We start from the raw sequence: 43,481 nt of genomic DNA on the forward strand, positions 1-43,481 counted from the left end.
GGCTTGCCGAGCCGAAGCTCGCGAAGCGAGCGAAGGCTGGTGGGCCCGGCAGGACTCGAACCTGCAACCAGACCGTTATGAGCGGCCGGCTCTAACCATTGAGCTACAGGCCCCGCCGCGGGACGGCCCGCGGGAACGCGCGGCCGGCAACGGTGCGCGGTTCGTTTACAGGGATGAAGGCGAGGGTGCAATGCTGGCTCCGGCGAACGGGAACGCCGGCGCAGCAGGATCGGTAATTTTCGAATACCCGAAATCTGCGATCGTGCCCTTATGCTCCTGTTTTGCCCGACGTGTCAAATGGTCTGATGAGGGCTGTCTTGCTTCGATTTTGTAACCCATTGAGATCGCATGATCTTTCTACTGTGCATGGGGTTGTTTTTGACTTTTTGATCGGAGGGGCCCTCCCGGCTCCCTCCAATGCCGTGCTGGCGAAAGCGCGCGGCGGATCGTCGGCCTAGTCCACTGACACCCCCGCGAATTCCACCACCTTGCGCCACTTCTCGGTCTCGTCCGCGACCAGCTTGCCGAACTCGGCGGGCGTCATCGGCTTCGGGATGCCGCCGGTCTCGGCGAGGCGGGCGACCAGCTTGGGGTCCTTCAGCGCTTCGCCGACGGCCTTGTTGAGGATCTCGACCACGTCGGGCGGCGTGCCCTTCGGCGCGGAGATGCCGTAGAAGCCGACCGATTCGAAGCCGGGCACGGTCTCGGCGATCGCGGGGACATCAGGTACGATCGGCCAGCGTTGCGGCGAGGTCACGCCGAGCGCGCGGACATTGCCGCCCTTGGCCTGTTCCAGCGCGGAGGGCAGGTTGTCGAAGATCAGCTGCACCTTGTTGGAGATGATGTCGGGGAAGGCGATCGCGGAGCCGCGATAGGGCACGTGCACCATGTCGCATTTGGTCATCGCCTTGAACAGCTCGGCCGACATGTGCACCGAGGTGCCGTTGCCGGACGAGGCGAAGGAGATCTTGCCGGGGTTGGCCTTGCAGTAGTCGATGAACTCGGAAACCGTCTTCACCGGCATCGCATTGGAGACGACCAGCATGTTGGTGAGCTGCATGATGCTGGCGACCGGCACGGTGTCGCGCAGGAAATCGTAAGGCAGCTTCTTGTAGAGCGAGGTCGAGATCGCATTGTTGGGCGCGACGAACAGCAGCGTATAGCCGTCCGGCGGCGAATTGATCGCGGCGGCGGCGGCGATGTTGCCGCCGGAGCCGGCCTTGTTCTCGACGATGAACTGCTGGCCGAACTTGTCCGACAGCCACTGCGCCATGATCCGCGCCACGATGTCGACCGGGCCGCCGGCGGCAAAACCGATCATCCAGTGCACGGGGCGGTCGGGATAGGCGGCGGAGGCGGGAGGGGCCGCGCTGAAAAGACCTGAAAGAAAGACCAGCCCGAAAACAGTGTTACGCAAAATTCGCAACATGAAGCCTCCCATTGCTTTATTGTCGTTGGGCCGCATGCTTTCACAAAATCGGGCCGCTGCCTACTTCGCCGCAAGTCGGCGTTGACGCAGGCCCGCCGGGACCGACCATGAGATTCGCCTTTCCTGTCCTTCTCGCCGCGGCGCTGCTCGGTGGCCCCGCAGCTGCTCAAACCGGAGGCAACGCCATTTCGACCGCTATACTCAGCCTCAGTCTCGGCACCGCCACGCCCGGCGGCGGCTTCCCGCTCTATGGCAATGCCTTTGCGCAAGCGATGAACGCGGCCGATCCGCAAACCACCATCGCCCCCCGCAACACCAAGGGCAGCAATGAGAACATTCCGCTCTTGGAGAAGGGCGAACTCGACCTCGCGCTGGTCGCGGGCGAGCCGGCCTATGAGGCCTTCGCCGGCATCGGCCGCGCGCCCGTGCGACTGAAGATCCTCACCGCGATCTATTCCAACCCCGGCATGTTCGTGGTGCGGGCGGACAGTCCCTACAGAACCATCCGCGATCTGGTGGGACAGCCCGTCGCGTTCGGCGCCAAAGGCTCGGGCCTGCCGATCCTGGCGCGCTATGTGCTCGATGGCCTCGGCTTGAGGCAGGACGAGGATTTCAAGGCCATCTATCTCGACCGCGCCGGCGACGGCCCCGCGATGGTCGAGGATGGCCGTGTCGCAGCGCTCTGGGGCGCCGGCATCGGCTGGCCCGGTTTCGCGGCGGTGGCATCGAGTGCCTCAGGCGCGCGCTTCATCGCACCGAGCGCCGAAGAGATCACGCGCATTCGTGCCAAGCATGCGTTCCTGAAGCCGATGCTCGTGCCGGCCGGCTCGTACCCGAAGCAGTCGGAGCCGATCGCCTCGCTCGGCTCCTGGAGTTTTGTCCTCACGCGCGAGGATCTGCCCGACGACGTCGCCTATCGCCTGGCGAAGACGCTGCACGGCGTCGAAGCGACGTTCTGCAAGCAGCTCGCGCAGGCCTGCGAGACCACAGCGGCAAACACCATCGCGGCGGCGCCGAAGCCGGAGCTGATTCATCCGGGCGTGATGAAGTATTTTCGCGAGATCGGGGTAGCGAGGTGACACCGCAGTCTCGTGCCCCGGATGCTGCGCAGCGCGCCGCGCCTGCGGCGTGATGCGCTGCTGATCCGGGGCCCAGCGTGCCCTGGCGGAGTTGTGGGTCCCGGCTCTGCGCAGCGGCACTTCGCGCCGCGGCGCGTCCGGGACACGGAGATCGTGTCTACTTCTTCACCATCGCACACGCCGGGTCCGGCGGCCCGAACGCCTTGTCGCCGGAGATGGTCGTGAGGATCTTGTAATAGTCCCACGGATATTTGCTCTCCTCCGGTGTCTTCACCTGCACCAGCCAGAGGTCGTGCACCATCAGATTGTCTTCGCGGAGCTTGCCGTTGCGGGCGAAGAAATCCTCGACCGGTTTTGCGCGCATGGCGGCGGCGACCTTGAGCGGATCGTCGGTGCCGGCGTCCTTGATGGCGTTGAGATAGTGGATCACGCTCGAATAGACGCCGGCCTGCCACATCGACGGCATCTTGTTCATCTTGGCGAAATAGCGCTTCGACCATGCGCGGGTCTTGTCGTCCATGTCCCAGTAGAACGACGTCGTCAGCAACAGGCCTTGCGCGGCCTGCAATCCGAGGCCGTGGATGTCGGTGATCAGCGCCAGCAGCGCCGCCATCTGCTGGCCGCCCTTGAACACGCCGAACTCCGAGCCGGTCTTGATCTCGTTCATGTTGTTGGGGGGACCTGCCGCAATGCCGATGATCTTGGCCTTGGAGGCCTGCGCCTGCAGCACGAAGGAGGAGAGGTCAGGCGTTGCCAGCGGCGGCTTAACCGACCCCAGCACCTTGCCGCCATTGGCGGTGATGACGCTCGAGGCATCGCGCTCCAGCGAATGGCCGAAGGCGTAATCGTCGGTGATGAAGAACCAGCTGTCGCCGCCACGCTTGACCACCGCGTCGGCAGTGCCGACCGCAAGGGCGCGGGTGTCGAACACCCACTGCATCGCGTAGGGCGAGCAGAATTTTCCGTGGAAGTCCGCGGTGCCGGTCGAATGGGTGATGAACAGCCGCTTCTTCTCGTTGGCGATGTTCTGCACCGCGAGCCCGACCGCGGAGACCGGCACGTCGACGATCAGATCGACCTGCTCGACGTCGTACCAGCGCCGTGCGAGCGAGGCGCCGATGTCGGCCTTGAGCTGGTGATCGCCGATCACAATGCTGATCGGCTTGCCGAGCACGGTGCCGCCGAAATCGTCGATCGCCATCTGCGCCGCCGTCACCGAGCCCTGGCCGGTCGGCGCGGAGGCCGGACCGTTCATGTCGGTGAGCACGCCGATCTTGACGACGTCGTCGGAAATCTGCGCCGAGGCCGTGCTCGGCAAGAGCGCTGCCGCCAAAGCGGTCGCGACAAAGCCAGCCGCGACCGGCAGTCCAAATCTCGTTGGATTCACGCGTGTCCTCCCCTGATCCGGCTCGTTGGCCGGTGTTGCTTGTCCCGGGTATGGCCCGGCTGAATTGGTTTCTTTTGCAACTATTAGGGGGCGGGCGTCAATGTCAGGCTGCGAAGCGGATCTGCCCGGCCGGCGAGGGATCGTAGCCGGTCAGCTCCTCGGCGCGCTGCCGCAGCCGCCGTTCGCTGAGAAACCGGATCAGGGCCTGCATCGGCGGGCGGAAATAGCTGCGCTGCCGCATCGCCAGATCGAGATTCTCCCAGACCAGCGGCACGAAATCGAGCCCGGCCGAGCGTGCTGCCGCGCGTGTCGCCACACCGCAATCGGCCTGGCCGGCTCGGACCATTTCGGCGAGATCCGGCCCGGTGAGCGCCGGCGGCTCCGCCCGGCGCAGATCGCGGGTGGTGGCGTCCGCGCGCTTCAGCAGGACGTCGAGCAGCATCTGTGCGCCCGTTCCCTGTTGTCGCATCGCCATCCTGGCGCCGAGTGCGAGCACGTCGGCGAGACTGCGCAATCGCTTCGGATTGCCGGGCGGCAGCACCAGGCCCTGCTCGCGGCGCGCAAACGCGACCAGCAGCGCATCATGCAGGTCCGGCGCGTCTCGCAGCGCCGTCACACTGGCGTCGGAGGCAACATTGCCGGAGGCATCCAGGCTGTGAAAGTGCACGGCCACAGCGGTCACCTCGTCGCGCTGGAGGCGCTCAAGTCCGCGCGCGCTGCCCTCGCTCATCGATCCCAGGCCGGAACCGGATTCGCGCAGGCTCCAATCCAGCAGCTCGTCCTGGCTGCCACCCATGACGGGTGGCGGCTCCGTGGCCAGCATGCCCGCAGGGCGTGCCAGTCCGGACAGCACCCAGAGGTCGAGCTCGTGCCGCGGAAAGAGCCACTTCCCGGTCACCTTGCTACAGGGGATCGCGCCGGTGGTGACGAGTTCGTAGAGCTTGCGTTCGCCAAGTCGGAGATAGTCAGCGGCTTCACTGGTCGTCAGGAATTCCATCCTGCATTCCTATGCAAATTCTTGCTTCTTTTTGGACTTTCGTCGCAGGTGGAATTCTGCATTTCACTTTATGTCCGTCAGGACCATGCCTGATGATCTCGTTGCTTTGCAACACATCGTGACGCGGTGATGCTTATCTTGGTTGACGATCTTGAGACATTCGAATGGTGCGGGCCTTGCGACCGTCTCGTGCGCATGTGCAATCAACGTGCCGGTTGATTCATTGCCGAAATATCCCGAGTGAGCCGTCACAGCGCGATCGGCTGCGCACGCCAAAGTCTGACGCCGGTAGTGGTTTATTCTCGTTCTATCTCCTGTTGCCGCCGTCGGGCGACGCGATGGGCAAACGCGTCACGAGTGCGGCGTAATCGATCATCATGATCGCGCCCGTCTCCAATGGGAACCCGCTCATGGCCATTCGCCGCCTGTCCGTTGCACTCGCGCTTCTCTGCGGCCTCGCCGCGGGCATCGCGGCGTCGTCCGCGGAGGACCGCGCAATCGTCCTGGCCACGACGACATCGACGCAAGAATCCGGCCTGCTCGATCATCTATTGCCGATCTTCCATGACAAGACCGGCACCGATGTGAGGGTGATCGCGCAGCGCGCCGACGAGGTGCTCGACGGCGTGCGAAAGGGAGAGGCGGACGTCGTGCTGATTCATGCACGGCCGCAGGAGGAAAAATTCGTCGCCGATGGTTTTGCCGTGAAGCGCCTTGACGTGATGTACAACGATTATGTGCTGATCGGGCCGAAGAGCGATGCTGCCGGCGTGAAGGGCAAGGACATCGCGACCGCGCTGAAGGCGATCGAGGCCAAGGGCGCGCCGTTCGTGACGCGCGGCGATCGCTCCGGCACGCACGCTGCGGAGCTCGCGCTCTGGATCGTCGCCGGCATCGACATCGCCGCTGCCAAGGGCGCCTGGTATCGCGAAGCCAAGGAGGGCATGAGCGCGGCGCTCGAAGCCGCGCGGGGCACAAATGCCTATGTGCTGTCGGACCGCGGCAGCTGGATCGCCTTGAGGGATCGCGGCGATCTCGACATCATCGTCGAAGGCGACAAGCGACTGCTCAACCAATACGGCGTGATGCTGGTCAACCCCGAGAAGTTTCCGAACGTGAAGAAGGAACTGGGACAGACCTTCGTCGACTGGCTGGTCTCGCCGGACGGGCAGGCGGCGATCGCCGGCTACAGGGTCGACGGGCAGCAACTGTTCTTTCCGAATGCCGACAAGTCCGGCGGCTGACATCCGCATCTTCCTGCGGTTGCCAAACCGGACGATGCATGGTCCATCATGGCGCATGACCCAGCGCCTGCCGCCATCGCTGACGCCGCTCGACACCGCGCTCGCCGCGTTGCTGCGAGACGTTGCCCCGATCGCATCGGTGGAATTGCCGCTGGGCGAGGCGGCCGGCTGCATCGCAGCCGGAACTCCGCTGCTTGCGGCCCATCCGCCGCACGACATTGCCGCCACGGACGGATGGGCGCTCACCGCCAATAACCTTGTCGGCGCGTCCGCCTATGCGCCGCTGCCTTTGACTCACGGGCCGGCATGGGTTGAGACCGGCGATGCGATGCCGGAGGGGTGCGACTGCGTGCTTGATGCCGACGCCGTCGATATCTCCGGCCCGCTTGCCCAGGTGCTGGCGGAGGGCATGCCGGGACAGGGCATCCGGCGCGCCGGAAGTGCCATCGCTGCCGGCATGACGGCCGGCGCGGAGGGCCATCCGGTCGGTCCGGCCGACCTGTTGCTTGCACGGGCCGCTTCGGTGGACAGGCTGGGCGTGCGACGGCCGCGACTGCGCATCGTCAACGTGCCTGGCGCGACGACGACGGCGCATATGATCGCCGGGATCGCACGCGAGGCGGGACTGGATGTGAAGACGAACCAAGCCGCCGCGCGAGAGGAAGCATCGATTGTCGAAGCGCTCGATGCGTCCTCATGCGACCTGCTCCTGATCGTCGGCGGCAGCGGCGTCGGCCGCCATGATGCGGCCGTGACTGCGCTGGCCCGGCGCGGCGACGTGATCGCCCATGGTCTTGCGCTTCTGCCGGGCCGCACTGCCGCAGTCGGACGGCTCGGAACGGTTCCGGTTATTTCCTTGCCCGGCTTGCCGGATCATGCGCTCGCAGCCTGGTTTGCGCTGGTGCTTCCGCTCGTCGATCGTCTGTCGGCGTGCCGGCCCCGCCGGCAGCTGGCGCTCCCGCTGGCGCGAAAAATCGCATCCAGAGTCGGCATTGCCGAAATCGCGCTGTTGGCCGAGGAACATCGGGCCTGGACGCCGCTTGCCGTGGGCGATTGGCCGCTCCAGGCCATCGCCCGCGCGGATGCCTGGCTGCTCATTCCCGCCAGCCACGAAGGATTTGCGGCAGGCGAGCTGGTCGATGCTTATCCGATGCGGCAGTGATATGGGTTCGGCATGACGATGATCCCGCAACCACCAGGCCGCAGCGCGACCGAACAGGAGCAGTTCCTCAAGATCCTCTCGCGCGAGGAGGCGATGGCGCGCTTCGAGGCTGCGCTGTTCCCGCGGGCGCTTCCGAGTGAAGTGCGCAAGCTTGGCGGTATGCTCGGTGCGGCACTTGCCGAAGACATCACCGCACCGATCGATGTCCCGCCGTTCGATCGTTCCAATGTCGACGGCTTTGCGGTGCGCTCGGCGGATCTCGCCATGGCCGGCGAAGGCGCACCTGTTCGCCTTGCGTTGAACGGCGAGACCATCCACTGCGGCACCGCGCCGGCGCTGCAAGTGGCGGCAGGAACCGCAACGCCGATCGCGACGGGCGGGCCGCTGCCGCGCGGTGCCGACGCCGTCGTCATGGTCGAGCATACTCAGCCGGCCGGTTCAGAGGCGATCGATATCCGTCGTGCCGTCTCGCCAGGCCAATTCGTATCCTATGCCGGATCCGACATCGCGCGCGGCGAGGCACTGCTGCGCGCCGGCACGATCATCGGCTCGCGCGAGATCGGCATGCTGGCGGCCTGCGGCATTGCGGACGTGAAGGTCGCGCGCAAGCCGCGCGTTGCCGTGATCTCGACCGGCGACGAACTGGTACAGCCCGGCGAGGCGCTTGCGCCCGCGGCGATCTACGACACCAACGGGGCCATTGTTGCCGCCGCGATCGACGAGAACGGCGGCGCGGCGGTTTTTCTCGGTGCCATTCCCGACGACGAAGCAGAACTCGAAGCCGCGATGCGCCGTGCGCTGGCGGATGCTGATATGCTGGTGCTCTCGGGCGGCACGTCGAAGGGGGCGGGCGATCTGTCTCATCGCATCATCGGCCGGCTCGGTCAGCCCGGCATCATCGCGCATGGCGTGGCACTCAAGCCCGGCAAGCCGCTGTGCCTTGCGGTGTGCGACGGCAAGCCGGTGGTGATCCTGCCGGGCTTCCCGACCTCGGCGATGTTCACCTTCCATGACATGATCGTACCGGTGCTGCGCAGGATGGCGGGCTTGCCGCCGCGTTCCGATGCGAAGGTGAAGGCCACCGTGCCGGTGCGCATCGCCTCCGAGCTCGGCCGCACCGAATTCGTGATGGCCTCGCTGGTGGAAGGCAAGGATGGCCTTATCGCCTATCCCTCCGGCAAGGGCTCCGGTGCGATCACCTCCTTTGCACAGGCCGACGGCTTCTTGCGCATCGACGCGCTCGCCGACCAGATGCCTGCCGGCACTCACGCCGAGGTGACGTTGTTTACGCCGCATGTGCGGGTGCCCGATCTCGTCATCGTTGGCAGCCATTGCACCGGCCTCGATCTCGTCACCGCACAGCTCGCGCATGTCGGCCTCTCCGTGCGCTCGATCGCCGTGGGGAGCCTCGGTGGGCTTGCTGCGGCAAAGCGCGGCGAATGCGATCTCGCGCCGATTCATCTGTTTGACGACAAGAGCGAAACCTACAATACGCCTTACCTTGTCGAAGGGCTCGAGCTCGTGCCGGGCTGGCGGCGGATGCAGGGCATCGTATTCCGCAAGGGCGACAAGCGTTTCGAGGGTCTGGGTGCGAAAGAGGCTGTTGCCGTCGCGCTCGCGGACTCCACCTGCATCATGGTCAACCGCAACCAGGGCGCCGGCACGCGCATCCTGATCGACCGGCTGCTGGGCGGCGCACGCCCGGAAGGCTATTGGAACCAGCCGCGATCGCACAACGCGGTTGCCGCCGCCGTCGCACAGCGCCGCGCCGACTGGGGCATGACCATTGCGCCGGTCGCCCATGCGGTCGGCCTCGGTTTCATTCCGCTGGCGGAAGAGCATTATGATTTCGCGCTGGTGACGGCGCGCAAGCAGCGGCCGGCGGTGCGGGCCTTTCTCGATGCGCTTGGCTCGGACGAGGCACGCGTAGCGCTGGAGCGAGCCGGATTCCGTCCGGCCTAGACGGACGACGCGGCGCTCAAGCCGCGCGACAGGGTGGGGGACGCGATGGCAAGGCCGCTTTCGGTTGCGATTGTCGGTGCCGGCATGGGTGGGCTCGCGACGGCCGCGGCGCTCCGGCGTGTCGGCATCGATGTCATGGTCTACGAGCAGGCCTCCCAATTCGCGCGCATCGGCGCCGGCATCCAGATCGGTTGCAATGCTATGAAGGTGTTGCGCGCGCTGGGGCTGGAGGCGCGGATGCGCGAGCACTCGTTCTATCCGCGCTCCTGGAACAACCGGGACTGGAAGAGCGGCGACATCAAGTTCGACATGATCTTTGGCGAGAGCGCAGAAGAGAAGTTCGGCGCGCCCTATCTGCTCGCCCATCGCGGCGATCTCCATGCCGCGCTGGCGAGCGTGGTGCCGTATGAATTCGTGAGGCTCAACCACAAGCTCGTGGGGCTCGACGAGACCGGCGACGGTGTCCGCCTGAGCTTCGCCGACGGCACCAGCGCTCTTGCCGATGCCGTGGTCGGCGCGGACGGCGTGCACTCGGCGGTGCGCGACATCCTGTTCGACACCGCGCCGGTCAAATTCACCGGCCGCATCGCCTATCGCACGACCTATCCGGCTGCGCTGCTCGGGGACGAGACCATCGACGACTGCACCAAATGGTGGGGCGAGGACCGTCACATCGTGATCTACTACGTCAAGCCAGACCGCAGCGAGGTCTATCTGGTCACCAGTCAGCCGGAGCCGGATTTTCGTATCGAGTCCTGGTCGGCGAAGGGCGACGTGCGCGATCTGCGCGCCTCGTTCGAGGGCTTTCATCCGCAGGTCGGAAAAGTGCTGGCCGCGTGTCCGGACGTGCACAAATGGGCGATCATGGACCGTGACGCGCTGGAGCGCTGGGCGGATGGCAAGGTGACACTGCTCGGCGATGCCTGCCATCCCATGACGCCCTATATGGCGCAGGGCGCAGCCATGGCGATCGAGGATGCCGCCGTGCTGTCACGCTGTCTCGACGGCATCGACCGTGACGGCGTCGTGGGCGCCTTCCGCCGCTTCGAGGCGACGCGGAAAGCGCGGACGACGCGGGTGCAGGAAACCTCGCGCGCCAACGTCTGGCTCAGGGAGCGGACCGATACGAGCTGGGTCTATGGCTACGACGCCTGGTCGGTGCCGCTGGCGGCTTGAGCTCGATTAGGCCGCGTCGTCCAGCGCCGCGAGCCGTTCGGCTTCCGCGATGTCCTCGACCGTATTGGCATTGAAGAACGGATCGAGCGGCTCGGTCGGCCACGTCACCGTCGCGAGCGAATAGCGCGCGGTCCAGCGGTCGATCTTGCGCAGGTCCTCGACGACCAGCGCGTGGCGCAGCTCGTCGCGCAAGGCGACGCGCCACAGGCCGATCACAGGATGCGTCTGGTCGCCGGATGCGGCGACAGCGAGCTGTGCGTTCTCTTTCTCTCGCGTCTCATGCAATCGCGCGACGAGATCGCGCGGCAAAAACGGACAGTCGCCGGCGGCGCTGAGCACCCACTCCACCTCCGGCCGGTTCGTCGCGGTCCAGTCGAGCGCAGCGAGGATGCCGGCGAGCGGGCCGGGGAAGCCGGGCACGTCGTCGGAGACAACCTGCAGGCCGAACGCGGCGAAGCGCGCGGGATCGCCGTTCGCATTGAGGATCAATCCGTCGCACTGGGGCGCCAGGCGTGCGATCACGCGCTCGAGAATGGTACGGCCGCCGATGGTTCGCATCGGTTTGTCGCCGCCGCCCATGCGGCGCGCCAGGCCGCCGGCGAGCAGCACGCCTTGCGTTGCCGGAATCCTAGTCGTCACCACCTTCACCCTTGCGCTTGTGCTTGGCCGATTCCTCCTCGACGTAAGCGAGATTCTGGTCGTAGACGATGCGCTCCTCGCCCGCGAGCGCGATGAAGCGCTTGCCGCGGGTGCGGCCGACCAGCGTCAGCCCGACCTGCCTTGCGAGATCGACGCCCCAGGCGGTGAAGCCGGAGCGCGATACGAGAATCGGAATGCCCATGCGCACGGTCTTGATCACCATCTCCGAGGTGAGACGCCCCGTCGTGTAAAGGATCTTGTCGCCGGCATCGACGCCATGGCGGTACATCCAGCCTGCGATCTTGTCGACGGCGTTATGGCGGCCGACGTCCTCGGTGTAGCAGAGCGGCTCGCCTTCCTTGCACAGCACGCAGCCGTGGATCGCACCGGCCTCCAGATACAGCGAAGGCATAGTGTTGATGGTCTGCGTCATCTGGTAGAGCCAGGAGGTGCGCAGCTCCGCCTTCGGCAGCGCGACACTCTCGACCGCCTCCAGCAGGTCGCCGAAGGCGGTGCCCTGCGCGCAGCCCGAGGTCTGCGTGCGCTTCTTCAGCTTGGCCTCGAAATTGGTGTGGTGTTCGGTGCGCACCACCACCACCTGGAGGTCGTCGTCGTATTCGACCTCGGTGACGGCGTCATTATACTTCAGCATGTTCTGGTTCAGCAGGTAGCCGAGCGCCAGATATTCGGGATAGTCGCCGATCGTCATCATGGTGACGATCTCCTGCGCATTCAAATAGAGCGTCAGTGGTCGCTCCATCGGCACCTTGATCTCGATTTTTGCGCCGCTCTGGTCGGTCCCGGTCACGCTCTGGGTCAGGCGCGGGTCGTCCGGGTTGGGAAGGATCAGGGGCACCGGGGCTTTGTCGATCTTCATCATGGCCGCGACGTTAGCATGACATTCGGGTCAAGCCGATATAAGCATGACGGCGAGAGAACGAAATGCCGCTGCCTCGTCATTGCGAGCGCAGCGAAGCAATCCAGACTATCTCCGCGGTGGCAGTCTGGATTGCTTCGTCGCTACGCTCCTCGCAATGGCGGTGAGGAGACGGCGGTTCCCCAAAAGACCAGGTCGCTCGCGGAGACGGAGCTGGAATGAAAGTCATCGGCCTTGCAGGCTGGAGCGGTGCGGGCAAGACCACGCTGTTGACGCGGCTGATCCCGCTTTTCAACGCGCAAGGCCTGCGCGTCTCCGTCATCAAGCATGCGCATCACCAGTTCGACGTCGACGTGCCCGGTAAGGATTCCTGGCGCCATCGCGAGGCGGGCGCGGCCGAGGTGCTGGTGGCGTCGTCGAACCGCTGGGTCCTGATGCACGAGCTGCGCGGCGCGGCGGAGCCGCGGCTGCCGGAACTCCTGAGCAAGCTGTCGGCGGTCGATCTCGTCGTGGTCGAAGGCTTCAAGCGCGAGCCGCATCGCAAGATCGAGGTGCATCGCGCCGCCAACGGCAAGCCTCTGCTGTTTCCCGACGATCCCGGCATTGCCGGGATCGCGACCGACACCGCCATTGAAACGCGGCTGCCGACTGTCCATCTCGATGATATCGAGGCTGCGGCGGCGTTGCTGCTGCGCGCGGCCATGCCGGTCGAGGAAGCGGTCGCGAGAAGCGCCGCGATGCGCTGACGAGGCACCATGGCGCAATTATCTGACGATTGTTTTGCCTTTGGCGGACCGATGATGTCGGTCGACGAGGCCGTTGGCCTGATCACGACCCGCGTCAACGCGATCGCCGATCGCGAAACCGTGGCGCTCGTGGATGCCGACGGGCGTGTTTTGGCGCGCGATATCGCGGCACCATTGCCGCTGCCGCCGTTCACTAACTCGGCCGTAGACGGTTACGCCGTGCGCAATGCGGACCTTCCGCAAGCGGAGGAACGGGCGCTCCCGCTCGATGGCCGCATCCAGGCTGGCGGCCTTGCGCAGGCCCCGATCAAGGCCGGGCACACCGCGCGCATCTTCACGGGCGCGCCAATGCCGCCCGAGGCCGAGACGGTTTTCATGCAAGAGGATGTTCGCGTCGACGAGGCTGGCAAGATCGTGCTGCCGCCCGGGCTGAAGCCCGGCGCGAATGTCCGCCCCGCGGGCGAGGACATTCCCCAAGGACACGTCGCGCTGCGCGCCGGCCAACGCTTGCGGCCGCAACATGTCGCGCTTGCCGCAGCGTTCGGTTTGACCCGCCTCGACGTCGTCAGGCGCATTCGCGTCGCTGTGTTCTCGACCGGCGATGAGCTGGCCTCGCCAGGTGAGGTGCGAGCCGCCTCTCAGCTGTTCGATTCCAACCGCTTCATGCTGATGGCGATGCTGCGCCGGCTCGGCTGCGAGGTCAGCGACCTCGGCATCCTGCGCGACGAACGCAGCTCGCTTGCCGATGGCTTGAAGCAGGTCGCAAGCGGCCATGACCTGATCCTCACGACCGGCGGGGTTTCGACCGGCGAGGAGGATCACGTCAAGGCGGCGGTGGAGAGTATTGGCTCGCTCGTGCTGTGGCGGATGGCGATCAAGCCCGGCCGGCCCGTGGCGATGGGGATCATCGACGGCACGCCGCTGATCGGATTGCCGGGCAATCCCGTCGCGAGCTTTGTCACCTTCGTCCATGTGGTGCGGCCGACCGTGCTGGCGCTTGCCGGTGGTCTGCCCGAGCCGCTGCTGCCGATCCCGGTGCGCGCGGCGTTCGCCTACAAGAAGAAGATCGGCCGCCGTGAATATGTCCGCGCCTCGTTGCGGCGCGGAGCGGACGGTGCGTTGGAGGCGGTCAAGTTCCCTCGCGAAGGCGCCGGCCTGTTGTCGTCGCTGGTCGAGACCGATGGCCTCGTCGAACTCGGCGAAGACATCATCGGGGTCGCGCCGGGGCAGGGCGTAGGTTTCTTGTCCTATGCCGATCTGCTCTGACGCCGCACGTTGACGCCACCGCGTCACCTAGCCATGTTGCGCCCATGACCAGAATAACGACCAGAACCACGCTCGATCTCACCGGGCTGAAATGTCCATTGCCCGCCCTGAAAACGCGCAAGGCGCTCAAACCGTTGCAACCGGGCGATCAGCTCGAGGTGCACTGCACTGATCCCCTGTCGGTGATTGACATTCCGAACCTGATCCGCGAGACGGGCGACACGGTGGAGATCACCGAGCGCAACGACGCGCGCATCGTCTTCTTGATAGAAAAAGCAAATGGTTCGATAGAGAGCGTCAATGGTGCACTGCGTTCGTGAGAACGTTACCGCGCTGATACCGACCTTTTGTCTATCGACATCGATCATGGCTTCTGCCCAAATTGACTTTCTCCGTGCAGGCGCGGAGGTTGAGTCTTGTCTGCGATACGCGGATCAACGGGCCACACGAAGCTTGCGCGTCGTATCGGGCATAGAGCCTCGCTGGAGGGGTTAACTTTTTGGACGCGCGTGACGATCCTGGCGCGCGTCGGATGATTGTGCGGAGCAGCAGGGACAGCAGGCTGCACCGCAACGGGCTGAGGACGGGATCTTAGCGGCAGGTTGCTCAGAAGGGCGGCTGCAGGGGAGGAATGCATGGCTTCAATTGAGAGCGCTGGAACACTTTCGGGTGCCGGTGCAGGTTTTCTTGATCGCGAGCGGACCATCGCGACCGCCGGCTTCAATCGCTGGCTGGTGCCGCCGGCGGCGCTCTGTATCCATCTCTGCATCGGCATGGCCTACGGTTTCTCGGTGTTCTGGCTGCCGCTGTCGCGCGCGGTCGGTCTCACCGCGCCGAAGGTGTGCGCAGACATGTCGCTGTTCCAGGAACTGTTCACGACCAGCTGCGACTGGAAGGTCGCCAGCATGGGGTGGATGTACACGCTGTTCTTCGTGCTGCTCGGCATCGCGGCTGCGGTCTGGGGCGGCTGGCTGGAGCGCGTGGGCCCGCGCAAGGCCGGCTTCGTTTCGGCGCTGTGCTGGTGCGGCGGCCTCTTCCTCGGTGCGATCGGGGTCTACACCCATCAGCTCTGGCTGTTGTGGCTCGGCTCCGGCGTGATCGGCGGCATCGGCCTCGGCCTCGGTTACATCTCGCCGGTGTCGACGCTGGTGAAATGGTTTCCGGACCGCCGCGGCATGGCGACCGGCATGGCCATCATGGGCTTCGGCGGCGGCGCCATGATCGGCGCGCCGCTGGCGAACCTCTTGATGAACTACTTCAAGAGCCCGACGTCGGTGGGCGTCTGGGAGACCTTCGTCGCGATGGGCGTCATCTACTTCGTGTTCATGATGATCGGCGCGTTCCGCTATCGCTTGCCGCCGCCCGGCTGGCAGCCCGAGGGCTGGACCCCGCCGTCCAAGGCCAACGCGATGATCTCGAAGGCCAACGTCCATCTCAACGACGCGCACAAGACGCCGCAGTTCTGGCTGATCTGGTGGGTGCTCTGCCTGAACGTGTCGGCCGGTATCGGCGTGATCGGCATGGCCTCGCCGATGCTCCAGGAGATCTTCGCCGGCAAGCTGATCGGCCTGCCGGACGTCGGCTTCAACGCACTCGATGCCGGGCAGAAGGCGCAGATCGCGGCGATCGCCGCGGGCTTCGCCGGATTGCTGTCGCTGTTCAACATCGGCGGCCGCTTCTTCTGGGCATCGCTGTCGGACAAGATCGGACGCAAGAACACTTACTACACTTTCTTCATCCTCGGCATCGTGCTCTACGCGCTGGCGCCGACCTTTGCGGCGATGGGCTCGAAGCTGCTGTTCGTGCTCGGCTTCGGCATCATCCTGTCGATGTATGGCGGTGGCTTCGCGACCGTGCCGGCCTATCTCGCCGACATGTTCGGCACGCAGTTCGTTGGCGCCATCCACGGAAGGCTGCTGACGGCGTGGTCCACCGCGGGCATCATCGGCCCCGTCGTGGTCAACTACATCCGCGAGTTCCAGCTCGCGGCGGGCGTGCCGCGCGACCAGCTCTACAACACCACCATGTATATCCTGTGCGCGATGCTGATCGCGGGCCTGATCTGCAACTATCTGATCAAGCCGGTCGATTCGAAGTGGCACATGAAGGAGGCCGATGTCGCCAAGCTGCAGGCGGCGAGTGCGAGCGCGGCGGCGGCGGGGCCGCACGGCTCTTACGGCATCGGGTTTGGCGGGCTTGACGCCAAGGCGGCGCTGTTCTGGGCCTTCGTCGGCGTTCCCCTGCTGTGGGGTGTCTGGAAGACACTGGAGAGCGCGGTCAAGATTTTCTGATCGCCACCGAGACGGCCGCGGGATGCTCACCAGCGTCCCGCGGCGTTCGCCTTTCAGACATCATCGAGAATGGGACTTAGGGGGATTTCAATGGTTCGCACTCGAATTTGCCTTGCGGCGGTGTTGCTCGTCGCTGGTCTTCATGCCGCGTCCGCGCAGACCGCGACGACACCGCCGGCACCCGCTGCGACGACCGAAGCCAAGCCGGGCAAGATGAAGCTCACTATGCAGAAGCTGAAGGACATGAAGGCGAAGTGGTCCGCCAACAAGCCGAAGCTTAAGGCGTGCCGCGCTGACGTGAAGTCCAAGGGGCTCACCGGCGACGACCGCTGGTTCTACATCGAAGAGTGCATGGGCAAGACCTGAGGCGAAGTTCCGCGTCGCGTTTGTGTGAGGGCGCGTGGCAGGGCGGCTGTCCGCCTCCTAAATGATTATAGATACGTTCTAAATTTACTTGGCGTCTGGTATACCAGAGGTTAGAGTTGCCTGGAATGAGACCTGACGCGTTGGACGCGTGGCACGCGGTTCCCTATGGTCAGGCTTGGAAATAAGGGCGGATCGCGATGGCAATCCCGTCCTGAGGTCATCGCGCTTTTGAGGAGAACGCGGCGTTTCCATGAGCAGCAACGACGACGTTCACAAGGTCAGAGAATTCGAGCATCCGGGCGAGGGGCGCCGGCGCGCCAAGTCCACGCCCAAGGGCCGGCAGGTCGATCCGACCGCCGCGCATGAGATCGAGCTGCTGCTTGGCGATCGCCCGCGGCGGCGCGATCTGCTGATCGAATATCTCCATCTGATCCAGGACAAGTATCGCCAGATTTCGGCGGCGCATCTGGCCGCGCTCGCCGACGAGATGAAGCTCGCCTTCGCCGAAGTGTTCGAGACCGCGACCTTCTATGCGCATTTCGACGTGGTGAAGGAAGGCGAGCCCGATATCGCGCCGCTGACGATCCGCGTCTGCGACTCGCTGACCTGCGCGATGCTCGGCGGCGAAAAGCTGCTCGCGGATCTGCAGAGCGCGTCGGGGCCTGGTATCCGCGTCGTGCGCGCGCCCTGTGTTGGCCGCTGCGACACCGCTCCAGCCGCGGAAGTCGGACACAATTTCGTCGACCATGCGACCGTTGCCAATGTGATGGCGGCCGCGAAGGGCGGAGACACCCACGCGCATCTGCCAAAGTATATCGACTACGACGCCTATGTTGCGAGCGGCGGCTACAAGCTGCTGGGCCGCCTGCGCTCCGGCGAATTGCCCAAGGACGATCTGCTGAAGGCGCTCGACGACGCCTCGCTGCGCGGCCTCGGCGGCGCCGGCTTCCCCACGGGGCGCAAATGGCGCGCCGTGCTCGGCGAGCCCGGTCCGCGGCTGATGGCGATCAACGGCGACGAGGGCGAGCCCGGCACGTTCAAGGACCGCGTCTATCTCGAAAGCGATCCGCATCGCTTCATCGAGGGCATGCTGATCGGCGCCCATGTGGTGCAGGCCTCGGACGTCTACATCTACCTGCGCGACGAATATCCGGCATCGCGCGAGATTTTGGAGCGCGAGATCGCAAAGCTCCCGCCGGGCGGTCCGACGCTGCACATGCGCCGCGGCGCCGGCGCTTACATCTGCGGCGAGGAATCCTCGCTGCTCGAAAGCATCGAAGGCAAGCGCGGCCTGCCCCGGCACAAGCCGCCTTACCCGTTCCAGGTCGGCCTGTTCGGCCTGCCGACGCTGATCAACAATATCGAGACGCTGTGGTGGGTCCGTGACATCGTCGAGAAGGGCGCCGACTGGTGGAAGGGCAATGGCCGCCACGAGCGTCACGGCCTGCGCAGCTTCTCGGTCTCCGGCCGCGTGAAAAATCCGGGCATGAAGCTCGCACCCGCGGGCATCACCGTGCGCGAGCTGATCGACGAATATTGCGGCGGCATGGCCGACGGCCATCAGTTCTACGCTTATCTTCCGGGTGGCGCGTCCGGCGGCATCCTGCCGGCGGCGATGGATGACATCCCGCTCGATTTCGGCACGCTGGAGAAATACGGCTGCTTCATCGGATCGGCCGCGATCGTGATCCTGTCGCAGAAGGACAGCGTGCGCGCGGCGGCGCTGAACCTGATGAAGTTCTTCGAGGACGAGAGCTGCGGCCAGTGCACGCCGTGCCGCGTCGGAACCCAGAAGGCGGCGCAGCTGATGCAGAAGCCGGTCTGGAACCGGGCCCTGCTGGAAGAATTGAGCCAGGCGATGCGCGATGCCTCGATCTGCGGGCTCGGACAGGCGGCATCTAACCCGCTGTCCACCGTGATCAAATATTTCCCTGACGAGTTCAAGGAAGCGGCCGAATGACCAAGATTACGTTCGAGCTCGACGGCAAGCAGGTCGAGGCCAACGCCGGCGAAACGATCTGGCAAGTCGCAAAGCGCCAGGGGCGCGAGATCCCGCATCTGTGCTATTCGCCTGCGCCCGATTATCGCCCTGACGGCAATTGCCGCGCCTGCATGGTCGAGATCGAGGGCGAGCGCGTGCTCGCCGCATCGTGCAAGCGCACGCCGTCGGTCGGCATGAAGGTGAAGACCGAGAGCGCGCGTGCGGTGTCGGCGCAGAAGATGGTGATGGAGCTGCTCGTTGCGGACCAGCCGGCGCGCGAGACCTCGCACGATCCCGATTCGAAATTCTGGCACTGGGCCGAGACCACCGGCGTCACCGAGAGCCGCTTCCCCGCCGCCGAGCGCTGGGCGACGGATGCCAGTCATCCGGCGATGCGGGTCAATCTCGATGCCTGCATCCAGTGCGGCCTGTGCGTACGCGCCTGCCGCGAGGTGCAGGTCAACGACGTCATCGGCATGGCCTATCGCAGCCACGGCTCGAAGATCGTTTTCGACTTCGACGATCCCATGGGCGAGTCCACGTGCGTTGCCTGCGGCGAATGCGTGCAGGCCTGTCCGACCGGAGCCTTGATGCCGGCCGTGATGCTCGACGAGAACCAGACCCGCGTCACCTATGCCGACAAGAAGGTGGATTCGCTCTGCCCGTTCTGCGGCGTCGGCTGCCAGGTCACTTACGAGGTCAAGGACGAGAAGGTGATTTATGCGGAGGGCCGCGACGGCCCCGCCAATCACAACCGTCTCTGCGTCAAGGGCCGCTTCGGCTTCGACTACATCCACCATCCGCATCGCATCACCAAGCCGCTGGTGCGGCTGCCGAATGCGAAGAAGGATTCCAACGACCAGGTCGATCCGGCGAATCCTTTCACCCATTTCCGCGAAGCGTCGTGGGAAGAGGCGCTCGACATCGCCGCCAAGGGTCTGGTCAAGATCCGCGACACCAACGGCGTGAAGGCGCTGGCCGGATTCGGCTCGGCCAAGGGCTCGAACGAAGAAGCCTATCTGTTCCAGAAGCTGGTGCGGACCGGTTTCGGCTCCAACAATGTCGACCACTGCACCCGTCTATGCCACGCCTCGTCGGTGGCGGCGTTGTTCGAAGGTCTCAGCTCGGGCGCGGTGTCGGCGCCGTTCGCAGCCGCGATGGATGCCGAGGTCATCATCGTGATCGGCGCCAATCCGACCGTAAACCACCCGGTCGCCGCGACCTTCATCAAGAACGCGGTGAAGCAGAATAACGCAAAGCTGTTCGTGATGGACCCGCGCCGGCAGACGCTGTCGCGCCATGCGACCAAGCATCTGCAATTCAAGCCCGGCTCCGACGTTGCCATGCTGAACGCGATGATCAACACGATCATCACCGAAGGCCTGACCGACGACCAGTACATCGCGGGCTATACCGAGGGGTTTGAGGACCTCAAGGAGAAGATCAAGGAGTTCACGCCGGAGAAGATGGAGGCGATCTGCGGCATTCCGGCGCAAACGCTGCGCGAGGTTGCGCGCACCTATGCGCGCGCGAAGTCGTCGATCATCTTCTGGGGCATGGGCATCAGCCAGCATGTCCACGGCACCGACAATGCGCGGTGCCTGATCGCGCTCGCGCTGATCACCGGCCAGGTCGGCCGTCCCGGCACCGGCCTGCATCCGTTGCGTGGCCAGAACAACGTGCAGGGCGCCTCCGACGCCGGCCTGATCCCGATGTTCCTGCCGGACTACCAGCCGGTCAGCCGCGACGATTTGCGCGGCAATTTCGAAAAGCTGTGGGACCAGGACCTCGATCCCGTCCGCGGTCTCACCGTGGTCGAGATCATGAACGCGATCCACGCCGGCGAGATCAAGGGCATGTATATCGAGGGCGAGAACCCCGCGATGTCCGATCCCGATCTCCAGCATGCGCGCCAGGCGCTCGCCATGCTCGATCATCTCGTGGTGCAGGATCTCTTCGTCACCGAGACCGCGTTCCACGCCGACGTCATCCTGCCGGCATCGGCGTTCGCGGAAAAGGAAGGCTCGTTCACCAACACCGATCGCCGCGTGCAGCTCGCGCGCCAGGTGATCAAGCCGCCCGGCGATGCGCGGCAGGATCTCTGGATCATCCAGGAGATCGGCAAGCGCATGGGCCTGCCCTGGAATTATGCCGGCCCCGGCGATGTCTTCACCGAGATGGCGCAGCTGATGCCGTCGCTGAAGAACATCACCTGGGAGCGTCTGGTGCGCGAGGGCGCGGTCACCTATCCCGTCGACGGTCCCGACGTTCCCGGCAACGAGATCATCTTCACCACGGGATTCCCGACCGCGAGCGGGCGCGGCAAGATCGTTCCGGCCCACGTCATCCCGCCGGACGAGGTGCCAGACGCCGAATATCCGATGGTTCTCTCGACCGGCCGCGTGCTCGAGCACTGGCACACCGGTTCGATGACCCGCCGCGCCCAGGTGCTGGACCAGATCGAGCCGGAGGCAGTTGCGTTCATGTCGCCAAAGGACATGCACAGGAAGAAGCTTGCGCCGGGCGATTTCATTCGGCTGGAGACCCGCCGCGGCGCGGTCGAGGTCAAGGTCCGCTCCGACCGCGACGTGCCCGAGAACATGGTGTTCATGCCGTTCTGCTACGCGGAGGCGGCGGCGAACCTGCTCACCAATCCGGCGCTCGATCCGTTTGGCAAGATCCCGGAGTTCAAGTTCTGCGCGGCGAGAGCCGAGCGGGCCGAGATGCGCGACGCGGCAGAGTAGGCGGTTCGCCTTTGGCAGCACGGTCCGCTGTCGTCCCCGCGAAGGCGGGGACCCATACCGCGTGATCCCTCGATTGTGGACGCTCGCAATCCCGGACCGCGAGCCTTCGCCAAACTCCTCCCTGGGGTTATGGGTCCCCGCCTTTGCGGAGACGACACCGGATGTGCCGCGCGCGGACGCATCCTCCTTGCCATGGCTTCGCTCCTCGCAATGACGGTGGTAAACACCGTCCATGTCCAAAGTCACCCCCGCCACCCGGGCGCTCACGGCCGCCGGCGTTGCCTTCACCGTTCACGCCTACGCCTACGATCCTGACGCCGAGAGCATCGGGCTCCAGGCGGCCGCCGCGCTCGGTGAGAATCCTGCGCGCGTTTTGAAGACGCTGATGGCGCAGGTCGACGGCAAGCCGGTCTGCGTCATCGTGCCGTCCGACCAGGAAGTCTCGATGAAGAAGCTCGCAGCAGCCGCGAGCGGCAAATCGGCGCAGATGATGAAGCCGCCCGAGGCCGAACGCGTCACCGGCTACAAGGTCGGCGGCATCAGTCCGTTCGGGCAGCGCAAGCAGGTCGGCACCGTGATCGAGCAGAGCGCGCTGGCGCATGACCTGGTCTATCTCAATGGCGGTCAACGCGGCTTGCAGGTGCGGCTGAGGCCAGCCGATGTACGGGATGTCCTGAAGGCGATCGTCGCGGATGTGCTGGCGTGAGGGATTGAGCAGGATCATGAGGCGGCCACAGCTCCTGTGGCTCTTCGTCCTGCTCTGCATCTGCTTTCCGGCTGAGGCGCATCAGGTCAACCTTGCGACCGCGCGTGTCGGGCTGGCCGATGGCCGGACGGTCAGCGTCGAACTGGGCCTGAAGGGCAGCGATGTCGATCGGCTGATTGGCACGAAGATCCATGATGCGCGGCAGGATGCGGTCGATCCGGCCGCGGTCGAGGCAGCGAGAGCCGCGATCCTTGCTTATATGAATACGCACCTTGCAGTCACAGGCGGCGGAACGGCCTGCGCATCGGGTGTTGCCGCGATCCTGCCGGATGGTGACGGCGTCATCTATCGCAACAGCTTTGCCTGCGCCGACGTCGCCGGCGACATCGTCTACCGCTCCACGGTGCTCACCGAGAAGGATCCGGCTGCCCGTCAGGTGGTGCTGGTCGCGCGGGGCAAGTCCGAAACGCAGGCATTGCTCGATGCCGGCAATACGACGGTCACGCTCTCTGCCGCGCCGCCGTCGCCATGGTCGACGATGCAGCGCTATCTCCTCACCGGGATCGAGCACATTTTCCTCGGCTATGATCACATCGCGTTCCTGGTCGCGGTGATGCTGTGGGCGCGGCGGCTCGTTCCCGTTGTCAAGATCGTCACCGCCTTCACCATCGCCCATTCGATCACCTTGTCGCTGGCGGCGCTGAACGTCCTCGTCGTTCCGAGCCGTATCGTGGAGCCCGCAATCGCCGCCTCGATCATGTTCGTGGCGGTCGAGAACTTCTTTTCGCGCGACGTCGACAGGCGCTGGCGCGTGGCCTTTCTGTTCGGCTTGATCCACGGCTTCGGCTTTGCCGGCGCGCTGCGCGAGATCGGCTTGCCGCCGGATGCGATCGTTCCGGCGCTTGCCGCCTTCAACGTCGGTGTGGAGATCGGGCAGATCGCGATCGTCGCACTGATGCTTCCGGTGCTTGGCCTGTTGGACCGGTTGAGCATGGTCGGCCACACCGAGCCGGTGCGGGCGGCGAGGCTGGTCTACACGGTGTCGGCAGGCATCAGCCTGCTTGGAGGCTATTGGCTTCTGACGCGCGTCTTCGAGGCCTGATCGGACGGCCTATTGCTTCTGCAACAGCTTCAGCCGGCAGCGTAGCGCCTCGCGGATATGCGCCCTCGCAAGTTGCTCCGCCTTGTCGCCGTCGCGCGCGGCGATGGCGTCGATGATGGTCTGATGCTCGCCGTGGCTGGTCGTGGGGCGTCCCGTCACTGTGAAAGTCGTTGGCCCGAGCAGGGCGATCCAGTCCTGCAATTCCCGGGACGCGTTGTCGAGATAGCGGTTGCGCGCGGCGCGGCAGATCGCCTCGTGGAAGGCGCGGTTGAGCCGGGCCATCTCTGCGGCGTCGGTCTCGGACGCTTCGACGAAGGTCTGTTCGATATCCCTGATGGCATCGAGCTCGGTCGCCGAGGCATGCTCGGCGGCGAGACGCGCGGCGGCCCCCTCCATGATCTCGCGCATGGCGTAGAGCTCGAGCACCTCCGATATGTCGAGGTTGCGCACGATCAGGCCGCGGCCGCCGGCGGGCTCGACGAAGCCGCGCGCCGCGAGGCGGCCGAAGGCTTCGCGAACCGGTGTGCGGCTGACCTTGAGCCGCTGCGCGACCTCTTCCTCGCGCAGGCGGTCGCCGGCGCGGTAGCTGCCGGCCTGGAGCGACTCGCAAAGCGAGCGGAACACGGCTTCGCCCAGTGCGACACCGGCACCGCGCGCGATTGATCCCCCTGCCTTTGCCGGGCGTCTGGCCATGCATCCTCATCGGCAGCCGAACGCATCCTGCCCATGCAGAGATGCCGCTTGCACCGGTTTTGTATATCTTTGTATACAAAAGTGCGCAATGGCAGGCCGCATTGACCGGGACCGCCGGCGGGCGGAATATCTCTAACTTCGTCGCATCGGGCAGACGGCATGAGCAGCAAATACGACGTGCTGGTGATTGGCGGCGGCAACGCGGCACTATGCGCCGCGATCTCGGCGCGCCGCGGCGGCGCCTCGGTGCTCGTGCTCGAAGGCGCGCCAAAGTTCTATCGCGGCGGCAACACGCGCCACACCCGCAACATGCGCTGCGCCCATGACGCCGCGACTGAAATCCTCACCGGCCCCTACACCGAGGAGGAGTTCTGGGAGGATCTGCTGCGCGTCACCGGCGGGCAGACCGACGAGGTGCTCGCCCGTCACATGATCCGGGAGTCCAAGGACATCCTGAACTGGATCGTGGAACAGGGCGTGCGTTGGCAGCCTTCGCTGGGCGGCACGCTGAGCCTCGGCCGCACCAACTCCTTCTTCCTCGGCGGTGGCCGGGCCATGCTGAATGCGCTGTATCTGACCGCCGAGCGGCTCGGCGTCGACGTCGAATACGATGGCGAGGTCACCGACCTCGTGATCGAGGACGGCATGTTCCTCGCCGCGCGCCTCAAGCGGCCGATCAAGGGCGAGACCGAGATTCGCGCGACGTCGCTGGTCGCCGCCGCCGGCGGGTTCGAGGCCAACATCGAATGGCTGAAGCAATATTGGGGCGAGGCCGCCGACAACTTCCTGATCCGCGGTACGCCCTATAATCGCGGCTCGATCCTGAAGATGCTGCTCGACAAGGGCGTGCAGGAGGTCGGCGATCCCACCCAGTGCCATGCGGTCGCGATCGACGCCCGCGCGCCGAAATTCGACGGCGGCATCATCACACGACATGACTCGGTGGTGTTCGGCATCGTCGTCAACAAGCATGCGCAGCGCTTCTACGACGAGGGCGAGGATATCTGGCCGAAGCGCTACGCGATCTGGGGCCGGCTGGTCGCGGCGCAGCCCGACCAGATCGCCTACATCATCTTCGATTCCACCGTCGTCACCAGCTTCATGCCGACGCTGTTCCCGCCGATCGCCGGGCAGACCGTCGCCGAGCTTGCCGGCAAGCTGGAGCTCGACCCCGCCGCGCTGGAAAAGACCATCACCGAGTTCAACGCCGCAGTGCGGCCCGGCACCTTCGACCACACCATTCTCGATGACTGCGTGACCGAGGGCATCACGCCGCCCAAGACGCATTGGGCGCGCAAAATCGAGACGCCGCCTTATCTCGCCTATCCGGTGCGGCCCGGCATCACCTTCACCTATCTCGGCACGCGCGTGACCAAGGAGGCGCGGATGCTGATGGCGGACGGCAAGCCGTCAGCCAACATGTTCGCGGCCGGCGAGATCATGGCGGGCAACGTGCTCGGCAAGGGCTATGCCGCCGGCATGGGCATGACCATCGGCAGCGTGTTCGGGCGGATCGCGGGACGGGAAGCGGCACGCCACGCCAAGAACTAGAATGAAGAAAAGATAGGGAGAACCCATGTCACGCATTGCCATTGCTTCGATCGCGGCGCTGCTGATGGTCGGCCAGGCCCGCGCCGCCGACCCGATCACCCTGCGCGACATGGGCTCGTTCCATGTCGGCGGACGCCTTGTCGAAATCTCAGGCAAGCCGGTGAGGGAGGTCGTGTTCGCGCCCGGCGGCGTGCCGGCCAAGGTCGATCCCAACGGCACCTATCAGGTCGAGCAGATGTATGTGCAGTATTTCCTGCCGGCCAATGAGAAGGGCGCCTATCCGCTGCTGATGTGGCATGGCGGCGGACTGACCGGCGTCACCTACGAGACCACGCCTGACGGCCGCGAAGGCTGGCTGAATTATTTCCTGCGCAAGGGATGGGCGGTCTACAATTCCGACGCGGTGGAGCGCGGCCGCGCGGGCTGGGCGCAATACCCTGACATCTTCAAGGGCGAGCCGGTCTTCCTCACCACGGCCAACCCGTTCGAGCGTTTCCGTATCGGCGACGGGCCAAACTCCTACGATCCCGATCCCGCCAAGCGAAAATTGTTGCCGGGCAACCAGTTTCCCGTCGAAGGCTACGAGAATTTCGTCAAGCAGAACGTGCCGCGCTGGACCACGACTGATGATGCGACCATCGCCGCCTATATCGCCGAGATCGATCGCGTCGGCCCTTCGGTGCTCCTGTTCCACAGCCAGGCTGGCACTTTCGGCTTCAAGGTTGCGCAGGCCCGCCCCGACAAGGTCAAGGCGCTGATCGCAATCGAGCCGGCCGGCATCGGCGATCTCGCCAAGGCGGATGTGCTGAAGAACATCCCGACCCTCATCATCTATGGCGATTATATCGAACGGGATTCGCGCTGGCCCAAGATCCGCGCCAACGGCATCGCCTTTGCGGAGGCCATCAAGGCGGCGGGCGGCAGTGTCGACATCGTCGATCTCCCGCAGGCCGGCATCAAGGGCAATTCGCATATGGTGATGATGGACAAGAACAACCTCGAGGTCGCGGCCCTGATCCAGAAATGGCTCGAGGGCAAAGGCCTGACGAAGTAAAGCCATGCACGGAACCCAAATCCTGGACGAAGCCGACCGCCTGATGACGGTCTGCAATTCCTGCCGCTACTGCGAGGGTCTTTGCGCGGTATTTCCCGCCATGGAGATGCGGCGCGCCTTCTCCGACGGCGACCTCAACTATCTCGCAAACCTCTGCCATTCCTGCGGCGCCTGTTACGTCGACTGCCAGTTCTCGCCGCCGCACGAGTTCAACGTCAACGTCCCCAAGACGCTGGCCGTCGCGCGTGCCGAGTCCTATGCGGCCTATGCGTGGCCGCAGGCGCTGTCGGGCGCCTTTGCACGCAACGGCCTCGTCATCAGCATCGTGGCGGCGCTCAGCATGGCGGCCTTCATCCTCGGTTTTGCGGCCCTGAACGACCGCAACGTGCTGTTCGGCGTGCACACCGGGTCCGGTGCGTTCTACAAGCTGATGCCGCACAACGCGATGGCGGCGCTGTTCAGCGCGGCTTTTCTCTATGCCATCTTCGCGCTGGTCATGAGCGTGCGCGCGTTCTGGCGCGATATCGGGACGCCGATTGGCGGCCGTGCCGATGGTGGCTCGATTGTCCAGGCGATCCGCGACGCCGGCGAGCTGCGCTATCTCCATGGCGGCGGTGTCGGCTGCTACAACGAGGACGACAAGCCGACCGACCGCCGCAAGCTTTTCCACCATCTGACGTTCTACGGTTTCCTGCTGTGCTTTGCCGCGACGTCGGTCGCAACGCTCTATCACTACCTCTGGGGACGCGAAGCGCCGTATCCGTGGTGGGATCTGCCCGTCGTGCTCGGCACGCTCGGTGGCATCGGCCTCATCGTCGGACCAATCGGGCTGTTTGTCGCGAAGTCACGCCGCGCGCCGGAGCTGCTCGACGAGCAACGCTACGGCATGGATGTGGGCTTCATCGCCATGCTGTTCCTGACGGGGCTCACCGGCATGCTGCTTCTGATCCTGCGCGAGACCGCGGCGATGGGGCCGCTGCTGGCACTGCATCTCGGCGCGGTGTTCGCGCTGTTCATCACCATGCCCTACGGCAAGTTCGTGCACGGCATCTATCGCTTCGCGGCGCTGGTGCGTTACGCGCAGGAGCGGCGTAGCGAAGCCGGCTCTTGAGATTCAACCGGCGCGGAAGCGGCCTTCGCGCAGGAAGGTGATCGTCTGCTCGATCGCGATGGCGTGACGCGGGAGCCCGGTATGGGACGCCTGCACGACGACATGGCCGGTCATGCCGGCCAGCATCGTACTTTGCACCGAGACCCGTCCGTCATTCGGCTTCGGCAGAACGAAGAGGCCGGCGACGGGATCGATGAAGCGGTTTCCGGCGATCACGCCGACGGGATAGTCCAGGGCGGGCAGGGCGTCAGGCCAGGTCGCAGTCGTGAGTTCGAGCCCGGCAGGCCCGTAAAATGCGCGGTAGAGCCGGGATCCGCTCAGGAGATCGGCGACTTCACTGCCGCCGTTTGGCGTGCCCAGCATCACGATTCCGGCGAGCCGCGCCGGGCGATATCTGGCGATATAGGCGCGCGCCACAAGGCCGCCCATCGAATGCGCGACGAAGTACAATGGCACATCGCGTTGAGCAAAGCCTGTGACCGCCGGATGGATGTCGTCCGCGAGCGCCGCGATCGATTTGCTGCGGCTGGCATAGTCGATGTTCAGCGTCGCAAACCCGCTCGCCTTGAGTTCTCGTTCGAGCCTGGCCATGGATGCCGAGGTCCGCGCGATGCCGTGGAGCAGCACCACTCCCGGGCATCGCGCGTCGCCTGATCGAGGCGCCTCGTGCACCTGTCTTACGCTACCTCGCGCTCCGGCGCGGACGCCTGCTCGCGGGCCATCGTCGTTGCCGTGACATAGTCGGTCTTGCCGGTGCCGAGCAGCGGCACCTTGTCGACCACCATGATCGCCGCGGGAACGGTCAGCTCGGACGCGCCGATCGCCTTGGCCTGGCCCTGCATCGCGCTGCGCTCGGCATTCTTCTCCGTCGTCAGCAGCACGATACGCTCGCCCTTGCGCTGATCGGGGATCGACACGGCAACCGAGCCGGCCTGGGGCCAGAGCGTCGTCGCGATCGCCTCGACCGCCGACAGCGACACCATTTCGCCCGCGATCTTGGCAAAGCGCTTGGCGCGGCCCTTGATGGTGATGAAGCCTGCCGCGTCGATCGCCACGATGTCGCCGGTGTCGTGCCAGCCCTCGGGGAGCACCTCGAGCACGCCGGGATTTTCCGCGCGCAGGTAACCGAGCATCACGTTCGGTCCGCGCACCGAGAGGCGTCCGCCTTCCTCGATGCCGGGGACCGGATCGAGCTTGCTCTCCATCAGCGGCGACAGGCGGCCGACGGTGCCGGGGCGGTTGGCCATCGGCGTGTTCATCGCCAGCACCGGCGCCGTCTCGGTGACGCCATAGCCTTCGAGGATGCGGATGCCGTAGCGCTCCATGAACACCTGCCGCGTGCGGTCCTTGACGGCTTCGGCGCCGGCGATCACCAGACGCAGAGTGCGGAAGTCGTAGGCGTGGGCCGAACGTGCGTAGCCGGTGAGGAACGTGTCGGTGCCGAACAGGATGGTGGCGCCGGTCTGGTAGATCAGCTCCGGCACGATCCGGTAATGCAGCGGCGAGGGGTACATGTAGATCGGAATGCCCGCGAGCAGCGGCATCATCATTCCGCCGGTCAGCCCGAAGGAATGGAACACCGGCAGCACGTTGAACACCTTGTCATTCGCATTGGCATCGACCCGCGCCAGTGCTTGCGCCGAGTTGGCAAGGATGTTGCGATGGGACAGCACCACACCCTTGGGCGTGCCTTCCGAGCCCGACGTGAACAGCACGACGGCCGGATCGTTGGCCTGGCGGGCGACGCGCGGCGCGGTGCCGGCGAGCAGGCCCTTGATCTTGTCGGCGGTGCCGATCGAGGCGCGGACATCCTCGAGATAGACGACGCGCGCCTCAGCGGAGATCGCGGCCATCAGCTTGTCGAGCTTGCCCTTCTCGATGAAGGCTTTCGAGGTCAGCACGGTCTTGACCTGCGCGGCCTTCATGGCGGCGAGGACATTGACCGGGCCGGCCGAGAAGTTGAGCATCGCCGGGACACGGCCGATGTTCTGCAGTGCCATGAAGACGACGGCGACGCCTGCGGAGTTCGGCAGCAGCACGCCGACATTCTCGCCGACGGAGGTACCGGTCTCGAGCTTGCGGCTCAGGACCTGCGCGCCAAGGATCAGCTTGCGATAGGTCAGCTGGGTGCCGAGCGCGTCCTCGACGATGACCTTGCCGGTGTCGCGGTCGCGATAGGCATGTCCGAGCGCTTCGAACAGCGTGTGATCGAGCATGGCATTCTTGACCATCGCATCGATCATCACGTCCTGGAGCGCGGCGCCAGCGGCATTGCGGCGCGCCTTGCCCTTCAGCGCCGGATCGACCGGAAGCTTGACCGGCGGCAGGATCGTGACCGTCACCCGCGGGAACCACGAACGCTTGATCTGGCTGCTGTTGAGGTAGCTCAGATGCGAACGTTGCGCGCCTTCGATGCGGACCGGCACGACGACGGCATCGGCCTTGTCCGCGATCATCGCGGTGCCGTCATAGACCTTCATCAGCGAGCCGGAGACGGTGATGCGTCCCTCCGGGAAGATGACGACGGGCTCACCGGCGGCGACGAGCTTGATCAGGTCGCGCGCGGCCAGCGGCTTGGTCGGGTCCATGGTGTAATGCTTGACCACGCGCAGGAACGGTTTTGCCCACCAGGCCTTGGCGATACCGGTATCGACCGCGAAGCTCGCGTCGATCGGCAGCACGGCGTGCAGCAGCGGGCCGTCGATCAGGCTGACATGGTTGGGCGCGATCAGCATGCGGGTGCCCGGAGGCGGCAGGTTTTCCAGCCCGCGAATCTCGGTGCGGAAGAGGGCGCGGAACAGCAGTCCGCCGAAATCGCGCACGCCTTCCTTGCCCCACTTGGTCAGCACGAACCACACCGCGCCGAAGCTGGCGAGGCCGAGGCCGAAGAAGATCCAGCCGACATGCAATCCGCCGGCCTGGAGCAGCGCGACGAACAGCGAGCCGACCACCATGAAGGCGGCCTGCAACACGTTGCCGGCGGCGATGATGCGGGCGCGTTCGTTCGGGGCCGACCATGCTTGCACGGCGGCGAAGGACGGAACGACGAACAGGCCGCCGCCGAATGCGAAGGCGACGAAGTCGGCCAGCATGCGCAGGCCTGAGAACGAGGTCGCGAAGTCGGCCGCTGCGATCTCGTGCCCCTTGGTGGTCACGGCGATGGCCCAGGCGAGATCGAGGCCGGCAAACCCCATGATGATGGCGCCGATCGGCACCAGCGCGAGGTTCGGGCGCACATGGCTGAGGCTGGCCGCGAACAGCGAACCGATGGCGATACCGATCGCGAAGATCGCGAGGCACAGCGTCACCACGCCCTCGGTGCCGCCGACGACGTCCTTGACCAGCGCCGGCAGCAGCGACAGCACGATGGCGCCGACCAGCCAGAACCAGGAGACGATCACGGTGCCGTCCCACAGCCGGTGGTCGGCATGCAGCGTCTTCAACAGGCTCACCGTCGAGGTCCAGGGATTGGCATCGACGGGCAGATCGGGCGCGGAGGGCGTCGTCTGCGGAATGCGGGAGGCGAACGCCCAGGACAGCAGGGCGAGCACGACCACGGCCGATGCGACCCAGCCCATATGCGCCGAGCCGGCCACGAACTGGCCGCCGGCGACGGTGCCGAGCAGGATGGCCATGAAGGTCGCGCCTTCGACCAGCGCGTTGCCGGTCGCGAGCTCGCCGAGCTCGAGCTGATCCGGCAACATGGAATATTTCACCGGGCCGAACAGGGCGGCGATGATGCCGAACAGCGCAAGCGCCGTGAACAGCAGCGGCACCGAGTGCAGGAAGAAGCCGGAGGCGGCAAAGGCCGCGGCAAAGATCTCGGCGAATTTGAGCCGCCGGGCGACGACGGATTTGACGTATTTGTCGGCGAGCTGGCCGCCGAGGCCGGACAGGATGAAATAGGGGAAGATGAAAACGGCACCTGCCACCGTCACCAGCGCATCGCCGTGGCCGGTCGCGGCGCTGTAAAGCAGGATGATGACGAGTGCGTTCTTGAGCACGTTGTCATTGAGCGCCGAGAAGAATTGCGCCCAGAATAGCGGCGCAAAGCGGCGTGACGACATCAAATCCCTGATCATGACCAGTCCTGTTCCAGAGAGGCAGCCTGAGGTTGTTCTATTGTCGGTGAAAGCGTCACGACCGGAAGGGCATGGGCGCGCGATAGCAGGCTGCCGGCCTGCTCTGTCCCCTCGGTCCCTCCGATCCTGTTGGTCTCCAAATGGTCTCGTTAGGTTCGCAAATTTCCGGTCGCGGCGAAGTTCGGGCGGAACGGCCGCGCTTACCGGATATCGCGCCGGGCGATGAGGAAAAGCTGAACCGCGTCTCCAGGCATTGCGAAATCGGCCGCCAATGTCGGGACATGGTAATTCCTTCCTTGCAACCGGGTCTGGCATTCGAGCCGAGCGGAACGTGCCGGCTGCGGCCTGCCTCAGGTGAGATGGGCGAGATGCCGAAAGGGCGAGAGGCGGCGGAGAAGGCCGAAGCGGCGGCCGTTGTGACGGGCGCGGTTGGCCCGCCACATCCGGAAGGTGGCGCGGCGCTCGGTCAGCACGCCGGCAATGTCGCAGGCATTGGCGATGCGGTCGATCGGCGCCATGGCGAGCTTGAGGGCGGCCCGGCCGAGGCCGGTCACGAGGGCCGCAGCGTCATCAACGAAGGTGGTGGCGATATCAACAGCGAGGGTTTGCATTTTGCAGGTCTCCAGGTTAAATTGAACAATGTTCACGTGAGTAGCTCTAAAATGAACAATGTTCAAGAAGAATCGCTGCGCGACCAAAAAAAATTTCGGAGGCGGCTTCAGATCCTGGAGATCGCCCGCAACATCATTGCGACTAAAGGTTTGAGATCGTTGAAGGTTCGGGACGTTGCGGAGGCCGCCGGCTGCTCGGTCGGCAGCATCTATAACGAGTTTGGCGACTTCGACGGGGTGATCCTGACCGTCAATCGGGAGACAGTCCAGGCGCTGACAGTGCGGCTTGAGGGCGTTCCGACCGAAGATCCCGTCCGCCAGCTCTACGGGCTGGCTGCGACCTATCTCGAATTTTTCGCCGAGCACGCCAATCTGCTGCGGTCGCTGTTCGAGCATCGGATTGAGGACGACCGGCCCTATCCCGACGACATCCTTCAGATGGTGATGGACGCCTTCGCGCTGATGCACGCGCCCTTGGTGCGGCTGCTCCCGGATGCGGATGACGTGAAGATCGCGCTGTTGTCGCGCACCCTGTTTTCAGCGGTGCACGGCATCATCTCGCTCGGCCTCGAGGAGCGCATGGTGGCCGTGCCGCCCCAGATGCTGCGTCAGCAGGTCGATCAGTTCGTCGACGTGCATCTTGCGGGTCTTGGGATTGTGCCGTCCGCGCGGTCAGCTTGATAGGGCGAAGCAGGCCGGCCCGGCGCTACCATTGATATCGCAGGCTCGCAGTGCCGGAATAAGTGGTGCTGCGTGCCGCGAACTCGCCGTCGAATTTGGCCGACAGGGCAACGCCCATCGCGTCGCGAAGCATCAGGCGCAATCGCATACGGACTCAGGCGAACCCGGCTTGATGCACGCGCGGCGCGGTCTCAGCCTCTCGCCACGGCGGCTTCGCGTGGCCGTGCAGCGACAAGGACGACGTCCGGCCGCCCGCTGTCGACCTGAACCCGGTTGCGTCCCTTCTCCTTGGCGCGATAGCAGGCTGCGTCCGCACGCCGCATCGCGTCCTCGAGCGTCGTCTGGCCGTCTGCAATGCAGGCAACGCCGATGCTGGCGGTCACCGCAAAGCAACGATCGTCCCAAGCGAAGCTGAACAGCTCCAGCGCCCGTCGCAGCCGTTCGGCGATATCGACGGCGTTCGCAGGCGGGCACTGCGGCAGGATCAGGCCGAATTCGTCGCCGCCGAGCCTAGCCACCATATCATGCGGCCGCCGGTCATGTTGCAGCAGGCCGGAGACTTGGCAGAGCAGGCGGTCGCCGGCGAGATGGCCGCAGCTGTCGTTGACGTTCTTGAACTGGTCGAGGTCGAGCAGGACCAGCGCAAGCGAGCCGGCTGCAATATTATCAAGCTCGCTTTGCAGCCGCGCCTCGAAGGCGCGGCGGTTGGCAAGGCCGGTCAGCCAGTCGTGCGATGCCTGCCAGGCGAGGCGCTCCTTCTCGTCATGCAAGGCATCTTCGAAGGCATGTCGTTGCCGTACCAATCGCCGCGTGTGCCAGATCAGGAGCAGGATCAGCGTCAAGGCGGTGACGATGTTGATGCAGGTTAGCGTCATCTTGATGGCGCGGGAGCCTTCGCCGAGGACGGTGGAGAAGCGGTTGGCGTGCACCGTGAATTGTGTGTTGAGCTCAGAGAGTCGCGACGACAGGAATTGCAGGCGGCTGCTGTCGCGAATTGGGCCCTTCTCCAGCTCGGACCGGATCACCTCGCCGAACACGCTCAGCTCCAGCAGCATGGGGTCGGTGGCCGTCCACTCGCGGATCGCTTCCTGAAGGAAGCTGACGCGGTTGAAATAGCGGAACAGCCAGATCAGGCCCGGCACGTCATCGGGATGGTTGCCACCTTGCAGGAAGCCGATGCGGGCGGCCTCGACGTCGACAGGATCGCGCTCCAGCGCCCAGCGCGCAAACTCGTCGCCGATGGGAACGGCGAGAGACGCCTCGTATTGCGCGAACTGGCCCTTGTCGCCCGAATGCAGATAGAGGTTGAGGAAATAGACGGCGTTCTTCTGCGAGCGCGACCACAGCGCCTCGCCCGCGACATAGGCGCGGACCGACGACATCACCTCGAGGCTGAATCCCGCAATCGCCGCCTGCAGCACGACGACCATCACGAAAGGCGAGACGAGCTTGATGACGTGAAGGAAGCTGTGTCCCTTCATCGAAGACGCTGTTCTGCGAAACACCCTACGTTCCCCAAATCGATCAACGACCCCAGCGGAGCGTTGCGCCTGCAACGCCAAGTAGAGGAGAAGGTTGCTTAACTCGACCTGAAAAGTGCGTCGGACCGCATCGCAGGGTGAAGGCGTTGTGAAGCGGATGCGCGCAGATTGTCGTAAATGCCGACTAACCGGAACTGGCACGGCATTGACGCAACAATGCCGTGCATTCGTCCTGCGCGATTGACCTGATCGATAGGGGGGAGGCGGCGCTAGACCAGCACCGGCTTGCGCACGCGACCCGCATCGCCGAACACGCGCAGGTAACGCTCGATCTCCGAGGGCAGGCCGGTCGCCTTTTCCGGATTGTCGGAGAGCTTGACCGCCGGATGGCCGTCGGCCGACGACACTTTGCAGACCAGCGAGATCGGATCGAGATTGAACGAGCCGTCCGGGGTGCAGCCGACGAAGTCGTTGGTGAGGTTGGTGCCCCAGCCGAAGGAGAGCCGCACCCGTCCGGAGAAGTGGTGATAGGTCTCCTCGATCGAGCCGACATCCATCGCGTCGGAGAACACCAGCAGCTTGTCTTTGGGATTGCGGCCTTTCTTCTCCCACCAGGCGATGATCTCCTCGCCGGCCTGGATCGGCGGCGCGCTGTCGGGGCGGAAGCCGGTCCAGTCCGCGACCCATTCCGGCGCATCGCGCAGGAAGGCTTTTGTGCCGAAGGCATCGGGCAGTGCGATCAGGAGGTTGCCACCATAGGTCTGGCGCCACTGGTCGAGGATGCGATAGGGCGCCCAGCGCAATTCCTCGTCGTCCTTGGCAAGCGCCGCGGCGACCATCGGCAGCTCATGCGCGTTGGTGCCGATGGCCTCGAGATCGTTGTCCATCGCGAGCAGCACGTTGGAGGTGCCGATGAAGGAGGGGCCGAGGCCTTCCTTCACGGCCTCGACGCACCAGCGCTGCCAGAGGAAACCGTGGCGGCGGCGGGTGCCGAAGTCGGACAGCCGCAAATTCTCCAGCTTGCGCAGCCGCTCGACCTTGGTCCACAGCTTGGCCTTGGCGCGGGCATAGAGCACGTCGAGCTCGAAGCGGCCGCGGCCCTTGATCGCCGCGCGCGAGCGCAGCTCGTTGAGGATTGCGAGCGCCGGAATCTCCCACATCGTGGTGTGGGTCCACGGCCCGTGGAAATGGATCTCGTACTGGCCCTCGACCTTGCGCAGCTCGTATTCGGGCAGGCGGAATTCGGCCAGCCAACGGATGAAATCCGCCGAGAACATGTGGGTCTTGCCGTAGAAGGTGTTACCGGCAAGCCAGATCAGCTCTTTCTTGGTGAAGCGGATGGTACGGGCGTGGTCGAGCTGGGCGCGCAGCTCGCCCTCGTCGATGATCTCGGCGAGCCGGACATGGCGCGAGCGGTTGATGACCGAGAAGGTCACCTGCCGATTCGGGTAATCTTCCCGAATCATCTGCAACATCAATAGCTTGTAAAAGTCGGTATCAAGCAGGCTGCGGATGATGGGATCCAGCCGCCAGCTGTGATTGTAGGTCCGGCTCGCAATATCGGTCACTGTCATGGCCGAATTCTAGCGTGGCCGCCCGCGCGCAACCAGTGGGTTTGGCGAGGGGCTGGGCTTCCGCGAGGGAGGCGTTGGCTCAGGCGTCCGTGACGGCCGCGACCGCCATCTCGAGCTGGCTCCTGATCCAGCGATGGGCCGGATCTTTCTGGTAGCGCTGGTGCCAGACCATGAACATCGGCAGCTCGGCCAGCGTGCGCGTGCGCGAGGCCAGCGGTATCGGCGTTTGCGCGAAACCGCGCATGACGTCGGAAGCGAGCAGGCTCGGCATGCTCGCCAGCATCTGCGAGCCGCGCAGGAAGGACGGCACACCGGAGAAGCTCGGCACCGAGATCGCGATGTCGCGATGAAAACCGTTCGCCGCCAGCCGGCGATCGAAGTCGAGCCGCTCATTGTCGGTATAGACGACCGTGATGTGGCGCGCCGCGAGATAGGCGGCGCGGCTGGTTGGCGCCGCCCGCGCCCTGGGATCGAAGTAGCAGACGTAGTGATCGCTGAGCAGCCGCTTCTGCACGATGTCGACGCCGGACGGCGGCAGCGGCGTGATCAGGAGGTCGCACCGGTTCTCGCGCAGCATCGCTGGAGAGGGGGATTGCGAGGGGATCACACGCAGGTTCAGGCTCTTCACCTGTTCGGCGACATGACCGAAGAAGCGTGGCAGCAGCAGGTCGCGCTGGAAGTCGTTGGCGGCGATCGTCAGCGACAGCTGGGCCTGCGCCGGTGCGAAGCTGACGCCGCCGGCAAAGCTGCGCATCTCGTCGATCAGCGCGCGTGCTTTCGCCGCGAGCGCCTGCGCATGCGCGGTGGCGACGATGCCGCGGCCGGATTTGGCGAACAGCGGATCGCCGGCAATCCGCCGCAGCTTGTTGAGGCCGTGGCTGACGGCCGATTGCGTCAGGCCGAGCCGCGTTGCCGCCGCCGTCACCGAGCCCTCCTCCAGCACGGCCAGGAACAGTGCGAGGGCGTGGCCGTCGAGGGCCAAATGATCGATTTCTTTCATGTAATTCATTATAATCGATCTATTTATCTTGAGAATAGGCCGGCCCATGATCTCCCGATAAACCGCGCGCCCGGACCCGGGCGCCACAGGGAGAGACAACGCCGATGAATGCCCAGGCGCCAGCCTTGCAGGATCCCCGCCTCAACCGTCCCGAGCCCTTTGCGCCACCGCTCGGCGACGGCGGCTTCTTCCAGCGCGACCGCTCGATCCATCCGCCCGCGCATGCGCCCGGCTACAAATCCTCGGTGCTGCGCTCGCCGCGCCAGGCACTGCTCTCGATCGAGAATTCGGTCTCGGAGATCACGGGGCCGGTGTTCGGCCACAACGACCTCGGGCCGCTCGACAACGATCTGATCCGCAACTACGCCAAGGACGGCGACCCGGTCGGCGAGCGCATCATCGTCCATGGCCGCGTGCTGGACGAGACCGGTCGCGGCGTGCCGAACACGCTGGTCGAGTTCTGGCAGGCTAATGCCGGCGGCCGCTATCGGCACAAGAAGGACACCTATCTCGCCCCGATCGATCCGAATTTTGGCGGCTGCGGCCGCGCGCTGACCGACGACACCGGCTATTACTACTTCCGCACCGTGAAGCCGGGCCCCTATCCCTGGCGCAACTTCGTCAACAGCTGGCGTCCCGCCCACATCCACTTCTCGGTGTTCGGCTCGGGCTTCGCGCAGCGGCTGATCACGCAGATGTATTTCGAGGGCGACCCGCTGATTCCGGTCTGCCCGATCCTGACGACGATCCCGGACAAGGACGCGCTCGACCGCCTGGTCGCGCCGCTCGACCTCAACGCCTCGACCCCGTTCGACTCGCTCGCCTACCGCTTCGACATCGTCTTGCGCGGCCAGCGCTCCACCTATTTTGAAAATCGCACCGCGGGAAACTGAGTCCATGCCGCAGCCACTCAACTACCTCAAGGAAACCGCGTCGCAGACCGCCGGACCCTACGTCCATATCGGCCTGATCCCGGCCATGGCCGGCTTTGACATCTTCGACAAGAATTTTTCCAACGCGCTGGTGACGCCGGACACCAGGGGCGAACGGATCACGCTGGAGGGCAAAGTGCTCGACGGCAGCGGCTCGCCACTGCGCGACGTGCTGCTGGAAATCTGGCAGGCCAATGCGGCCGGCCGCTACAACCATCCGGCCGATCGCTCGGCCGGCGCGCTGGACGAGGAGTTTCGCGGCTGGGGCCGCGGCGGCTCCGACTTCGACAGCGGGCTTGTCACCTTCGAGACCATCAAGCCCGGCGCCGTCACCGACAAGGCGGGGCGCAAATGCGCGCCGCACGTCAATGTCTGGATCGTCGCGCGCGGCATCAACATCGGCCTCAACACGCGGCTCTATTTCTCGGACGAGGAGGCCGCCAACGCCGCCGATCCCGTGCTCAACCTGGTCGAGCCGCCGGTGCGCCGCAAGACCCTGATCGCCACGCGCAGCGAGCGTGCGGGCAAGGTCGTGTACGCCTTCACGATCCATCTGCAGGGGCCGGACGAGACGGTGTTCTTCGACGTCTAGTTCATCCGAACCGGAATGGGATCGGCCCCATCCGAGGATGAGGCCGATCCTGTTGTCGCGGGGAAGCTTGCGTCGCCGTGTGCATGCCGGCGACGTGCCAACTAGAATCCCGTCGGGCCCACGGCGCCGATCCAGTGCTTGACTTTGGTGGGATCCCTTTCGTCCATGTAGAAGAAATGGACCATGGTCGGCCGCACGGGCGCGATCTTGGGGTCGTCGAAGCGCATCGAGACCTCGCCGCGAAAGATCTTGAGCTGCGGGCTGTCCCAATATTCGATGACGTCGTGCAGCGCGGTGAAGCCGCGGTCGATGAACTGCCGCAGATTGTTGCGGATCGTCTCGCGGCCGTGCCAGTCGGCGACGCCGAGATTGCAGATGGCGTCTTCGGCGAAGCAGTCGAAGCCCTTGCCGAACGTCTTGTCGTCGATCTCCCTCCACATTGCCAGAAGCCAGTCCGGCGGCGCGGTCTTGGTGAAAGTCTTCGTGCTCATCGTTTCCTCCTACGGATATGAGGCCTTGCGAATTAGCCGCTTGGCGTGACGATCCCGAGCCGCGCGGCCACCCGCCGGGCGGTGGCTTCCCGTTGCGCGGTGATGTCGGCGACCGCACGCTTTGCCTGGTCGAGAATGGCGCCGGGGGCACGCTCCGGTGTGCCGCTGTCGAACGGTGGCTCCGGCGCATATTGCATGTAGAGCTGGATCGCGCGCGCCGCGTCGTCGCCGCGCAGCTCGGCCGCGAGCCGCAGGGCTCCGTCAATTCCGGCGGTGACCCCGGCGGCGAAGATCCAGTTGTCGTCGACCACGACCCGCTCGTTGACGGGAATGGCGCCGAACAACGGCAGCAGATGGAACGAGGCCCAATGGGTCGTCGCCCGCCGACCCCGGAGCAGGCCCGCCGCGCCGAGCAGCAAGGCGCCGGTGCACACGGAGAATACGCTGCGTGCGCCTGCGACCTGCTGCGTGATCCAGGCCAGAATTTCCTCGTTGTCCATCAGTGCTTCCTGGCCGAAGCCGCCCGGCACGTGCAACACGTCGAGCTGGGGTGCCTCCGCAAGCGTCGCATCCGGCGTCAAGCGCAGGCCTTTGACGTCGCGAACGGGGGCGGTCGTCCTGGCATAGACGCGATAAGTCGCGTTCGGAATGCGCGACAGCACCTCGAAGGGGCCGGTCAGGTCGATCTGGTCGAGGCCGTCGAACAACAGGGAGCCGATTTGCAGGTGCGTCTCATGCGGGATCATGGGTTTTGCTCTCAACTCGAAACTGGACAGCGGCAATCTAACCGGGCAGGCTGTGGCGGTAATGCCAAAGTCCCCTCGTTTCCCGCCAAGTCCTGCTCCGCGTGCGGCTCGCCTTTCCGCGCGGGCGAGCGCCGTCCGCATCATCGAAGTGCTGGCCTATCCGGCGGTGCAGTTGCTCGACGTGACGGGACCGCTCCAGGTGTTCGCCACTGCGAACGAGCAGGTGGTGCAAGCCGGCGGATCGCCGCCCTATGTGCTCCGCGTCGTGGCAAAGGATCGCTCGCGCGTGGCGGCTTCGTCGGGACTCGAAATCGCTACGGAGCCGCTTCCGCGCGGCACCAGCGCACTGGATACGCTACTGGTCGCGGGTGGCCCGGGCGTTGACCTCGCCGCATCAGATCCGGCGCTGGTCGTTTGGCTGCGGCGGCGCGTGCGGACGGCGCGGCGCGTGGCCTCGGTCTGCACCGGAGCCTTCCTGCTTGGCGCATCCGGAGCGCTCGACGGACGGCGGGCGGTAACGCATTGGTCGTACTGCACCGAGCTCGCACGCCGCTTTCCGGCGGTGCGCGTCGAGGCCGATCCGATCTTCGTGCGCGACGGCGGGATCTGGACCTCGGCCGGCGTGACAGCCGGTATCGACTTGGCGCTGGCCCTGGTCGAGGAGGATCTCGGCCGCACCGTGGCACTTGCGGTGGCACGCTATCTCGTCGTCTTCCTGAAGCGGCCGGGCGGGCAAGCGCAGTTCAGCGAGGCGCTGTCGATGCAATCGGCCGAGGATGAATTCGGCGCGCTGCACGAATGGATCAGCAAGCATCTCTCCGGCGACCTGTCGCTATCCAGCTTGGCCCGTCAGGCCGGCATGAGCGAACGCAGTTTCAGCCGCCACTATGCCAGAGCAACCGGACTCACGCCGCTGCGCGCGATCGAGCGGCTGAGGGTGGAGGCTGCCCGGCGGATGCTTTCGGAGACACGCCAGCCGGTGAAGCGGATATCCCAGCGCTGCGGATTCGGCTCGGAAGAAACCATGCGGCGCAGCTTTTTGCGCGTGCTGTCCACCGCGCCGCAGGACTACCGTCGGAGGTTCAGCTCCTAGATCCGATGGGTCCAAGCTCTATTCACCGCCATGAAGCCGGGCGCGAAAGGTGCGTGGCGACAGTCCCGTGGCGGCGGCATAGACCCGGCTGAAATAGGCGGGGTCCTCGAAGCCGAGTGCGTAGGCGATCGTCGAGACCGGCAGGTTGGTATAGACGAGATTGCGCCGCGCCTCGCGGATCAGGCGGTTGAGGATCAAATGCGAGGCGGTGTCGCCGGTCGCGGCCCGCGTCACCCGGTTGAGGTGGGTCGGCGTGATCGACAGGGCATCGGCATAGTCGGCAACGGTCCAGCGTTCGAGATGATGCTGCTCGAGCAGCGCCTCGAAGCGGCGGAACAATCCACTCTCTGCCGTGCCGCTGCCGCCGCTCTCGCTGGTCAGCGCGCGGGCGACGAGCCCGATCATGGCGGCCGACAAGGCGCGCAGCACGTGGGCGCGGCCGAAATCGCGGCCGGCATGCTCGGCAAAAATCTGTTTCATGGTGGCGCGGATCTGCGGCGTGCCGCGCACCACGGCCGATCGCGACAGTTCTCCGCGCAGGCCTTCGGCGGCGAGCAGTGCCTCGTCCAGGATCTCGGCAGCGATGGTCAGCACCCAGCCCTGGGTATCGGGCACGAAGCGGAAGCCATGGACATGGCCGACCGGCACATTGACGATCTGCATCGGCCTCAGCTGCACCACGCGCCCGTCGAGCGTGGCCTCGCCGCCGCCGCGCTCGATCAGCAGCACCTGGTGCAGCCGGGCGTGACGGTGCACGGCCAGCGTCCAGTCGTGCAGCACCGAGCGCGACGCAATCGTTTCGCAATGCACGACGTCGGGCAGATCGCCGGCTTCGCCGAACAGATTGTAGACCCGGATCGCCGGGGTGGGGGCCGCGCTTCTCATGTTCGAATAGTACAAGACAATGACAAAACCCTCCATCGGTTTGCGCGGCTCGATCTGCAAAAAAGTGCCGACGGGAGGACGCAAAAATGAAAGTTCAGGTCTGCATCATCGGCGGTGGGCCGTCCGGGCTGCTGCTGTCCCAGCTCCTGCACCTCAAGGGCATCGACACGGTCGTGCTGGAGAAATACAGCCGCGACCACGTGCTGGCCCGCATCCGCGCCGGCGTGCTCGAGCACGGCTTTGCAAAATTGATGCGCGAGGCCGAATGCGGCGAGCGGATGGACCGCGAGGGCGAGATCCACGCAGGCTTCGAGATCGCCCATGACGGTAGGCTCTCCCAGATCGATCTGTACAAGCACTCCGGCGGCAATTCGGTGCTGGTTTATGGCCAGACCGAGCTGACGCGCGATCTCTACGAGGCGCGCGACCGCCTCGGCGGCAAGGTCGTGCATAATGCGCAGGACGTGACGCCGCATGATCTGGCGTCGGATCGCCCTTACGTGACGTATCGTTCGAACGACGAGATCATCCGCGTCGATTGCGACTACATCGTCGGCGCAGACGGCTTTCATGGCGTCAGCCGCAAATCGATCCCCAAGGATGTGCTGCGCGAATATGAAAAAGTCTATCCGTTCGGCTGGCTTGGGGTGCTGTCGCGCACGAAGCCGGTGTCGCCCGAGCTGATCTATGCCAAGCACGAGCGCGGCTTTGCGCTGTGTTCGCTGCGCTCACAGGTGTTGAGCCGCTACTACATCCAGGTGCCCTTGACCGACAAGGTCGAGGACTGGAGTGACGATGCATTCTGGGCCGAGCTGAAGCGCCGCCTGCCCGGCGAGGTCGCCTACCGCCTGATCACCGGACCGTCGATCGAAAAGAGCATCGCGCCCTTGCGCAGTTTCGTCGCCGAGCCGATGAGCTATGGCCGCCTGTTCCTCGCCGGCGATGCTGCCCACATCGTACCGCCGACCGGCGCGCGCGGGTTGAACAGCGCGGCATCCGACATCTACTATCTCTACCACGCCATGCTCGCGCATTATCAACGGGGCGATGATTCCGGCCTCAACGGTTATTCCGCGAAGGCGCTGGCGCGGATCTGGAAGGCGCAGCGCTTTTCGTGGTGGATGACGATGCTGCTGCATCGCTTCCCCGATCGCTCCGAGTACGAGGATCGGCTTCAGCAGACCGAGCTGGAATATCTGCTCTCGTCCGAGACCGCGCAGCGCCTGCTCGCTGAGAATTATGTGGGGCTGCCGTTTTAGCTGCCCGCCTGCTTCACCCTCCCTGGAGGGAAGGTAAGGGCCGCTACTTCCCTTCCAGGATATTGACCGGCGACCAATCCGTCGGCGGTGGATTGGCAGCGAGCGCTCCTGCGCGCTTTCCAAACAGCGCCGACGCCGTATCGATCTCAGCCGTTCGCCCGAACGCATCGGCCGCCTTGGCGAAGTCCCGCGCCCGCCAGCAAGCGAGCCCCTCCGCATACGCTGTCGCCACCTTCGCCTGCCCGGCGTTCTCCGCGCCCCTCTCCGCGAGTGGCTCGAACACCTTGATCGCCTCGCCGCGTCCTATCACCTTGATGGCGTCGAGCTCGCGCCAGGCGAAGCTGTCCCCGGTCTGCGCGACCGTCGTTTCCGACGCCATGATCGCGGTGCCGTAATATTTGTTGGCGCCTTCGAGCCGCGAAGCGACGTTCACGGTGTCGCTCATCACGGTGTAGTTGAAGCGGCGGCGCGAGCCGATATTGCCGACCACG

The 43,481-nt window shown here is 65.2% G+C and carries 37 protein-coding genes and 1 tRNA gene; 22 read left to right on the forward strand and 16 right to left on the reverse strand.

What is annotated here, in order from left to right:
* Positions 1-37: 37 nt before the first annotated feature.
* A tRNA-Ile gene (locus PMI42_RS28420) sits at positions 38-113 on the reverse strand.
* A 341-nt stretch (positions 114-454) separates the two neighbouring features.
* The gene (locus PMI42_RS28425; protein WP_008140767.1) at positions 455-1,429 is read right to left on the reverse strand and encodes a Bug family tripartite tricarboxylate transporter substrate binding protein; all 975 of its coding nucleotides are present in this window, start codon (positions 1,427-1,429) and stop codon (positions 455-457) included.
* A 107-nt stretch (positions 1,430-1,536) separates the two neighbouring features.
* Between PMI42_RS28425 and PMI42_RS28430 the strand changes: the two genes are divergently transcribed.
* Complete coding sequence (locus PMI42_RS28430; RefSeq protein WP_008140769.1) at positions 1,537-2,508, forward strand: TAXI family TRAP transporter solute-binding subunit; 972 nt, start codon at positions 1,537-1,539, stop codon at positions 2,506-2,508.
* 157 nt (positions 2,509-2,665) lie between these two features.
* Here the strand turns inward: PMI42_RS28430 and PMI42_RS28435 are convergent, their stop codons facing one another.
* Together PMI42_RS28435 and PMI42_RS28440 are read right to left on the reverse strand one after the other, a co-directional pair.
* Complete coding sequence (locus PMI42_RS28435; protein ID WP_008140771.1) at positions 2,666-3,895, reverse strand: ABC transporter substrate-binding protein; 1,230 nt, start codon at positions 3,893-3,895, stop codon at positions 2,666-2,668.
* Between the two features lie 103 nt (positions 3,896-3,998).
* The gene (locus tag PMI42_RS28440) at positions 3,999-4,892 is read right to left on the reverse strand and encodes a substrate-binding domain-containing protein (protein ID WP_008140774.1); all 894 of its coding nucleotides are present in this window, start codon (positions 4,890-4,892) and stop codon (positions 3,999-4,001) included.
* A 410-nt stretch (positions 4,893-5,302) separates the two neighbouring features.
* On the opposite strand from PMI42_RS28440, the gene PMI42_RS28445 reads away from it, so the two are divergent.
* Genes PMI42_RS28445 through PMI42_RS28460 form a run of 4 tightly spaced genes read left to right on the forward strand, consistent with a single transcriptional unit; the run spans position 5,303 to position 10,436 of the window.
* On the forward strand, positions 5,303-6,136 hold the full coding sequence (locus PMI42_RS28445) for an ABC transporter substrate-binding protein (RefSeq protein WP_035966916.1): 834 nt from the start codon (positions 5,303-5,305) through the stop codon (positions 6,134-6,136).
* Positions 6,137-6,191: 55 nt separating this feature from the next.
* Positions 6,192-7,298 (forward strand): molybdopterin-binding protein, encoded by a 1,107-nt coding sequence (locus PMI42_RS28450; protein ID WP_008140778.1) that lies wholly within the window; start codon positions 6,192-6,194, stop codon positions 7,296-7,298.
* A gap of 12 nt (positions 7,299-7,310) precedes the next feature.
* Positions 7,311-9,260 (forward strand): molybdopterin biosynthesis protein, encoded by a 1,950-nt coding sequence (locus PMI42_RS28455; RefSeq protein WP_035966919.1) that lies wholly within the window; start codon positions 7,311-7,313, stop codon positions 9,258-9,260.
* A gap of 45 nt (positions 9,261-9,305) precedes the next feature.
* Entirely contained in the window at positions 9,306-10,436 is a 1,131-nt protein-coding gene (locus PMI42_RS28460) for an FAD-dependent monooxygenase (RefSeq protein ID WP_008140783.1), read from the forward strand.
* A 6-nt stretch (positions 10,437-10,442) separates the two neighbouring features.
* Here PMI42_RS28460 and mobA read toward each other — a convergent pair whose 3' ends face one another.
* Both mobA and fdhD read right to left on the reverse strand, forming a co-directional pair.
* Entirely contained in the window at positions 10,443-11,084 is a 642-nt protein-coding gene (mobA, locus tag PMI42_RS28465; protein WP_085969829.1) for a molybdenum cofactor guanylyltransferase MobA, read from the reverse strand.
* Positions 11,065-11,955: a formate dehydrogenase accessory sulfurtransferase FdhD gene (gene fdhD, locus PMI42_RS28470; RefSeq protein WP_008140786.1), complete on the reverse strand. Its 891-nt coding sequence runs from the start codon at positions 11,953-11,955 to the stop codon at positions 11,065-11,067. Before fdhD ends, mobA begins: the two co-directional genes overlap by 20 nt.
* A 215-nt stretch (positions 11,956-12,170) precedes the next feature.
* Between fdhD and mobB the strand changes: the two genes are divergently transcribed.
* The 9 genes from mobB to PMI42_RS28515 all read left to right on the forward strand — a co-directional run bounded on the left by mobB (position 12,171) and on the right by PMI42_RS28515 (position 23,154).
* Positions 12,171-12,698, forward strand: coding sequence for a molybdopterin-guanine dinucleotide biosynthesis protein B (gene mobB / locus PMI42_RS28475; RefSeq protein WP_008140788.1), 528 nt, complete (start codon positions 12,171-12,173; stop codon positions 12,696-12,698).
* 9 nt (positions 12,699-12,707) lie between these two features.
* On the forward strand, positions 12,708-13,964 hold the full coding sequence (locus PMI42_RS28480) for a molybdopterin molybdotransferase MoeA (protein ID WP_035966920.1): 1,257 nt from the start codon (positions 12,708-12,710) through the stop codon (positions 13,962-13,964).
* Positions 13,965-14,008: 44 nt separating this feature from the next.
* Positions 14,009-14,284: a sulfurtransferase TusA family protein gene (locus PMI42_RS28485; protein ID WP_008140793.1), complete on the forward strand. Its 276-nt coding sequence runs from the start codon at positions 14,009-14,011 to the stop codon at positions 14,282-14,284.
* A 315-nt stretch (positions 14,285-14,599) separates the two neighbouring features.
* Positions 14,600-16,255: an OFA family MFS transporter gene (locus tag PMI42_RS28490; RefSeq protein ID WP_008140795.1), complete on the forward strand. Its 1,656-nt coding sequence runs from the start codon at positions 14,600-14,602 to the stop codon at positions 16,253-16,255.
* A 90-nt stretch (positions 16,256-16,345) separates the two neighbouring features.
* On the forward strand, positions 16,346-16,621 hold the full coding sequence (locus tag PMI42_RS28495; protein WP_008140797.1) for a hypothetical protein: 276 nt from the start codon (positions 16,346-16,348) through the stop codon (positions 16,619-16,621).
* Positions 16,622-16,871: 250 nt separating this feature from the next.
* Positions 16,872-18,581, forward strand: coding sequence for an NADH-ubiquinone oxidoreductase-F iron-sulfur binding region domain-containing protein (locus PMI42_RS28500; RefSeq protein WP_008140799.1), 1,710 nt, complete (start codon positions 16,872-16,874; stop codon positions 18,579-18,581).
* Positions 18,578-21,346, forward strand: coding sequence for a formate dehydrogenase subunit alpha (fdhF, locus tag PMI42_RS28505; protein ID WP_008140801.1), 2,769 nt, complete (start codon positions 18,578-18,580; stop codon positions 21,344-21,346). The genes PMI42_RS28500 and fdhF overlap by 4 nt, the downstream gene beginning before the upstream one ends.
* 232 nt (positions 21,347-21,578) lie before the next feature.
* The gene (ybaK, locus tag PMI42_RS28510) at positions 21,579-22,052 is read left to right on the forward strand and encodes a Cys-tRNA(Pro) deacylase (RefSeq protein WP_008140803.1); all 474 of its coding nucleotides are present in this window, start codon (positions 21,579-21,581) and stop codon (positions 22,050-22,052) included.
* A gap of 16 nt (positions 22,053-22,068) precedes the next feature.
* Positions 22,069-23,154, forward strand: coding sequence for a HupE/UreJ family protein (locus tag PMI42_RS28515; protein WP_008140805.1), 1,086 nt, complete (start codon positions 22,069-22,071; stop codon positions 23,152-23,154).
* A 9-nt stretch (positions 23,155-23,163) separates the two neighbouring features.
* Here the strand turns inward: PMI42_RS28515 and PMI42_RS28520 are convergent, their stop codons facing one another.
* Entirely contained in the window at positions 23,164-23,847 is a 684-nt protein-coding gene (locus PMI42_RS28520) for a GntR family transcriptional regulator (protein ID WP_008140807.1), read from the reverse strand.
* 159 nt (positions 23,848-24,006) lie between these two features.
* Between PMI42_RS28520 and tcuA the strand changes: the two genes are divergently transcribed.
* The 3 genes from tcuA to tcuB are packed head-to-tail and all read left to right on the forward strand — an operon-like array spanning position 24,007 to position 27,563.
* Positions 24,007-25,398, forward strand: a complete 1,392-nt coding sequence (gene tcuA, locus PMI42_RS28525; protein WP_008140809.1) for an FAD-dependent tricarballylate dehydrogenase TcuA — start codon at positions 24,007-24,009, stop codon at positions 25,396-25,398.
* 25 nt (positions 25,399-25,423) lie between these two features.
* On the forward strand, positions 25,424-26,452 hold the full coding sequence (locus PMI42_RS28530; protein ID WP_008140811.1) for an alpha/beta hydrolase: 1,029 nt from the start codon (positions 25,424-25,426) through the stop codon (positions 26,450-26,452).
* 4 nt (positions 26,453-26,456) lie between these two features.
* On the forward strand, positions 26,457-27,563 hold the full coding sequence (gene tcuB / locus PMI42_RS28535) for a tricarballylate utilization 4Fe-4S protein TcuB (protein ID WP_008140813.1): 1,107 nt from the start codon (positions 26,457-26,459) through the stop codon (positions 27,561-27,563).
* A 3-nt stretch (positions 27,564-27,566) separates the two neighbouring features.
* On the opposite strand, the gene PMI42_RS28540 is transcribed toward tcuB, so the two are convergent.
* Positions 27,567-28,235, reverse strand: coding sequence for an esterase/lipase family protein (locus tag PMI42_RS28540; protein WP_035966921.1), 669 nt, complete (start codon positions 28,233-28,235; stop codon positions 27,567-27,569).
* A gap of 5 nt (positions 28,236-28,240) precedes the next feature.
* Positions 28,241-31,645 carry an acyl-[ACP]--phospholipid O-acyltransferase gene (locus PMI42_RS28545; RefSeq protein WP_008140818.1) on the reverse strand — a complete coding sequence of 1,135 codons (3,405 nt, stop codon included), beginning with the start codon at positions 31,643-31,645 and terminating at the stop codon, positions 28,241-28,243.
* A 662-nt stretch (positions 31,646-32,307) separates the two neighbouring features.
* Between PMI42_RS28545 and PMI42_RS39770 the strand changes: the two genes are divergently transcribed.
* Positions 32,308-32,937, forward strand: coding sequence for a TetR/AcrR family transcriptional regulator (locus PMI42_RS39770; protein WP_008140822.1), 630 nt, complete (start codon positions 32,308-32,310; stop codon positions 32,935-32,937).
* 191 nt (positions 32,938-33,128) lie between these two features.
* Here PMI42_RS39770 and PMI42_RS28560 read toward each other — a convergent pair whose 3' ends face one another.
* The 3 genes from PMI42_RS28560 to PMI42_RS28570 form a co-directional block, all read right to left on the reverse strand.
* Positions 33,129-34,442 (reverse strand): GGDEF domain-containing protein, encoded by a 1,314-nt coding sequence (locus PMI42_RS28560; protein ID WP_035966922.1) that lies wholly within the window; start codon positions 34,440-34,442, stop codon positions 33,129-33,131.
* 245 nt (positions 34,443-34,687) lie between these two features.
* Positions 34,688-35,992: a nicotinate phosphoribosyltransferase gene (gene pncB / locus PMI42_RS28565; RefSeq protein ID WP_008140826.1), complete on the reverse strand. Its 1,305-nt coding sequence runs from the start codon at positions 35,990-35,992 to the stop codon at positions 34,688-34,690.
* 79 nt (positions 35,993-36,071) lie between these two features.
* Positions 36,072-37,001 carry a LysR family transcriptional regulator gene (locus tag PMI42_RS28570; protein WP_008140828.1) on the reverse strand — a complete coding sequence of 310 codons (930 nt, stop codon included), beginning with the start codon at positions 36,999-37,001 and terminating at the stop codon, positions 36,072-36,074.
* A 95-nt stretch (positions 37,002-37,096) separates the two neighbouring features.
* Here PMI42_RS28570 and pcaH point away from each other — a divergent pair, with 95 nt between their 5' ends.
* Entirely contained in the window at positions 37,097-37,885 is a 789-nt protein-coding gene (pcaH, locus tag PMI42_RS28575; RefSeq protein ID WP_008140830.1) for a protocatechuate 3,4-dioxygenase subunit beta, read from the forward strand.
* A 4-nt stretch (positions 37,886-37,889) separates the two neighbouring features.
* Positions 37,890-38,516 carry a protocatechuate 3,4-dioxygenase subunit alpha gene (gene pcaG, locus PMI42_RS28580; protein WP_008140833.1) on the forward strand — a complete coding sequence of 209 codons (627 nt, stop codon included), beginning with the start codon at positions 37,890-37,892 and terminating at the stop codon, positions 38,514-38,516.
* A 101-nt stretch (positions 38,517-38,617) separates the two neighbouring features.
* On the opposite strand, the gene PMI42_RS28585 is transcribed toward pcaG, so the two are convergent.
* Entirely contained in the window at positions 38,618-39,007 is a 390-nt protein-coding gene (locus PMI42_RS28585; protein ID WP_008140835.1) for a hypothetical protein, read from the reverse strand.
* A 32-nt stretch (positions 39,008-39,039) separates the two neighbouring features.
* Positions 39,040-39,753 (reverse strand): DJ-1/PfpI family protein, encoded by a 714-nt coding sequence (locus tag PMI42_RS28590; protein WP_008140836.1) that lies wholly within the window; start codon positions 39,751-39,753, stop codon positions 39,040-39,042.
* Between the two features lie 61 nt (positions 39,754-39,814).
* On the opposite strand from PMI42_RS28590, the gene PMI42_RS28595 reads away from it, so the two are divergent.
* Positions 39,815-40,846, forward strand: coding sequence for a GlxA family transcriptional regulator (locus PMI42_RS28595; RefSeq protein ID WP_008140838.1), 1,032 nt, complete (start codon positions 39,815-39,817; stop codon positions 40,844-40,846).
* A gap of 18 nt (positions 40,847-40,864) precedes the next feature.
* Here the strand turns inward: PMI42_RS28595 and PMI42_RS28600 are convergent, their stop codons facing one another.
* Positions 40,865-41,767 carry a helix-turn-helix domain-containing protein gene (locus PMI42_RS28600; RefSeq protein ID WP_008140840.1) on the reverse strand — a complete coding sequence of 301 codons (903 nt, stop codon included), beginning with the start codon at positions 41,765-41,767 and terminating at the stop codon, positions 40,865-40,867.
* 50 nt (positions 41,768-41,817) lie between these two features.
* Here PMI42_RS28600 and pobA point away from each other — a divergent pair, with 50 nt between their 5' ends.
* Positions 41,818-42,990, forward strand: a complete 1,173-nt coding sequence (pobA, locus tag PMI42_RS28605) for a 4-hydroxybenzoate 3-monooxygenase (protein ID WP_008140843.1) — start codon at positions 41,818-41,820, stop codon at positions 42,988-42,990.
* A 43-nt stretch (positions 42,991-43,033) separates the two neighbouring features.
* Here the strand turns inward: pobA and PMI42_RS28610 are convergent.
* A partial coding sequence (locus tag PMI42_RS28610; RefSeq protein WP_162137428.1) for an adenylate/guanylate cyclase domain-containing protein occupies positions 43,034-43,481 on the reverse strand: 448 nt, incomplete at its 5' end.

The sequence above is a fragment of the Bradyrhizobium sp. YR681 genome, from assembly GCF_000282615.1.
Taxonomy (GTDB): Bacteria; Pseudomonadota; Alphaproteobacteria; order Rhizobiales; family Xanthobacteraceae; genus Bradyrhizobium.

Bases quoted from the DNA above. Each gene is read 5' to 3' on its own strand.
- pcaH (WP_008140830.1), top strand. From the start codon at position 37,097: ATGAATGCCCAGGCGCCAGCCTTGCAGGATCCCCGCCTCAACCGTCCC.
- PMI42_RS28430 (WP_008140769.1), top strand. From the start codon at position 1,537: ATGAGATTCGCCTTTCCTGTCCTTCTCGCCGCGGCGCTGCTCGGTGGC.
- fdhF (WP_008140801.1), top strand. From the start codon at position 18,578: ATGACCAAGATTACGTTCGAGCTCGACGGCAAGCAGGTCGAGGCCAAC.
- PMI42_RS28515 (WP_008140805.1), top strand. From the start codon at position 22,069: ATGAGGCGGCCACAGCTCCTGTGGCTCTTCGTCCTGCTCTGCATCTGC.
- pncB (WP_008140826.1), bottom strand. From the start codon at position 35,992: ATGACAGTGACCGATATTGCGAGCCGGACCTACAATCACAGCTGGCGG.
- PMI42_RS28490 (WP_008140795.1), top strand. From the start codon at position 14,600: ATGGCTTCAATTGAGAGCGCTGGAACACTTTCGGGTGCCGGTGCAGGT.
- tcuA (WP_008140809.1), top strand. From the start codon at position 24,007: ATGAGCAGCAAATACGACGTGCTGGTGATTGGCGGCGGCAACGCGGCA.
- pcaG (WP_008140833.1), top strand. From the start codon at position 37,890: ATGCCGCAGCCACTCAACTACCTCAAGGAAACCGCGTCGCAGACCGCC.
- PMI42_RS28600 (WP_008140840.1), bottom strand. From the start codon at position 41,767: ATGGAGGGTTTTGTCATTGTCTTGTACTATTCGAACATGAGAAGCGCG.
- PMI42_RS28500 (WP_008140799.1), top strand. From the start codon at position 16,872: ATGAGCAGCAACGACGACGTTCACAAGGTCAGAGAATTCGAGCATCCG.
- PMI42_RS28450 (WP_008140778.1), top strand. From the start codon at position 6,192: ATGACCCAGCGCCTGCCGCCATCGCTGACGCCGCTCGACACCGCGCTC.
- mobB (WP_008140788.1), top strand. From the start codon at position 12,171: ATGAAAGTCATCGGCCTTGCAGGCTGGAGCGGTGCGGGCAAGACCACG.
- PMI42_RS28445 (WP_035966916.1), top strand. From the start codon at position 5,303: ATGGCCATTCGCCGCCTGTCCGTTGCACTCGCGCTTCTCTGCGGCCTC.
- fdhD (WP_008140786.1), bottom strand. From the start codon at position 11,955: ATGATGAAGATCGACAAAGCCCCGGTGCCCCTGATCCTTCCCAACCCG.
- PMI42_RS28425 (WP_008140767.1), bottom strand. From the start codon at position 1,429: ATGTTGCGAATTTTGCGTAACACTGTTTTCGGGCTGGTCTTTCTTTCA.
- ybaK (WP_008140803.1), top strand. From the start codon at position 21,579: ATGTCCAAAGTCACCCCCGCCACCCGGGCGCTCACGGCCGCCGGCGTT.
- PMI42_RS28440 (WP_008140774.1), bottom strand. From the start codon at position 4,892: ATGGAATTCCTGACGACCAGTGAAGCCGCTGACTATCTCCGACTTGGC.
- PMI42_RS28570 (WP_008140828.1), bottom strand. From the start codon at position 37,001: ATGAATTACATGAAAGAAATCGATCATTTGGCCCTCGACGGCCACGCC.
- PMI42_RS28585 (WP_008140835.1), bottom strand. From the start codon at position 39,007: ATGAGCACGAAGACTTTCACCAAGACCGCGCCGCCGGACTGGCTTCTG.
- PMI42_RS39770 (WP_008140822.1), top strand. From the start codon at position 32,308: ATGAACAATGTTCAAGAAGAATCGCTGCGCGACCAAAAAAAATTTCGG.
- PMI42_RS28520 (WP_008140807.1), bottom strand. From the start codon at position 23,847: ATGGCCAGACGCCCGGCAAAGGCAGGGGGATCAATCGCGCGCGGTGCC.
- PMI42_RS28455 (WP_035966919.1), top strand. From the start codon at position 7,311: ATGACGATGATCCCGCAACCACCAGGCCGCAGCGCGACCGAACAGGAG.
- PMI42_RS28595 (WP_008140838.1), top strand. From the start codon at position 39,815: ATGCCAAAGTCCCCTCGTTTCCCGCCAAGTCCTGCTCCGCGTGCGGCT.
- PMI42_RS28545 (WP_008140818.1), bottom strand. From the start codon at position 31,645: ATGATCAGGGATTTGATGTCGTCACGCCGCTTTGCGCCGCTATTCTGG.
- PMI42_RS28460 (WP_008140783.1), top strand. From the start codon at position 9,306: ATGGCAAGGCCGCTTTCGGTTGCGATTGTCGGTGCCGGCATGGGTGGG.
- tcuB (WP_008140813.1), top strand. From the start codon at position 26,457: ATGCACGGAACCCAAATCCTGGACGAAGCCGACCGCCTGATGACGGTC.
- PMI42_RS28480 (WP_035966920.1), top strand. From the start codon at position 12,708: ATGGCGCAATTATCTGACGATTGTTTTGCCTTTGGCGGACCGATGATG.
- PMI42_RS28485 (WP_008140793.1), top strand. From the start codon at position 14,009: ATGACCAGAATAACGACCAGAACCACGCTCGATCTCACCGGGCTGAAA.
- pobA (WP_008140843.1), top strand. From the start codon at position 41,818: ATGAAAGTTCAGGTCTGCATCATCGGCGGTGGGCCGTCCGGGCTGCTG.
- PMI42_RS28530 (WP_008140811.1), top strand. From the start codon at position 25,424: ATGTCACGCATTGCCATTGCTTCGATCGCGGCGCTGCTGATGGTCGGC.
- PMI42_RS28590 (WP_008140836.1), bottom strand. From the start codon at position 39,753: ATGATCCCGCATGAGACGCACCTGCAAATCGGCTCCCTGTTGTTCGAC.
- PMI42_RS28495 (WP_008140797.1), top strand. From the start codon at position 16,346: ATGGTTCGCACTCGAATTTGCCTTGCGGCGGTGTTGCTCGTCGCTGGT.